This is a genomic window from Pontibacter pamirensis, from assembly GCF_010015475.1.
GTDB classification, from domain to species: domain Bacteria; phylum Bacteroidota; class Bacteroidia; order Cytophagales; family Hymenobacteraceae; genus Pontibacter; species Pontibacter pamirensis.
Window position 1 is genome coordinate 115,344 of record NZ_SSNI01000011.1, and the last position, 57,671, is coordinate 173,014.

A 57,671-nucleotide genomic window follows, 5' to 3' on the forward strand; every position below is an offset into this window, starting at 1 on the left:
TGACTTTCCTGGACGAACAACCAGCAACGCCCATCAATTACCCTAGTGGAGCAGGTAAAAGTAACATTGGTGCAGGTGAACTGCCCGGAAGATCTGATTTTGTGATAGGCCCTCGTGACATCAGCAGGATAGTATATCCGGGTCTTTGGAAAATGGGTACCTACCGTACTGATAATGGCGACGGACTAGGACAACCAAACGCCGCCAGTACCCGTCCTTTTAACATTGCCAAGTTCTCTGAATTCTACTTTATAGCAGCCGAAGCAGCAGTGATGGGCGCAAGCACGATCTCTGGTTATAGCGCCAGAGAGTTGGTCAATGTGATTCGTGCACGTGCCGGCATGTGGCGCTACGACAACAACGGAGACGCTGTTAAAGTGGAAGACAATAGCGCAGAGATGGTTGCTGCCACTCCGGAAGTGATAGATATTGACTATATACTGGCAGAACGTTCGCGTGAATATTATGCAGAAGGTTACCGCTGGTTTGATTTGACCCGCACCCAAAAGTGGGAAGAACTCGCCGGCACTTACCAAATTGCCGGAAGCAACTACGGTGACCATTCGCCTGAAACGATAACGCGCAACATTCAACCGTATCACTATCTGCGTCCTATTCCGCAAGTCCAGCTTGACAGGATGGATATGACCGCCGCAGAAAAAGCGATTTATCAGAACCCGGGATACAACTAATCTGATGAATCATAATAAAAGGTTGGCTGCTCTTAATGGGCAGCCAACCTTTTATTATCCCTGGAGCATGTTTAAAATGCATCATTTGAGGGAGCCATGAACTGAGGCGCAACAAACTCTTTGACTACATGAAGAAGACCCGGAGTTTGGCACGATTAACCCGTTTTACCACGTCATCAAGCTTGTCTGATAGTTTATTGATGAAAGTCACCAACGGGTGGAGTTTACCTCCAGCATCCCTGCACTGGTAGTAAACCTGTAGGCTTTGCATACCATGTCAAGGATTCTTAACTTAACAAATAAAACTTGGCTGCTTCAACAGAGCAGCCGGCTTTAAAACCAGACAAATTAGCCTTAGATAAGGCCGGGGGAGGCACAAAGAATTGACCGCTGTTCTCCTTGATTACTAAAACAACATTGCCATTGCCGCTTCCATAAAACCCTTTTTGCACATTAAAACACCCTTATACAAACATGTAAGTCTTTAACAATTACCTCTAAAATCATTTTTATGAAGAAAGTTATACTATTAGTTTTATTGATGGCCTTTCTGGGGGGCTTTACTTCCCAGGCGCAAAACCTTATCCCCAACGGGGGATTTGAGAATGATCTGGCTAATTGGTGGACCCAAGCCGCCAGTGGCACCGACGCCAGTTTTACGGTTGTGACAGATGAGAAGGCCGAAGGCAGTAAAGCCTTGAAAGTAAATGTCATCACTCCCGGGGCAAATGCCTGGGATGTGCAGGCAGTAAACGATGCATGGGCTTCTGTTACAGGCAAAGAGTATACCTTAACTTTTTGGGCAAAAGCAGCAACAAGCGGAAGTTCTTTTAAGATGATCCAACAGGTTGGGGATGCGTATGAGGAAAAAACATTTACTTTAACCAATACCTGGCAAAAGTATGAGTGGAGATTCATGGCCCAGGCGGCGGACCTACAATTAAAGTTCCACTTCCCGAATGCAGGCACTTTTTATTTAGATGGCATTACGATACCCCAACAGGAACAGGTAGAAAACCTGATCAGCAACGGGAGCTTTGAGAGCGGCAGTGGAAACAGCTTCACCAACTGGTGGACAGGTGCAGGAGACGGGTCAGCTACCTTCACCGCTGCAACAGGCAGTGTGCAGGATGGTGCCAGAGCCCTTAAAGTAGACGTTGCTACACTTGGATCGAACCCATGGGAGATACAGGCGGTAAATGATGCCTGGCCATCCGTAACAGGCGAGGATTACACCTTAACCTTCTGGGCAAAGGCCGCCACCGCCGGCAGCAGCTTTAAGACAGTACTGCAGCTTGGCAGCGCCTATGCCGAAGAAACCTTTATACTAACAGATACCTGGCAACAATATAGCTGGACATTTACAGCCGGGGCAAATGACCTGCAGCTGAAGTTCCAGTTCCTTAGCACAGGTACTTTTTATATAGACAATGTCTACATTCCTTCTGCAGTACAGGTCGAAGAGCTTCTGACAAACGGCGGCTTTGAGAATGGAACAGGTAATAACTTCACTAGTTGGTGGACACAGGTAAGCGGCGGCGGCATTGGCGCTTTCACAGCCGAGACCTCAGATGTACAGAACGGCAGCAGGGCAATGAAAGTGAGCATTACCCAAGCAGGAGGTGCCGCTTACAACATACAGGCCGTGAACGATGCCTGGCCTTCTGTGGTAGGAACAGAATATACTTTAACCTTTTGGGCAAAAGCAGCAACTACTGGCAAGAAGATGAAAGTGGTGCAACAAGCAAGCACCTATGCTGACCAGGATTTCACTCTGTCTGATACTTGGGAGATGTATTCCTGGACGTTCACAGCGCAGGAGGCAGACCTGCAACTGAGACTGAACTTCCCGGAGGCAGGTACTTTCTATATCGACAACATGTCTATTCTAGGTAGTGTGGACAATACACCTGCTCCGCAACCTTACACGCCAACAGGCCCTCCTATCGCCACAGGCCAGCCTAAGTTCCTGGGTAGTGTGTACAGCGCTTCGCAGTTACCTAATTTTACAGCTTACTTTAACCAGGTAGTAGCCGAAAACGCCGGAAAATGGGGTTCAGTAGAAGCAGTCCGCGATGTAATGAACTGGACGGAACTGGACGCCGCCTATAAACTGGCCAAAGACAATGATTTCCCCTTCCGTATGCACGTGCTGATCTGGGGTAACCAGCAGCCTACCTGGATCAAGGACTTATCACAGGCAGAGCAGTTGGAAGAGATAGAAGAATGGTTTGCAGCAGTGGCCGAGCGCTATCCAGACATAGACTTCCTGGAGGTAGTGAACGAACCAACAAACGACCCTCCTATACAAGATCCAAATGACCCACGAAGCGGAGGATATATAGAGGCTCTTGGCGGCAGTGGCACTACTGGTTGGGACTGGGTAATCAACTCCTTTAAACTGGCACGCAAGTACTTCCCTAACACTCCCTTGATGCTGAATGATTACAGCGTTGAAAATTCACTTCAGAATGCCCAGCGTTACCTGAACATCATCAACCTGCTTCAGGAAGAAAACCTGATCGACGCCATTGGCATACAGGGCCACGCGTTTTCAACTCGGTCAGTTAGTGTAGAACTGTTAACGCAAATTCTGGATAACTATGCTGCAACCGGTTTGCCGATTTATATTACAGAATTGGATATCGACGGAAGAACAGACGCTGCGCAGTTGGCAGAGTATCAGCGCATCTTCCCAGTGTTCTGGGAGCACCCGGCCGTGAAGGGCATTACTTTGTGGGGATACCTCCCGGGCCATTGGAGAACAGCGCAAGGTGCTTACCTGGCCTATACCAACGGAGCGGAACGCGAGGCGTTCGTTTGGCTTCAGGAGTATATTCAGAGCAACACCAATCTTCATGTACCGGTCGTAACAGCTGACCAGCGCTTTAGCTTAGACGAAATAACGACTTGCAATGTGTTAGGCACAGTAGCGGCAACAGATGCAGATGCGAATACTACCTTGCAAGGCTGGATGATCACGGGCGGAACAGGAGCGTCTATCTTCACGATAGATGCGGCCACAGGCCAGATCGCCATTGCCAGACCTGACTTACTGGATTTCACACAAACCTCATATACCCTGACAGTGAAAGTGAATGACGGCTTTAGCACTAGTGCTGGAGAGACCGTGACCATCACCATTCCAGAGAAGATTTATGTCGCCCATAAAGGCAAGACTATTCATATAGCCAAGGAGGCTGTACCGGCTCATCTGGGCCATGGCGACTGCATTGGGAAGGAAGAAGCAGCTGTTACATTGGCGGTTGAAAGCAGTGCAAGCAGCCTGAAAGGCATAGAGGCAGAAGCGCTATACGTATATCCTAATCCATCTGTTGGGGGCACGTTCACGCTAGCGGTATCTGATTTTAATATCACTAAAAAGACTGTTTACCAGATTGTAGATGCGGGAGGCAGAAAACTGGCGGAGCAGCAAATGAACAGCAGTACCATCAGCAATAAACTGACGTTGAAGCCAGGTATTTACTTTATCAGGCTCATCAGCAACAACGAAGTGAGGGTTAGAAAAATGATTGTACAGTAAAATAATACAGGTATAGTTTGAGCAATTCATTTGGAAGTTCTTTTCCACGTGAATTGCTCAAACTATTTTAAACCTATTGTCTATTATCAATGGCTTCAGTTAAGTTGTGAGCCTATTCAAACCAAATTAAAACTATCAAGCAAAGCATGTCATTAATTCAAAGTTGGAGATGGTACGGGCCGAACGACCCCGTTACCCTACAGGATATAAAACAGGCGGGTGCCACAGGTGTTGTTTCTGCCTTACACCATTTACCGCATGGCGCTGTCTGGCCACTGGAAGAAATTCAGGAACGCAAGCGCATTATAGAGGAAGCAGGCCTGCAGTGGGTAGTTGTAGAAAGCGTGCCGGTGCACGAGGCCATTAAAACCCGAAGCGCCGATTGCGAAATGTATCTGGAGAATTACCGCCAATCGCTTCGCAACCTGGCGGCGGCTGGCATCAGCACTGTGTGCTACAACTTTATGCCGGTGCTCGACTGGACCCGCACCAACCTGGCCTACGAACTGCGGAATGGCGCCAAAGCCTTGTATTTTGACTGGGCAGATCTGGCGGTGTTTGACCTGTTCATTTTAAAGAGATCGGGTGCTGAGCAGGATTACGCAGAAGAGGTTGTGCAACAGGCAAAAGAGAGGTTCTCTTCCTTTTCACAGCAGCAGTTAGATGAATTAAGCGAAATCATCCGAATGGGTGTTCCGATGGAAGGATTTATTACGCTGGAACACTTAACTGATAGCATCGAAATCTATAAGAACATAGGCCATGCTGGTTTACGTGAGAATCTGGCTTACTTCCTGGAATCTATCATGGATGTTTGTGAAGAGACCGGTATCAAAATGACGATTCACCCGGATGACCCGCCTTACCCCATCTTAGGATTACCCCGCATTGCCTCTAACAAAGAGGACCTCTTATACATTATGGAAAGGGTGGACCGTGCTCCTAACGGCATTTGTTTCTGCACCGGCTCGTTGGGTGCAGGTTCTCATAACAACCCAGTGGAGATTCTGAAGGCAGTAGGACATCGCGTTTACTTTGCCCACCTGCGCAATGTAAAAAAAGACCATCTTGGAAACTTCTATGAATCTGACCACCTGACTGGGGATGTGGACATGTATGGTGTGATGAAGGAGCTTGTCGCTCTAAACGAAGAGCGGGAGCAGCCTATTCCGTTCCGCCCGGACCACGGGCACCAGATGCTCGACGACCTGCACAAGGTTACGAACCCCGGCTACTCCGCCATCGGGCGCTTGCGTGGACTGGCAGAGCTGCGCGGACTGGAAATGGGTATTGCGAAATCAATGAAGGGTAAATAAGGAAATTGCTACAGCAGCCCACCGGCTGAGTTAGATGAATGGGCAGCATGGACAGGACTTCTGCTGCTGCTCATTTTACCCTTCACCATGTATCATTTTAAAGGATAACCACTGCCATGAACGCACCTTTGATGACAGAACAAACCACCAAGAGAGAGAAAATCGGGTCGTACCGCTGGACGATATGTGCCCTGCTCTTCTTTGCCACCACCATCAACTACCTCGACAGGCAAATTATCGGTTTGCTGAAGCCTGCCCTAGAGCAGCAGTTTAACTGGACAGAAAGCGACTATGGCAGCATTGTAATGGCTTTTACCGCCTCGTATGCGCTTGGTATGCTCATCTTCGGTCGGATCATCGACAAGATAGGCACCAAAATGGGCTATAGCATTTCTATTGTAGTGTGGAGCGTGGCGGCCATGTTTCATGCCGCGGCAAGATCCACCTTCGGATTCGGAGTGGCCCGCGCTGCGTTAGGTATCGGAGAGGCAGGTAACTTTCCGGCGGCCATCAAAACGGTGGCAGAGTGGTTCCCCAAAAAGGAGCGTGCGCTGGCAACCGGCCTGTTCAACTCCGGGGCAAACGTAGGGGCTGTGGTGGCCCCGATTTTTGTTCCCTGGATGTTGGGTGCCTATGGCTGGGAAGAAGCTTTTATCGCCACCGGGGCCATTGGTTTTGTCTGGCTGATTTTCTGGTTGATATTCTATGAAATCCCTTCCCGGCAAAAGCGCCTCGGCCAGCCAGAGTATGCGTACATCCACAGCGACAACGAAGACGCCGGAGCTGAAGCGGACAAGACGCCTGTAAAGTGGGGAAAGTTGCTGTTTATCAGGCAGACGTGGGTGTTCATCGCCGGGAAGTTCTTTACTGACCCTATCTGGTATTTCTTCCTGTTCTGGCTTCCCTCCTACTTCAGCACTACCTTCGACCTTGACCTGAGCAAACCAAGCCTGCCCCTCGTGATCGTTTATTCGGCCACTACCATAGGTAGTATAGGCGGCGGTTACCTCTCGTCCTATTTCATCCGGAAGGGTTGGGCAGTGTACAGGGCGCGTAAAACAGCCATGTTTATCATCGCTCTGCTGGTAGTGCCGATTATGGCCGCCCGCTATACCTCCGATATCTGGATTGCAGTAGGTTTGATTAGTTTAGCAGCCGCGGCACATCAGGCCTGGAGTGCAAACATCTTCACAACAGTATCTGACATGTTCCCTAAAAAGGCCGTGAGCTCGGTGGTAGGTATCGGAGGCATGGCAGGCTCCGTGGGAGGTGCCCTGTTCCCGCTCTTCATCGGTTTTATACTGGACTACTACAAAGGCATTGGCAACATTATTGCCGGTTATAATATCATCTTCACAGTATGCGGCAGCGCCTATATAATAGCATGGATCATCATGCACTTCCTGTCGCCTAAAATGAAGCAGGCAGCAATTTAGTAACAGGAGCCGCTGTGAAAAGCGGTTCATAAATTTATACTATCATGAAAGTAAATTCCCTTTATTGTTTCCCGCAAAGGGCATACGTTTCACCGGCGAGTTGGCTGAGGAAGCCTCTTTGCCTGGTGCTGCTGTTCTTATTTGTTTTGGCTGGCCCACAGGCAGTTTTCGCTACCGATGATCTTCCCTCCTACATCGCCACAGAAAAAGGCTTGGACCGCTTTGCGCTTTCTGCCGGTGGTAAGTCTGCGCCTATCTATGTAAGTGCCGAAGATTACCCGGGCGTGGCTCGGGTGGCAAAGCACCTGCAGGCTGATATTAAAATGGTAACAAATGCAGAGCCTCAGCTGACAATAGGCAAGAAAGCACCCAAAGCAAAGGAAATCGTACTGGTGGGAACGCTAGGCAAAAGCCCTCTTATCGATAAGCTCGTGCGCGACAAGAAGCTTGACGTTGCGGGAATTGCCGGACGCTGGGAAGCCTCGCTGATTCAGGTGGTGGAAAAGCCGATGCGCGGTGTAGACCGGGCCTTGGTGATTGTGGGTAGTGACAAGCGCGGCACGATTTACGGCATGTATGACCTGTCAGACGAAATGGGCGTTTCGCCCTGGTACTGGTGGGCTGATGTGCCGGTAAAGCAAAAGCAGAATGTATACATATTGCCGGGGCGCCACACACAGGGGGAGCCTGCCGTTAAATACCGTGGCTTCTTTATTAACGACGAAGCGCCGGCCCTTTCCGGCTGGTCTAAAGAGAAGTTCGGCGGCTTTAACCACAAGTTCTACGACAAAGTATTTGAACTGCTGCTGCGCATGAAGGGCAATTACCTCTGGCCAGCCATGTGGGGAAACGCTATCTATGATGACGATTCGTTGAGCGCACCCTTGGCAGATGAGTATGGCGTGGTGCTCGGCACCTCGCACCACGAGCCTTTAACGCGGGCCCACGACGAGTGGAGACGCTATGGCAAAGGCTCCTGGAACTATAACACGAACAAAGAAAACCTGCAGGAATTCTGGCGAAAAGGCATGGAGCGCAGGGGCACCAATGAAAGCATTGTAACTGTTGGTATGCGCGGAGACGGGGACGAACCGATGTCTGAAAGCAGCAACATTGCCCTGCTGGAGCAGATTGTAGCTGACCAGCGCCAGATCATTGCCGACGTAACCGGAAAGCCAACTTCTGAAACGCCACAAATCTGGGCCTTGTACAAAGAAGTGCAGGATTACTATGACAGAGGTATGCGGGTACCGGATGACGTAACCCTGCTCCTGGCCGATGACAACTGGGGCAACATTCGCAAGCTACCGAAGCCAGGCGAAAAGCAACATTCCGGTGGCTACGGCATTTACTATCACTTCGACTACGTAGGTGGACCGAGAAACTACAAGTGGCTGAACACAAACCCGATTCCAAGAGTGTGGGAACAGATGCACATGGCGCACAAGTACGGTGCCGACCGCATTTGGATTGTAAACGTGGGCGACATCAAACCGATGGAATTCCCGCTGGAGTTCTTCCTCGACTATGCCTGGAACCCGGATAAATGGCCGGCAGAGCGTTTGCAGGAATACACTATCCTTTGGGCAGAGGAACAGTTCGGTAGCCAGTACGCCCAACCCATTGCGGAAATCCTGGCTACCTACTCCAAGTACAATGGCCGCCGTAAGCCAGAGTTACTGGCCCCGGACACCTATAGCCTGACAAACTACAGAGAGGCAGAAAGAGTGGTCGAAGAGTATAATCAATTGGTAGTGAAAGCGGAGAAAATTTATGATGCCTTACCAGCCGAATATAAGGATGCTTACTACCAGTTAGTGCTGTTCCCGGTAAAAGCCTCTGCCAACCTCAACGAGCTGCACATTACGGTTGGCAAAAACTACCTCTATGCAAAGCAAAACCGTGCCACTGCCAACGACATGGCCGCCAAGGTGCGTGAGCTATTCGAGAAAGACCAGGCGCTGATGAAATACTATAATGAGGAACTGGCAAACGGCAAGTGGAACCATATGATGGACCAGACGCACATCAGCTATACCTATTGGCAGCAACCGGAAAAAGATGTAATGCCCACTGTGAAGCTAGTCAACGTGGCATCAGGAGCAAAAATGGGTGTGGCCGTCGAAGGTTCTGATGTCTGGTGGCCAAGGGAAAAGCAGCAGGCAGAATTGCCTACTTTTACACCTTTTGGCCAGCAAGCGCACTACATCGAAATATTCAACCAAGGCAAGGAGCCTTTCACCTATAAAGTAGAGTCCGGGGCTCCTTGGCTGAATGTTTCCTCCACCCAAGGTACTGTGGAAAAGGAGCAGCGCCTGCTGGTAAGCGTAGACTGGCAGAAAGCACCAACCGGCGTACAGCGCGTCCCAATCACGATTACCGGGCCAGACAACACAACGGTAAAAATTCAGGCTGTCGTTAATAACCCTGCTGACTTAAAGCCAGGCGTGGTGAAAGGCTTTGTGGAAAGCAACGGCTATGTAGCAATGGAAGCGGAGCACTATACCCGCGCCGTAGACAACGGCATCATCGAGTGGCAGCTTATCCCGGACCTGGGCAAGACCATGTCAGCGATGTCACCTTTCCCGGTAACAGCCGAAACGCAGAAGCCAGGGGGCGACAGCCCGCACCTGGAATATAAGATGTACCTGCAGAATGCGGGTGAGGTAAAGGTGCATACCTACCTTTCCCCTACCCTTAACTTCAACGCCTCCGACGGCCTGAAATTCGCCATGTCCATTGATGACGCGGAGCCGCAAATCATCAACATGCACAAGGAGAATTCGGAAGGTGCCTGGAACAAGTGGGTAGCGGATAACATTAATGTGCAGGTATCCACTCATCAGGTAGCTACTCCAGGAGAGCATGTGCTGAAGTTCTGGATGGTAGACCCGGGGGTGGTGCTGCAAAAAATAGTGGTAGACACAGGCGGTTTAAAACCATCTTACCTGGGGCCACCGGAAAGCTATTACCAACCTGAAAAAGCAAATCAATAAACAAAAGGCTCCGTTAGTAGAGATGCAACGGAGCCTTTTTCTAATTAGCATATTAAAACGTTACATACTATGAACCGAAGAAATAACATACTGCAAAAGGCTTTTCTATTCCTGTGCAGCCTTTTTTACCTGGCCAGCTCGCCTTCTTTTGCGCAGAATGAGGATACATTTCAAAACCCTATCCTGCCAGGCTTTTATCCTGACCCCAGCATCACCCGTGTAGGAGACGACTACTATATGATTCACTCCTCCTTCTCCTTCTTCCCGGGTGTGCCTATATTCCATAGCAAAGACCTGGTGAACTGGACACAGATAGGCAATATTCTGGATCGGCCTGAGCAGTTGGACCTGGATGCTCTGGGTGCATCCAGGGGAATATTTGCCCCTGCTATCTCTCACCATGAAGGCACCTTCTACATGGTGACCACCCTTATAGACAACGGCGGAAACTTTGTTGTGACGGCCACAGACCCTGCTGGTCCATGGTCCGACCCAACGTGGCTTCGTGAGGTCAGCGGCATCGACCCTTCTATCTTCTTTGATGAGGACGGAAAAGCATACATCTTGTACAACAGCGAAGCTCCTGATAACAAGCCGCTCTACGATGGCCATCGCACCATCCGTATCATCGAGTTCGACTATAAGAACATGAAAACAGCAGGCTCTCCGAAGATACTGGTGAACGGAGGTGTGGATATTTCCCAAAAGCCAGTTTGGATTGAGGGACCGCACATTTATAAAAAAGACGGCTACTACTATCTGATGGCGGCAGAAGGCGGCACCAGCGTCAACCATTCGGAAGTGATTTTGAGGAGCAGGGATGTGATGGGAGAATACGTACCCTACGAGAATAACCCCATCCTCACACAGCGCCATCTACCTAACGACAGAAAGAATCCGATATCTGCCACAGGCCATGCCGATCTGGTGGAAACGCAAAACGGCGAGTGGTGGGCTATCTTTTTAGCCACCCGACCATATGACACCAAAGACAGCTACAACATAGGCCGCGAAACTTTTCTGGCACCCGTCACCTGGAAAGATGGCTGGCCAATAATTAATGCTGATTTCGATGAGGTACAGTATTCCTATAAGCGCCCGAATCTGCCAGCAGCAGACAAGCCTGTGTTTCCGTTGAGCGGGAATTTTGTGCAACAGGAAGATTTTAAGGAGGGCAAATTACCCTTCTACTGGTTGCTCCTGAGAACGCCCCGCTCCCAATGGTATAGCCTGAGCGAGCCTGCCGGAAGTTTGACCCTTAACCTGCAACCAGCCACCTTATCCGGCAAAGAGAGCCTTTCCTTTGTTGCCAGAAGGCAGCAGCATGTTACGGGCAGTGCCAGTACAAAAATGAGCTTTAAGCCGACATCCGCCAATGAGTTTGCGGGTATAGCAGCTTTCCAGAGCGAGAACAATTACTACGCACTAGGTAAAACCATGTCTAACGGAAAGGAAGTAGTACAACTGCTAAAATCAGAGAAAGCAGCAGATGGCACTACGAGCGGAACCACCACCGTGCTGGCAGAGAAGGCACTAGTCAGAAGTGAAAGAGGCAAACCACTTTACCTGAAAACGGAGTTTGACAAAGGTAATATCAGCTTCTACTATAGCACGAAAGAAGGCGACTGGAAACTGCTGCAGGACAACGTAGACGGCACTTTCTTAAGTACGCGCGTTTCCGGAGGCTTTGTGGGCACTACGCTGGGCATGTATGCCACCTCACAGGGCAAACCTTCGAACAACAAGGCCACCTTCGACTGGTTTAGGTATGAAGGCAATGATGCAGTATATGATTCCGCATCAGCTAACAAAGCCAATTAAATTTTCCAATACAGAAAGCTTCTAAAAATCACCTCAAAGAAAGAGGACCGGCATACAGCCGGGCCTCTTCTGTTTGTTCATAAAGCCTATAGCCACACAGGAAATTCTGTCGGTCTATAAAGAGCCGTGCAGGTATGAGTCGGACAAAAGCGAAGACCGCAGAACAGAAAGTGACATATTGACAGAAACAAAATGCTATTTCCCCATTGGCACAAGGGTTGTTATAAGAAAGACAACAAGAAAAATTAGAAATCAGAAATTTATATAATAAAACTATAGAATGGGAAAGATAATTGGTATTGACTTAGGTACAACCAACTCATGCGTTGCCGTAATGGAAGGTAATGAGCCGGTTGTTATTCCTAACAGCGAAGGCCGCAGAACAACTCCGTCTATCGTTGCTTTCTTAGACAACGGAAACGGCGAGCGTAAAGTAGGTGACCCTGCCAAACGCCAGGCGATCACGAACCCGCAAAACACAATTGCTTCTATCAAGCGCTTCATGGGCCACAGCTACAATGAGGTAAGCGAAGAATCAAAACAAGTATCCTACAAAGTGATACAGGGCGGTAACAATACCGTGCGTGTTGAAATCGGTGACAGACAGTATACACCACAGGAAATTTCTGCCATGGTGCTTCAGAAAATGAAAGCTACTGCAGAAGATTACCTGGGCACGACTGTAACTGAAGCGGTTATTACGGTACCAGCTTACTTCAATGACGCACAGCGCCAGGCTACAAAAGAGGCCGGCCAGATTGCAGGTCTTGAGGTGAAGCGTATCATCAACGAGCCAACAGCAGCAGCGCTTGCTTACGGACTTGACAAGAAAAGTATCGATCAGAAAATCGCTGTGTTTGACTTAGGTGGTGGTACATTTGATATCTCCATCCTTGAGTTGGGTGACGGTGTGTTTGAAGTACTTTCTACAAACGGTGACACACACTTGGGTGGTGACGACTTTGACCAGGTAATCATCAACTGGCTGGCTGATGAGTTCAAGAATGACGAAGGCCTTGACCTGCGCAAAGACCCAATGGCACTGCAGCGCCTGAAAGAAGCTGCTGAGAAAGCGAAAATTGAGCTTTCGTCTTCTAACGAAACAGAAATCAACCTGCCTTACATTATGCCGGTAGACGGTGTGCCGAAACACTTGGTACGCAAATTAACCCGCGCCAAGTTCGAGCAGCTGTCTGACAACCTGATTCGTCGCTCCATGGAGCCATGTAAAAAGGCACTTCAAGACGCTGGTCTGTCAACTTCTGATATTGATGAAGTGATTCTGGTGGGTGGTTCTACCCGTATTCCAAGAGTGCAGGAAGAAGTAGAAAAGTTCTTCGGCAAGAAGCCTTCCAAGGGCGTGAACCCGGATGAGGTAGTTGCCATCGGTGCTGCCATACAGGGTGGTGTATTAACTGGTGAAGTAAAAGACGTGCTCCTGCTGGACGTAACACCGCTTTCACTGGGTATCGAAACAATGGGTGGAGTGATGACTAAATTGATTGAGTCTAACACGACAATTCCAACAAAGAAGTCTGAAACTTTTTCGACTGCTTCCGATAACCAGCCATCTGTGGAAATTCACGTACTGCAGGGTGAGCGGCCAATGGCCCGCGACAACCGCACCATAGGCCGCTTCCATTTAGCAGATATACCGCCAGCACCACGTGGTGTTCCTCAAATTGAGGTGATTTTCGATATCGATGCCAACGGTATCCTGCACGTAACTGCAAAGGATAAGGCGACTGGCAAAGAGCAGAAAATCCGTATTGAAGCTTCTTCTGGTCTCAGCGACCAGGAAATCGAGAAAATGCGCCAGGAAGCAGAGGCCAATGCCGAAGCAGATAAGAAGGCGAAGGAAGAGATTGAGAAGCTGAACTCAGCTGACTCTATGATTTTCCAGACTGAGAAGCAGTTGAAAGAGTATGGCGAAAAGTTGTCTGCTGGCAACAAATCGAACATCGAGAACGCGCTGAGCGAGCTGAAAACAGCACATGGTGCCAAAGACGTAGCCGGTATCGACAAAGCTTTAGAAAACCTGAACAATGCGTGGAGTGCAGCCTCTCAGGAGATGTACGCTGCCACGCAGGGTCAAGGCCAGCCAGGTGGTGCCCCAGGCGCTGATGGCGGTCAGGGCAATGGCCAGGCGGGTGGTCCGCAAGGTGCTGCTGCCAACGATGGTGGTGTAACCGATGTAGACTACGAGGAAGTAGACGGCAACAAGTAATATATAATACTTTAACATACATGGAGAACCCCTGCCAAAACCGGCAGGGGTTCTTTTTTTGTTGTCATGCTAACATGCTTCACACAAATCTTTCTCTTATCCTGAAGTTTATCTCACGTAACAAGTCTAATCAGGTACGCACGTAATGAGTTTTCTCATTTGCTATAATGCTCCTTTCGCTTTCATTATAAAACCATAGCAGTCCTCCATCTCGTATAAGGTTCCTGTAACATCAGTTAGAATAAAAGTCCCAAAAATTTGGATAATAAAACATTATGAACGCTGGGTATCGTATCGGCCATACAGCCGGGTATGCGCCTTATAGTTCAATTGCACGGGCTCGTTTCAAAACACAAATACACCTAGAACGCATATAAGCTTTAAAATCTTCCTAAATTGAAGACGCAACATGTGCTCTAACATTAACAGGTTTTCGAGGTATAATGAAAGCTTGATTAATGAATGACAACCTCTACTTCAAAATGCCCTTAAACCTAAAATATGCCAACAAATAAAAGTACCTGGGACTGGGAGATAGGCACAGAGACAAGCTACCTTGGTGCCAGTCCACAGGAGTTCTGGTCCTACCGCCATCTATTGGCAAGCCTGGTAAAGCGCGACTTTCTTCTAAAATACCAGCAGACTGTTCTGGGCCCTTTCTGGATCCTGTTCCCTCCTCTTATGACCCTAGTCACCTATCTTCTGGTGTTCGACAAGATCGTAGGAGTCTCTACCGGGGAGTTACCGCCTGTCCTTTTTTACTTCTCCGGAATAGTGCTCTGGAACTTCTTCAGTAGTGGCTTTGCCGGCACGGCTACAACCTTCCGGGACAATTCGCAGATCTTCAGCAAAGTCTACTTTCCGCGGCTAGTGATGCCTTTATCTGTTATGAGCAGGAACTTCTTTGACTTTTTGATTCAGTTAGCGCTCCTGCTGCTCATGATGGCCTTCTACTGGTTGTTTCTGGATTGGTCGGTGTCTTTCGATCTGGGGCTCCTTTGGTTTCCTATATCTGTCCTTACAGTGGGAGGGATCGCTCTGGGTATGGGACTCGTCTTTTCGGTGCTCACGGCAAAGTACCGGGACATGGCGTACCTCATCAGCTTGGGTGTCCGCCTGCTCATGTTTATCACACCCGTTATTTATCCCCTTGAGGCTGTTCCGGAAGATGTGCGCTGGCTCGCTGTGCTAAACCCCCTTACCCCTTTGTTTGAGGTGTTCCGCCTGTCCCTCTTAGGCGAAGGCACGGTTTCCCCTTACCTCTTAGGATACAGCGTGCTGTTTATGGTAGTGCTGATGGTAGTATCCCTGCTGCTGTTCAACAAACAGGGCGATAAACTAATAGACATTCTATAAAAGAAGCATGGCAGAAACAGTTATCCAAGTAGAGGACTTATCAAAGCTATACCGGCTGGGAGTTATTGGCACAGGCTCCTTCCGGCAGGACCTACAGCACTGGTGGAGCACGTCCGTTTTAAAGAAGGAAAACCCCTTCTTCCATTTAAGCGGTGCGGAGGCCGGCTCTTTGCCTAAAGACCATATATGGGCTCTCAAAGACATTAACTTTGAGGTGAAGCGGGGCGAAGTCTTGGGCATCATTGGCAGCAATGGCTCCGGTAAATCCACCCTCTTAAAGATTGTCTCCCGCATCGTGCGCCCTACCACAGGAGTTGTCAGAGGAAAGGGGAAAGTAAGCAGCCTGCTGGAAGTAGGGACAGGGTTCCATCAAGAACTCACAGGCCGCGAAAACATCTTTGTCAGCGGCTATGTGCTGGGCATGGGTAAAGAGGAAATCCGGGGAAAATTCGACGAAATAGTGGACTTCTCAGGTATCGAGAACTTTATAGACACCCCCGTCAAAAGATATTCTTCCGGAATGTATGTGCGCCTGGCCTTCGCCGTTGCCGCCCACCTCGAGCCGGACATCCTGATTGTTGATGAAGTACTGGCCGTGGGTGATGCCGATTTTCAAAAGAAATGCTTGGGCAAGATGCGGGAGGTGTCCCACTCTGAAGGAAGAACAATCCTTTTCGTTAGCCACAGCATGCAGGCCATCAGCAAACTGTGCGACAAAGCCCTGTGGCTCCACAAAGGCAAGATGCAGGAGTTAGGGGAGGTTTCGGCTGTTGTTGACAAGTATGTTTCCGGCACACAGCAGCTGAAGCTAAAGCAGGAGTGGGCTACACCCGAGGAGGCGCCAGGCAATGACCTGGTCCGTTTCAAGTCAGTGGAGTTGGTACCGGAACTACTGTCACCAGAGGCCCCGCTGGACATCCGGACGCCCCTTAAAGTGAGGTTTCAGTTCTGGAACATGACAGATGATGTCATACTGAACACTGGCCTGCACCTATTCACTTATGGCGACGAGTGCATCTTTGATGTTCCCTCCCCTGTCATGCGCTGCGACAAAGGCTTAGTAGAAGGGGAGTGCTCCATCCCGGGCAACTTCCTGAACGACGGCTCTTATTACTTCTCCATCATCATAGTAAGAGACACCTCGGTGGAAGTGTTTTACTTTGAAGAGTGTCTCTCTTTTGAGGTGGAAGATTACCGCGCGGATTTCCAGTGGTTCGGCAAGTGGTGGGGTGCCGTACGTCCTAATTTCCCTTTCCGGCTCAGACAAAAGGATAGCGTTTATCAGCAAAAGTATAATAGCCACTCATGAAGCGTCACCAGCCATTCTAAAGTTGAGTTCTACTTAACCCTGCTGCGTCTCACATAAACATAGGTTCAATTACCAAACCTTTATACTGTTCGTTAGTATTTTTAAATTTTAAGGTTTTGTTATCTGATTTTACATGAACCGTACTCCTTCTGTACCGCCCGTTATACAACCACTTCCGCCATCAGGAGAGCGGCCTTTGTGGTCAGTGATGATCCCGACTTATAACTGCGCGCAGTTCTTAACCCAGACGCTGGAAAGTGTACTTGCCCAAAACATACCTCAGCAAGAGATGCAGATAGAAGTGGTAGATGATGCCAGCACCGATGCCGATGTGGAGGCCTTGGTAAAGCGAGTAGGCAATGGGAGAATCGGCTACTACAGGCACCCCCTGAACGTGGGCAGCCTGCGAAACTTTGAAACCTGCATAAACCGTGCACAGGGCAAATTGGTGCACCTGCTGCACGGGGATGACCGGGTAAGAGCAGGTTATTACAAAGTTCTGGGACAGCTCTTCGAGGACTATCCAGAGGCTGGGGCGGCTTTTTGCAGGTATCAGCCTGTAAATGAACAAAACGAACCGGTTCCGGGTCTTCGATCTCCGGAAATTGCCAAACCAGGGCTTTTAAAGAACTGGCTTCTGCGTATAAGTGAACGCCAGCGGTTACAGTATGTGGCTATCACGGTAAAGCGGGAAGTATACGAGAAGCTAGGTGCTTTTTATGGTATAAACTATGGGGAGGATTGGGAAATGTGGGTGCGCATTGCAAAGCACTACCCTATAGCCTATACACCAGAGATTCTGGCTGAGTACAGGAAGCACATGAGTTCCATATCCGGCCAAAAGCAACTGAGCGGGCAGTACCTCCGGGACGCCGCCTATGTTATTGACCTTTTTCAGCATCATTTGCCTGTTGAGAATAGAAAGGCCCAGCGACACAAAGCCCGAAGGCACTTTGCTCATTATGGTATTATTACGGCTAACAGAATATGGAAATCATCAAAAGACAAAGCAGCTGTAAAAACAAACCTAAGACAGGCATTAGTACTGAACAATGATGCCGTGATATGCTACCGGGCTGCAAAAGTTTATATAAAGATGCTCATTAACTGGTAACAAAGCGAGCTACATCTTTCACTGATACAGCCGTCATGTATTTGCCCGGCAAACTACCCTTCCAGAGCTAATAGTATTCTTTAAGATAAGCAAAAACATCTTGTTCTTCTTTTGCGTGTAAAACCCTGGCTCCCGATAAGGCCGGAAACACAGTTTCGAATTCTTTGAAAATGTGCTCTCTCCCCTGCCTGGAAAAGATAATGTTTGTACCACCAAAATAACTTGCCAGAGCAGCCGTACCTCCATGCACTGATAAAAAGTGATTACAATTCGCGTACAACATCAACTGAAAGTGATTATAATTATTTGCGAGCGAGCAATGCTTCTTGTATAAGTCTCCGGCTAGCAAGACATCGGGTTGTCTTTCGCGGATGTACTTAATCTCATTTAAATTAAGTACATCGCTGTTATCCATCGTTATGTGGGCTGCGGAAGGTCTGTTGTAGATAATCTGATATTTCTCTTTATACGCTGAAATGATATCCATAAGCATTGGAATACTGAAGTAATTAACGGGCTTTCCTCCCCACTCCGTATTATACTTGTTGGCAATAATCAGTATTGGTTTATCAAATACTAGCACATTATTCTGATAGTGTTCCTTCAGAGGTACTCTGGCCCACTTAGATTGGCTGAAACTTCTACAGTGAAACATGTTTGGATATTCAAACTTCTTTCTCGGTAGCCTTGACAGTCTTTTTTCAAACCTCTCCTCATGATTCTTACTAAAGAAGTACAGTTCCTTCGTATACTTGCAGCCTACCGTTTTCTCAAGTGTCCCGTTAAGATAATGCCAGTAAGCAAACGGCAATACAAAAGTTAGTTCCTGCTGGAACTCCAGCCGATACTCAATTACCTTATATCTTTTCTTTATAATATAGTCTCTTATAAAGTACCTGTTCTGAAGTATTCTACTGTAGTAGTTATCTCTGATATGGACGCTTGAGGCTCCGTACTTGTTACCACTACTTACTATAATATATATATGTAAAAGCTTTAAAAAAATCCTCCGCATAGGATTAAACAAGAATTAATGTTGAAGGTATGATAGCCGTTGTAGTTAATCAGACTTATTCTATAGCATGCAATTCAACCTTTAACGGTTGTGCTCTATAGTGGTTATGTATGCAGTCATTATAGTAGCAAACAGCCATGCAGTTATACAAAATAAATTTTGGGCATAACTTTTACCTGTATATACATATTAAATCAATAATATATTATATTTGAATCTAAGAATTTTTTAAAAGTATAATCTGCTTGAAAGAATATAAATTACAACTATATATAATTTATACTATAACCTTACAATAAATGCAGATGCTCCTTTAAAGAGATGGCAGGTGAGGCACTAAATTTAAGCTAATAGGAAGCTTACCTTGTACTATGTGGATGAAAATGAAGGCAAGTATACAGGCAGCGTAGTGAGGGGAAACAAGAGAGGAAGCTCAAACACCTCCTCCTCTTGCTTTTTACTGATTTCTAATCCAAGTCCCGGTCTCCGCGCTTCAACTCCTCCACCGAGCGCATTACCTTATCTTTCAAGCTGTTTTTATACTTCTCCAGCCGGTCTGCCACGGCGGCATTGGTGGTTCCTAAAATCTGTGCAGCCAGTATACCGGCATTCTGAGCCCCGTCCAGGGCCACGGTAGCCACCGGTATTCCACCTGGCATCTGCAGGATAGACAGCACCGAATCCCAGCCATCAATGGAGTTGCTTGACTTTACAGGCACGCCGATAACAGGTAAAGTAGTCAGCGAAGCGACCATACCCGGCAAGTGGGCTGCTCCGCCTGCCCCGGCAATAATCACTTTCAGGCCGCGCTTGCGGGCATTTTCTGCATACTCAATCATACGATGCGGCGTGCGGTGTGCCGATACGATGGTCAGCTCATACCGCACCCCAAGGGTTTCTAAAATTTCGGCGGCGGCATCCATCACCTTCAGGTCAGATTGGCTGCCCATGATGATGCCTACTAAGGGTTGATTGTTTGTGGTTTCGTCAGCCATGTTTATACTTTCACTTTGATTATGTTTCTAATGGATTCGGCTCGCTGCTGCGCTTCTTCAATATTTTGCCCCAGCACTGTGATATGTCCCATTTTGCGGGCAGGGCGGGTATACTTTTTACCGTACAGGTGAATGTATACCCCTGGCACCGCCAGTGCTTCCTGCAACCCCTCATAAGCTGCCTCACCGTCATAGCCTGGTTCGCCGAGCAGGTTCAGCATCACAGCAGCGCTTTGTATTTCTGTAGCGCCCAATGGCAGGTTCAAGATGGCGCGCAGGTGCTGCTCATACTGCGAGGTATAGTTTGCCTTGATGGTATGGTGCCCGCTGTTGTGCGGACGCGGTGCTACCTCATTTACCAGGATTTGCCCATCTTTAGTCAGGAACATCTCCACGGCCAGTATACCCACCATACCAAAGGCCTCGATAACGCGTGTGGCGATTTCGATGGCAAGGCGCTGCAACTTATAAGGTACATTAGCTGGCGCAAACAGCGAGTCCACCAGGTTATGCTCCGGGTGAAAGCTCAGTTCCACCACCGGAAAGGCGGTCACCTCACCTTTTGCGTTGCGCGCTACAATCACGGATATCTCCTTCTCGAAATCAACCAGCTTTTCAAGCACCGACGGTTCTTCAAAAGCTTTTTTAAAATCAGCCTCACTTACCAGGCGCGTCACGCCGCGGCCATCATAGCCTTCTCGGCGCAACTTCTGGAAAGCAGGCAGAAAATCTACATTTCCCTGCAGCGCCGCCTTGTCCTTCAGCAAAACAAAGTCAGAAGTCGGGATGCTGTGCTTCTGGTAAAACTCCTTCTGCAACCCCTTGTCTTGTATGGTGCGCACTGTACGGGCATCGGGGTATACTTTTACTCCCTCTTGCTCCAGTTTTTCCAGCGCGTCCGCATTCACGTGCTCAATTTCTATGGTCAGGATATCGCAGTTCTTGCCGAATTTATACACCGTGTCAAAATCGCGGAAGCTTCCCACATAGAACTCGTTGCAGATGTCTTTGCAGGGTGCATTCTCATCGGGGTCTAATACTAAAGTATAAATATTAAAATCGAGCCCGGCTTGCATCAGCATGCGGCCCAGCTGTCCGCCGCCCAGTATGCCAAGCTTTACTTCTCCTTTCATGCAGTATTTTGTTTTTGTTAATCTTTTCTCAAAAATAAGGATTATGTCCGAATCTCTCCTCCTGTTGCTGTTTAATTATACATTTGCTAAGGCCGAAGCTTTGCTTTTTATTTTGCTATAGCTATATTGAAGGAAACAAATGCAGCTATATATGTCAGAGAAGTTGGTGCGCAGCATGATGGTACTATTCCATGTTCCTTTGTTTTTAATAATACTCCGGATGTTCTGGCATGCGGGCGGCTTGGCAGGCATGGATTTACAGCTGGTGCCATTCCAGTTGCTAAGCCTTCTGTTGGCGGGATACCTTGTGCTTGGCGACAGTTCCCGCGACGAATACTACCCTACGCTGCTGCTATTGCTGGTATATGATCTGGTATTGTACTGGTACATTTTAAATTAATTCTGAGTAGCTTGCGGCTTTTTACGCCTAAAATCACCTATGGAAATCATACTGGCTACTTTTTCTGCCTTGTTCTCTGTTGTAAACCCCTTCGGAGCCATGCCTGTGTTCCTGACCTTAACACAGGATGACACTCCCGCACAAAGAAACCAGCAGGCGCTGAAGGCTTGTCTGTACATGGTAGGCATATTGGCTGTCTTTTTCCTGACAGGGCAGTACATCCTGAATTTTTTCGGCATCCGTATTCACGATCTGCGTATTGCCGGTGGGCTCATGATCATGCGGGCAGGTTTCGATTTAATGACGCCAGGCGCAAACAAGAAAAAGATATCACCGGAGGTTGTGGAAGAAGGGCAGCAGAAAGACGACATCTCATTTACGCCGCTGGCGATGCCCATGCTTTCCGGACCTGGGGCCATCGCGATAAGCATCGGTCTTTTCACTACTTCGCTGTCTGTGCTGGACATGCTCTTTATTTTGGTGGGCATTATACTGCTGGCAGGCGTTTCCTACTTTATCCTTCGCTCTTCATCCCAACTTACGCGCGTAATGGGTAAGTCTGGCTTGGCGGCGCTCTCCCGCATCATGGGTTTTATTGTATTATCCATTGGCGTCAACTTTATCGTGTCTGCCCTTACAGCCCTGTTTTTTGCCGAGCGGTAACCTCTTTGGAATTGTTGATTGTAAATTATTATTTGTTGAATGGCTACATTGTTAAATTGCCAGGAACATGAAAAGCAGCTATTGTAACCATTTAGCAGTTTAACAATTTAACTATCAAACCTACAGCAATCAACAATTCACAATCAACAACTTTCTCGTATCTTTGCGGCATGCAACTGAAGAACGATCTGCTTATAAGAGCTGCCAGAGGCGAGACAGTAGAGCGCACACCTGTGTGGCTCATGCGCCAGGCAGGACGCATTTTACCTGAATACCGCGCCGTACGTAACAGTCTGAGTGGCTTTAAAGAGCTGGTGGAAACACCGGAACTAGCCGCTGAGGTTACCATACAACCTGTTGACATACTGGATGTAGACGCAGCCATTATTTTCTCTGATATCCTGGTAGTGCCGGAAGCCATGGGCTGCACCTATGAGATGGTGGAGAAACGGGGGCCTTTGTTCCCAAAAACCATCCGCACAGAAGCCGACATGAAAAAGCTGCGTGTGGCAGATCCGCACGAGCACCTGCATTATGTGTTCGAGGCTATCAGAGTCACGAAAAGAGCTTTGAATGGGCGTGTTCCCTTGATAGGCTTTGCCGGCGCCCCTTGGACCATTCTGGCTTATATGGTAGAAGGCAGCGGCTCCAAAACGTTCTCGCATGCACGTGGCCTGTTGTATACTAACCCGAAGCTAGCCCACCAGTTGCTCCGTATGATAACAGAAACCACCACTGCTTACCTGCAGGCCCAGGTAGAAGCTGGCGCGAACCTGATACAGGTATTTGATTCCTGGGCGGGTATTCTTTCGCCGGCGCAGTACCGTGAATTTGCCCTGCCGTACATCAGCGAAATTTGCAATTCAATCCGCAATGTGCCGGTAACGGTGTTTGCCAAAGGCGCCTTCTTTGCACTGGAGGATTTCAGCAAACTCAACTGCGACACCATCGGCCTGGACTGGAACATGGATATCAAAACGGCTCGCCAGCAGGTAGGCCCCAACAAAACCTTGCAAGGCAACATGGACCCATGCCTGCTTTACAGTTCCTTTGATACCATTCAGCACGAGACCATTAAAATGCTGAAGGAATTCGGCCCCCAGCGCCACATCGCTAACCTCGGCCACGGCGTATACCCCGACACAGACCCCGAGAAAGTAAAATGCTTTGTGCAGACGGTAAAGGAGTATGGCGAAGCCGTTAAAAGTTAAAAAGCTATTTTAAGTTAGAGGGTTAGAAAGTTAAAGAGTTGTTGCATTTAAAACTTGTATTCTGACCACCATAAAAGAGAAAGGCCCGCCTGAACAGCGGGCCTTTCTCTTTTATGGTAAACCTTTCTTTTGAAATTTTAAACTCTAAAGCTGACTGCAGAACGAAACCCACCCCTACCCCTCCGAGGAGGGGAATTATCTGCAGTATAGAAAATACATCCTCACTCTTCAACTTTTTAACCCTCTAACTTTCTAACTCAAGATAACTTCCTTAACCAACTGCCAGCTGTGTTTCCGGATACTTATAGGCTGTAGAGTATGCACGGGTGCTGAGCGCCAGCGCCAGCGTAAGTGTGCCTACCCTGCCCAGGTACATCGACAGGATAATGACGCATTTTCCCACATCAGAAAGACCTGCAGTTATTCCTGTACTCAAACCTACCGTCGCAAAGGCAGAAACCTGCTCAAAGGCCAGCTTGATGATATCGAACTGTGCATCGCTGATGGAGAGGATAAAGATAAACGTGAGGTTGATGATGGCAGCAAAAGTGAACACAGAAAAGGCTTTGTAAGCCACAGAGTGCGGTATGGTACGATGGCCAATCTCCATATTGCGCTTATTGCGGATAGTTGTGGCGACGGCAAACAGAATAACGGTGAAGGTGGTCGTTTTTATACCTCCTCCCGTTGAACCCGGAGAGGCCCCAATGAACATCAGAAAGATAAAAAGCAGCAGCGTAGGCACTGTAAGCGCCGAAATGTCCACTGTGTTAAAGCCGGCAGTACGCGTGGTCACTGACTGAAAGAAAGAGGCAATGAGTGCTTCAGCAAAACCGAGGCTGGAGAGGGTGTTAAAGTACTCCAGCAAAAAGAAGCCGACTGTACCCAGGGCCAGCAGGAAAGCAGTGGTATAGATAGTGATACGAGAGGACATCTTCCAGTTCTTCCAAGGCATCTCCATACGAGCACGCATATTATTTGGCGATAGCACATCCAGAATAGTAGGAAAGCCAAGTCCTCCAAATATGATAAGTAAGGCAATAACCAGGTGCATGATGTATGAGAAACGGATTGGCTGCGTGTACAAGCCTTCCGGGTAAAGGGAGAAGCCAGCATTACAAAAAGCAGACACCGCATGGAAAACAGAGAAGAAAATCTTACTGCCCAGGTTGGTAAACTGCGCTTCTGCCCCCCAGGTCAGAAACACGGCCACGGCACCGATAGCCTCTATCGTCAGTGTCAGGAAAATGAGTTTGCGCATCAGGTTCTTGGTAGAAAAAAGCGACTCACTTTCCAGCAGTTCGTGCATGGCTACGTGCTGCTTTATACCCACTCCCTGGCGCATAAGGGAGGCAAAGAACGTGGCAAAGGTAAGTATACCCAAACCACCCATCTGTATGAGCAGCAGCAACACAACCTGCCCGGCAAATGTAAAGTAGGTGCCAGGGTCTACCACTGCCAGCCCCGTTACACAGGAGGCGCTCGTAGCCATAAACAACGCGTCCAGGAAACGAATGCCGTCTGGCGCGTTCGACATTTTTGGCAGCATAAACAGACCAGTACCTATCAATATCAGCGAGATAAAGCTAAGCAGGAACGTGATAGAGGGCTTTAACTGAATTGCTTTTAGGTGCACCTGCGTCTCCAGCAATTCCACAATCAACAGCACCAGCATATACAGTGACACCAGTACCCGATAAAACTCCACCGAGAGCGGGATACCAATCCCCTCAAAAACGTTATAAATGAGCGGATAATCCAGAATGTAGGTAGAGAACTCGTTAAGGAAGATGATGCTCATGAGACTCCCTTCAAACCAGGTTCGCCTCAGAAACTTGACTCGTTCAAAGGCATAAAGGATGCGCAGGATGTAAATAAGCACAAAAGTGACAAGGATGGCATCGATAGCGTAAAATAACAACTGCAGTTGAAACGGGCTTTCGACCACCCCATGCGCGTAAACCAGTAATCCTATTGCCAATAGTGTCAGCACATAAGTGCTGCGGCGCATAATAGTATACGCCGTTAACTTACTGCCGTATAAAAATCTATTTAACGACTCTGTGTTCATTCTTTTCAAACAACCTTATCTGTGCGGCCTCTTCAAACAGCCGCGACTTGTTTATGGGAACCACCCCCACCTGCTCGCACACCAGGCCGCCTCCTAAATTGCTGAGGCCCGCCATAAACTCCTTCGAGGTTCGAAGCGCCACACACAGCGCCGCAACGCTGATAACAGTGTCACCGGCTCCCGACACATCGGAGATGGAGCGGCGGTGCGCCCCGATATAGGTCTTTTCTTCCCCATCTGCCACAAATACTCCTCGCTCCGAAAGGGTAACCAGCACCTGCTGTACCTGCAGGCGTTTCTGCAGGTCGGCCACAGCTTCCTCAAAAGCAGGTAGGTTCTCGTCGGTAAACTCAACCTTCAGGCCCTCTTTCAGTTCTTTCAGGTTTGGTTTGAACAAGGTGCAGCCTACGTAGCTGAGGAAATTCTTCTTTTTGGGGTCGATAACGCTGGGGATGTTGCGCTCGTTGGCCAGTTGCAGAAAGCGCCGGATGTTCTGTTCCGAGAAAACGCCTTTATCGTAGTCCTCGAAGATAACGACATCAGACCTCTCCAGCAGCTTCAGGTAACGCTCTTCGAGGTGGCGCTCCTCGTAGTCGGTGAGGTTGTGCTCAATCTCCGAGTCCACGCGCAGCAGTTGCTGTGCCCCGGCAATAATGCGGTGCTTGATGGTGGTTACCCGCTCGGGGCTCTGCACGATGCCTTCCGATGACAGGCCTTTTTCTTCCATCAGGCGAAGGTAGTCTGCTCCGTCCTGGTCGTCGCCTATCACAGAACACAATAACGGAACGGCTCCCATGGCCTCTATGTTAAGGGCGACGTTGGCCGCCCCACCCAGGCGCTTCTCCCGTTTTATGACATTAACAATGGGTACAGGTGCTTCTGGTGAGATGCGCGTTGACTTCCCCCATAGATAGGAGTCAATCATTACGTCGCCCACCACCAGCACCTGCAGCCCATTAAAGGCCTCAAACAAGGCCTTTAGGCTTGAAAATTGATTCATTACTGCAGTTTTGCGAGGCTGCTCTTGATGCGGCGCAGGGCCTCTGTCAGCTTTTCATCGGATGTGGCAAAAGAGAAACGGATACACTGCGGCGCTCCAAAAGCCTCGCCGCCTACAGTTGCCACGTGGGCATCTGCCAGCAGGAACATGCTCAGGTCTTCGGAGTTCTCTATTGTTTTACCCTCGTAGCTCTTCCCAAAATAATCGCTTACATCGGGGAATATATAGAATGCGCCAGCTGGCAGGTATGTCTTAAAGCCTTCTATCTCGTTCATACTGTCGAGCACCAGGTTACGGCGGCGGCGGTATGCCTCTGCCATCTCCAGTGCCGACTCCTTTCCTCCCTGTAAGGCAGCAGCTGCAGCCTTTTGTGAAATGGAGCAGGTGCCGGATGTAACCTGGCTTTGCAGCTTGTCGCAGGCAGCAGCAATTTCTTTGTTTGCGGCCATATAGCCTACACGCCAGCCCGTCATGGCATAGCCTTTGGAGAGGCCGTTCACCGTTACCACGCGGTCTTTAATGGAATCCACGCAGGCCAGGCTGAAGTGTTTGCCCTCGAAGTTGATGTACTCGTAAATCTCATCTGCTATCACATACACCTGCGGGTGCTTCTCCAGTACCTTGGCAATGGCACGCAGTTCATCTTCGTCCCACACAGCACCGGTAGGGTTGCTTGGAGAAGAGTACATCACCAGCTTCGTATTAGAAGTAATAGCCTGCTCCAGCTGCGCAGCTGTCACTTTGAAGTCATTCTCAAGGCTGCCCATAACCGGCACCGAAACTCCCTCGGCCAGCTTTACGATTTCCTCATACGACACCCAATACGGAGAAAAAATGATTACTTCATCACCCGGGTTTACCAGGCACATTACTGCATTGGCTATACTTTGCTTTGCACCGGTTGAAACCACGATGTTTTCCGGCTTATAGTCCAGGTTATTGTCGCGCTTAAACTTATTTACAATCTCCTGGCGCAGCTCCGGGTAGCCGGGTACTGGGGTATAAAAGGTAAAGCCATCGTCAATCGCCTTCTTGGCGGCATCTTTAATATATTGCGGCGTCTGGAAATCAGGTTCCCCAAAGCTTAGGTTGATCACATCAAACCCTTGAGCAGCCAATTCACGCGCTTTTTTGGCCATGGCGATTGTCTGAGATTCAGACAGGGCCTGGATTCTGTCTGACAGTGCTGATCTTACTTCCTCTGTGTTTTGCATTTCTTTTAACATTAAGCTGGCAATTTAGTCATAAAGCCACAGAATTCCACCTTTGTAATTTTTAGCTGCTGCTGCTGCGGCATTAGCAGGTAAATTGGCAAGAAGCCTTGAGAATCAAAAAGAAAACGAAAGAAAAAAGATAACAAGCTGCTTCTGAAGGCAGCAGAGAGTATGTTACAGCTAAAGGTATTCTGGGGATGTATACTCTTATACTGGTAAAGGAGGAGGAAGTAAAGTCTTCTTTTGCAATTTTTTATCCCGGCAAATTATCTGTTCCAGCCTCCTGTAATCTTCCTTAGCTGCCGGAAAGCCTGCTATACTTTGCCGTAAGCAGTTCGTTCCACAATGCTCCGGCCAAGCGTAATCTCGTCGGTATACTCCAACTCGCCGCCTACAGGCACACCGCGCGCAATGGTGGTGATGCGCAGGTTCTGGTCGCGGAGTTTACGGGTAAGGTAAAAGGCTGTAGTGTCGCCTTCCATGGTTGGGCTGATAGCCAGCAGAATTTCCTTCACCTCAGACTTCGGCAAGCGCTCCAGCAGTGATTCTATCTCCAGATCTGACGGGCCCACTCCTTCCAGTGGCGATATAACACCGCCCAACACATGGTAAAGTCCTTTGTACTGCGAGGTATTCTCAATGGCAATCACATCCCGGATGTCGCTCACCACGCACAGCACGCCCTTGTCGCGCAGGGGATTAGAGCAGATACTGCATATTTCTGTATCCGAAATATTATGGCACTGCTTACAATGCTTCACATCGGTGCGCATCTTCACCAGCGATTCTGCCAGCAAAAAAGTTTCTTCCGACTCTTCTTTCAGCATGTGCAATGCCAGACGCAGCGCAGTTTTCCTCCCTATGCCCGGTAGCTTTGCCAGCTCCTCGACAGCATTCTCAATCAACTTCGACGGAAAATTCATTCAGTCTCCTCTTCTACTCAATGTCAGCTGACAAGTCCTTTTGATGCAGGCTGGTACACATACCCATCAGCTCTTCGTAAGAGCCTACTTTTACAGTACACTTGCCTTTGTAATGGATCAGCATGGTGCATTGCTCCGCCTGCTCCTGCGTATGACGGCACACTTTGATAAGCGTCTCTATCACATAGTCGAAGGTGTTTACATCGTCGTTGTAAACCACGAGGTTGCGTAGGTCAGTGCTCTCCTCCAGCAACTCTACCTCAAACTCTTCTTTGTGTAAAATTTCTCTCTCCCAGTTCATAATGCAAAAATACGAATAATTAAGCACTTAACGAAGCTGCTGGCTCTGTTCAATGCCATTTCTTTCAGCTACCGGCTTTCAGTTTAGCTGCTTGTTTTAACAATTCCGGCACCTCTTTGATTCCGGTTTCCACTAAATTACCTGCTGCTCTTTTGCCTCGTAAAAGCAACCTGATTCTAATTTAAAACCTGAAGCTGCTATCTTTACGCCCAACAGTGCTTCTTAAACCAGAAGTGTGGGCTGCCCATAACGGAGGCGCAGCCATTCTCACTTCAAAAAACTAAATACACGCTTATGCCAGCCATCTCTGCGGCCTTTCGCCAGGCAGTAAAACAATTGAGCGACAAAGAAAAAGAAGCTATTATTCTGAAGGCTGCCCGCCGTGATGCCGAACTGTATGAACTGCTCTCGTTCGAGCTGGTAGAGGAGGTAACGCTGGAAGAAGTGTATGAGCAGAGTACAGACAAAATTCATGAGCTGCTGCTGAATGCCAGCGGCCGGAGCTTAGCCAAGTCGCTCACCAAAGCCCTGCGAAAGGCGACAAAGGAAATAGCACGGTTTAAGCGCATCACCAAAAGCAAGAAGGCTGAGATAGATTTGCACCTGTACACGCTGCGCCTCATTTTCGATAACTTCACCGGCCAGTTCGACAGCTACTACAAAGGCTTTTACACGACCACCGCCCGGCTGCTGCTCCGCACCATACAGCTCATCCGCAAAAACCTGCATGAGGATTATCACCTGGAGTATAAATCTGCTGTAGACGACTTTCTGCAGCAGATACACAGCCGCAGCAAGCCTGTGCCTGTTGCGTTGCCGCAGGAGTTTGAGGTGGAGTAGGTTTTATTTTTGAATAATTGGATAAATGACTGAATAGAGAGAATTCAACTATACAGTCATTCAAAATTTACTCGAGCTCCCTCACTTCCACGTTCTCCAGTTTGATTTCTGACACCTTCTCCAGTTTGCCTGCCTCAAAAGCTTTGTCGTAGTTTCCGAGGGGAAAGTTTTCTTTAGAGGTATAATTGGTATAATCCTGGAAGCGGACGCCGCCTACCTCCCGGGGATTGGTGGCCTCCCGGAACCGGGTGCCTATACTCCCGTCCTCTTCCTTGTAATTGTAAGCGAGGTAGTCCATGGTATGGCGCTGCTGATGAAACCAGTACACATATACATCCTCGTGGTCTTCTCCCCCACCCTCTGCCTCAAACGTGACCCGCACTTCATGGTAAGGCTCCCCATTTATCGTGGCCTCGCCTAAATACTCCTTCTGCACGGCGGCATCATTTAAAAAGTAAGGAAGCAGGGCAAAGTAAATTACAGAATTAACAGAAGCACTGAACGCCTCCTGCCGCTCCTGTGGCACATCTACCGGTATATCGTCTGCTGTCCGTTTAAAGCCGCTGTTGCTGAGCACATCGTGTATGCGCTGCCCTGTAGAATCGTCAGTGAACGTGCGGCTGTAAACAAAGGCCCCATTATCGCGAAGGGCTCGGTATTGCCTGTCGCGAAACTCAAAAGCCACCACAGCCTGGTCCAATCTCTCGCCGCCATGTGCAGCAATGGCGGCATCCACGATGGCCTGTGCATCAGCGCTTTCATCATTTGTACAGCCCATGGAGAACAGGGCCAGTAGCAACAGCAGAAAATAAGTATGTCGTATCCGGTTCATCATCAAATCAAGGGTTTGCCTGGGCAAAGGTAGGTATTGCCGCGCAATAGAATGGCATGGGCTAAAACGAAAACCGCTCCGACTCTTCGGAAAGAGTGGAGCGGAAATCGAAATAAAAACAGGTTTATTTAGTTCTGTGCAGTTGCATTAGCTGTCTGCTGTGCAGTCACATCAAATGTAATAGTAAAATTGTCGTCGATGGCTTTGTCACCCAAATCATCGAAGAAACTGTTAGAGCCGTAACGCACATCAAACTTAGAACGGTCTACGGTTACATCAGCTTTTGCAGTGGTAGTGCCATTGTTTACATTGATAACAGCCGGGAAGGAAACCTGCTCTGTCTTTTCTTTAATAGTCAGGTTGCCTGTTACATTGTGTGTTGCCTCACCAGCAGCGGCACTCGTAACTGGCGTCACATTCGTTATTTCGAACGTAGCCGTTGGATACTTCTCTACACCAAAGAAATCATCAGACTTTAGGTGACCTACAAGCTTCTGATTGTCTTCTTCAGCTGTGATATCTGTATTTGTAATCGTATTCATATCGATTACCAGTGTGCCACCAACCAACTGGTCGTTGGCTACTACCAACTCACCGTTCTGTAGCTCGATGTTTCCAGTGTGCTCGCCACCAACTTTCTTGCCAAGCCAGTTTACTTCGCTTTGCTCAGTTACAACGTTGTAGGTTTCTCCGTCAGCAGGAGTAGTTGCTTCTGTTATTACTTCTGAAGTGGTTTCAGTCTCAGTGGAGCCCTCGCTACAAGCTGTGAATAAAAGTGCTGCTGCAAATGAAGCGTAAATAGCTGTTCTTTTCATCTGTTGGATTTGTTTAAGTTTTTCAAATTTTTAAGTTCCGGGCCTTTGCTCTGGAATACACTGCAAATATATGTATCTACATTTAATGTACAAACACTTCACAAGATATTTAGTTCACATTCCTATAAATTACTTGGCACTTTTGCAGAAAATAATTACAAATCAGTAGTTTACAGCCATAAACACCATTTGTAAAACGCACTCTTGCGGTTAATTAATTTGAAAAAATTCTGGTTTCTGCTAATACTACAACTGTTAACACCACTACCAGCTAAAAGTTTTTGCGTTTTGGAGTGAAGCTAGCCTGCCAGTTTTTATGAAGGCTAAAAAAGAAGCTGCCTATACACAGTAGCTGCCAGGCTGTCTTACTGATGAGTTAGAGGCGATTAATTTTTAGCAGTTAGAATAGATTAACCATCAGTTGTGTGATGTGATGGCATAAACTCATCGTTTTTTCCTCCTAACAACTTCGAAATCTATAGTTTAGCTATGATAGGCACTTAAGACCTGATTTTATCGAGCAGATCACTCAACTGCGCCGCCTCCTGTTCTGTGAGGTTGGTTATACCGGTTCCCTCCCCGCTTTCCAAGTTATCCATCTCCTTCAGCAAAGCCAGACCTTTTTCTGTTATCAGCACATCAACGGTCCGACGGTCAGCAGGGCACTGCTCCCGGGTTACAAGCTCTTTAGCCTCCAGTTTGTCCACAATGCGAGAAGCGTTGGATGTTTTGTCCAGCATGCGCTCTATCAGCAGGCTAATGGTGGCAGGCTTCGGGTGCTGCCCGCGCAGAATGCGCAGTACATTATATTGCGGCAGCGTTACGCCGAAAGGCTTAAACAAGCCTGCCTGTGCCTGCTGTACCCAACCGGATGTATAAATCAGGTTTATGTGCGCTTTCTGATACTCACTTTTAAAAGTAGGCTGCTTTATTTCTTCTTCTATCTTCATTCTTAAGACTAAACCCCTGATAGTGTTACAAATATATGTATATACACTTAATGTACAAACAATATACCACCTATTTCAATAATGCTCTAAAATTCAACTTATAACAACAAAAACTGCCAAAAGTTAAGAATCATTGTTCAAACAAACAATAAAACAACAGCGGCAGCGCCAACTTGGTCTACTTCAAATACAAAATACCATCCTGCTCCCGCACCAACTTAAACGGGTCCTCTTCCAGAATTAGGAAGCCGTCGAGGTCTACAAAGTCGAAGGCACTGCTCAATTGCATGGCCGACCAGATCCCAAGGGATGTTTCCACCATACAGCCGAGCATTGCCATCATACCGTGCTTCCGCGTCTCCTGCAGAAGCCTGACGGCATTGAGGTATCCACCTGCCTTCATAAGCTTAATATTGATGCCATGAAATTGCGTTTGCAGCAGTTGGAAGTCGGCTATATCCGTTACAGACTCATCTGCCACAAGAGGAATAGGGCTGATTCCTTTAATGTGGGCATAGGCGGCGGCATGCGAGGCAGGCATAGGCTGCTCCACAAAAAGCACCTGACTCGGGTCCAGTGCATTCAGGAAATTCATCAGTTCATCGGGGCCCTTCCAACTTTCGTTTCCGTCTATCACCACCTTTCGGGGCGTAGCTTTCAACACCTCCTGCACCATGTCGAGCCCCTCCTGGTGGTTCACCTTTACCTTCAGGCTATTGAAGCGGTTCAGGTTGTTGGCACGGATAAACTCCTGCACCAGCCCGGGCTCCATAATAGGCAGCGAATAGCAGGTGGCCTGCTCCCCCGGAGCCTTCTGGCCCAGCATGTGGTGCACGGCAATACTTTTGTGCTGGCAAAAATAATGAAGATATGCTGACTCAATGGCAAAGCGCAGCGAATTTACCGGCAGGTGCTCCTGCAACAACTGTATCAGGGCCTCCATACTGTTAATGTTAGCCAGCCCCGCCATTAACAGCACCTGGTACTGCTGCAACAGCAGTTCAGGGGTTTCGCCATAGCGTATGTTTGGCGCCGCCTCACCAAAGCCACTGAAGGTTCCGTCGGTTACCTGCACCAGAAAATTCAGTTTCTCGTCGCTGGCATTCCGGGCAATCTTCCAGGTGTACTTCAGTTTGAGGTGCAGCACCTCTATGCGCCATGTCAGCATATTTATAAAGTAGTTTAGATAAAATCAGAAAGCATAAATAGCATCTTTTTAGCCTAAAAAGCCATCCTTATTACCTCCAACTTGAAAGGATGTATAAAGTTTCCCTGTGCAGCTGTTTATCGTCTCAAAAAATAGTTTTCGAATCGTATTCCACCTGTTTGCAGATGTGCTTTTTGCCCCTATATTTGCTAAGCTAATGTAGCTGTGCCCTGTCGGCAATTGCTCTTAATAAAGGCTTTACAGACGCATTTCCTACAAAGGCTTTTTCCGGCGGCTGCCATTCTTGGCAGGCGTATTTTACCTTATATACTTTATGAAAAAGTCTTTTTTACCTCTGGCCACGCTGTTGTGCATTACCATCGCGGCCATACTTACTGTGCTGCAGCAGTACGGCTTTATTTCTTTGCCGGCTGAGGCTCTGACGGCTGTACGCTGGGCGGGTATCAGCGTGCTCTTGCTCTACGGCCTGCAGAAACGCACGCTTACCACCTGGATTCTCATCAGCATGGTAGTGGGCGCTGAAATCGGCTATGATTTTCCGACTTTCGCCACAAGCCTGAATGTGCTGAGCAAAGTTTTCCTTAAACTCATCAAAACCATTATCGCCCCGCTTATTTTTGCTACACTAGTAGTAGGCATAGCGGGCCACTCCAACCTGAAACAGGTAGGCAGCATGGGCTGGAAAGCCATTGTTTATTTTGAGATAGTTACGACGCTGGCGCTTTTCATCGGTCTGGCAGCTATCAACATCAGCAAAGCTGGCGAGGGCATCGACTCCAGCGTTATTGCGCAGGGACAGGAGGAGATTGCGGCCCCGGCCAAACAGTCGGCTGCCGACATCATCCTGCACGTGTTCCCGGAGAACATCGCCAAATCAATTGTAGAGGGCCAGGTACTGCAGATAGTGGTGTTTAGCGTGCTGTTTGCCATTGGTCTAGCTATGGTGAACGAGAAAAAACGCAAGCCCATGCTGGACTTCTGCGAGAGCCTCTCCGAAACCATGTTCAAGTTCACGAACATCATCATGTACTTCGCTCCTATAGGCGTGGGTGCAGCCATTGCCTATACGGTAGGCCATATGGGTTTTGGCATTCTGCTGAACCTGTTCCAGTTGCTGGCCACTTTGTATGTGGCGCTCCTCGCGTTTGTGCTGCTGGTGCTGTTGCCGGTGGCCTTGATTGCCCGCATACCTATCAGGCGCTTCCTGAAGGCAGTGTCCGGGCCGGTTTCCATTGCCTTTGCCACTACCAGTTCTGAAGCGGCACTGCCCCGTGCCATGGAAGAGATGGAGAAGTTGGGTGTGCCACGCAGAATTGTGGCCTTTGTGATGCCGACAGGCTATAGTTTTAACCTGGATGGCACTACCTTGTATCTGGCGCTTGCATCGGTGTTTGTGGCGCAGGCCGCTGGTGTTCCGCTAAGCTGGGAGCAGCAGCTGGTAATGGTGTTTACGCTGATGCTAACAAGTAAAGGCGTGGCGGGAGTGCCACGTGCCTCTTTGGTTATACTTTTAGGTACCGTCGCTTCTTTTAATCTGCCGGTATGGCCGGTATTCGCCATCCTCGGTATCGACGAGCTGATGGACATGGCCCGCACCTCCATTAACGTAACCGGCAACTGCCTTGCCACAGCCGTGGTAGCGCGCTGGGAAGGTGAGTTTGACCTGCAGCCGGAAACTGGTTTGGTAGAGACAACTATACCGGAGCTTTTGCAGGATAAGCAGGAAGAGGACCGAACGCCGGAGTTGGTGTAGTTTTGAAGACCTGCCTCTGAACATTGGTGCCATCGTTCATTTTACTGAACACCCGGCGCCAACATCACCATCTAAACAGGAAACCCCGTGGCCTTTTAAGGCAGCGGGGCTTCTTGTTTATAAAAGTTGAAAACGCTCTCCCTGAACTTTGTTCTGCAAGAAAAGAAGAAGGGTCATGGAGGCATCACAATTTCAGGCTCACCTTTTCACCTGTGTTGGCTGCCAGATAAATGGCATCGATGATTTTTAAATCTTTCAGGCCTTCTTCGCCATCTACAGGCACAACCGGTTTTTTGCTTTCCAAAATAATACCCGCCATTTCGTCCATCTGTACAGTCTGGTGCGTCTGGTGGGGCTGATTTAACTCGCCTTTATGGGTACGCCCTTTGATAGGGCCATAGCCTGTAGCCGGGTGCAGTTCGGCATACCCTTGCTGGCCATTCAGGAAAAAGCGGTCCAGGTTCCCCATGCTGTACGTCGACAAACAGGACGCTACTGCTCCGCTGGGGAAGCCCAACTGAAATTGAATGGTTTCGTCAACGCCGGCTTTAAATTTATCCGGGTCTGTTTTGGTTTCCTGTGCCGTTACCCAAACAGGCTCTTCCCCTACCATATAACGCGCCCCATTTACAGAATAAATGCCGATGTCCATCATGGCACCGCCACCAGCCAGTTCTTTGTTTAACCGCCACTGATTAGGGTCCCCTATCTTGAAACCGGTTAAGCCCTGGAAAAACATGATTTTCCCAAACTCGCCTGCTTCCCGCATCCGGATAATCTCCAGTGTCTTGGGCTCGAAATGCATCCTGTATCCCACCAGCAGTTTCACGTTAGCTTTCTTACAGGCATCTACCATTTCCTGCCCTTCTTTGGCGTTCACGGCCATTGGCTTTTCGCAAATGGCATGTTTGCCGGCTTTGGCTACCCGTATGACCTGGTCGTGGTGCAGGCCGTTTGGGGTGATAACATACACCGCATCTATATCCGGATTGTCTTTAATCTGGTCGAAGTTCTCGTAGTTGTAACAGTTCTTCGCCGGGATATTGTACTTGCTCTGCCAGTCTTTGATTTTAGAGGGGGTGCCACTGATAACGCCTACTAGTTTGGCCTTTTGGGAATCTTGCATTGCCTCCGCGACCCGGGTTCCGTAGCTGCCCAGGCCCATAATGGCCACCCGTAATACAGGCCCTTCATAAGGCTCTCTGTAAAACGCAGCCATGTCAGGTGAACCGGACAATGATATCAAGGGCAAGCCCATTGCTGAAAGGGTAAGCTTTTGTAAAAAGTCTCGACGAGAATCCATAGCAGTTTTTTTAGAGTAAGCTTTCGTAAATTTCGAAGCAGTCTAAAATAATAAAATTTATTTTTAAAATGAATTTATCAGGCTATTCCTCTTTCTATTCAATTCAGAGCAGGCAAGTCTGGCACTACCACACCACCTCTGCCCTAACTTTTGCATACAGCTATATTAACTTATTAACTCTTATTTGTTTTTAACAAATAAATATTTTCTGTCAGTTTTGCTGATATCAGTTAAAAATTTATATATTTATGTAATCGTGGTAAAAGAAGCATATGAAACACAGCACCTTCAGTAGCTATTTTGAGGTCATTGGACGCTCTTATAGCTGTGACATTTCATACTGCACTACCCACTAAACCGCTCATACGTGGCAGGTATCATCCTGCTTTTTCCTGATTCCCCTCTTACTTTCACATCAATCAACCACTTATGAAAAAGGTTTACTACCCGCTCCTTCTAGGAATTATGGCCCTCTGCATGAGTTTTTTCCCTGCTGCTTCCTATGCCCAGACCGAGCAGGATGCCCTGATGATGGGCGAGAGAAAACTCTGTGTGGCAGCTACTGTGCAGTACAGCAGTTGGACAAACTATTGGGAAGGCAACTTTAATCGGGACAATGAGAACCTGGGCAGAGTTACCTCGAAGGCCGCCGCGCTCATGCTGAACTATGGGCTGAAGGAGAACCTGAACATAATGGCTACCCTACCCTACATCCAAACAGCCTCCAGCAAGGGTACTTTAAGTGGCCTGAAAGGTTTCCAGGACCTCAGCCTTGCTGTTAAATGGAGGGCTTTGCAGTGGCAGGCCGATAGGCAGAAAGTGTCGGTTTTTGCCGTTGGTGGCTTCTCTACCCCCACCAATCAGTACAATATCGAATTTCTGCCCATGAGCGTTGGCCTGGGCAGTCAGGTTCTCAGCGGCAGGCTCATATCTGACCTGCAGGTGAATAAGTTCAGTTTAACCCTTTCGGGTGCTTACCTGCACCGGGGCAATGTAAAGATAGACCGCTCGGCATATTATACCGACCGCCTCATCAACTCTAATGAAGTAAACATGCCGGATGCCGGGAACTTCCAACTGCGCACAGGCTACCGAAGCAGCCGGACTATTGCAGAGGCCTTTGTCGATAACATGACTACTTTTGGTGGGTTCGACATCCGTAAGAACGACATGCCTTTTGTAAGCAACCGGATGAACAGCACGCGGGTGGGCCTTGAGGCGAAACACTACCTTGCTCGCATCCCTGCGCTGGGCCTCCATGCTGCCGGCTGGCACACGCTGGCTGGCCGCAACGTTGGACAGGCCATCGGCTTCCTGGCCGGGGTAGATTATATCTTTGACTTTACTTCAAACACCGCAAGCAAATAACCACATGAAGAAGCCCTTTACTTTCCTATTATCCTGCCTTTGCCTCCTGCACCTGGTATCCTGCGACAAAGACGTTGTGGAGACAAACGCCGGCTACCAGGCCCTGCAACCAACCCAGACCGACGCAGAGGCCGGCACCTGGACTCCGCTCATCGTATCTTCTGCGGCCGATTTTCCACTTTCTGCTCCTGAGCCTGCTACTTCTGCTGCCTACCTGCAGGAACTGAAGGAGCTCAAAACCATGACAGCCAACTTAACAGCAGACCAGAAACGCATTATAGATTACTGGAAGGTAGGCAGCGTGCTGCGGTGGAACGAGATTATGAGGGAACTGGTAGCCAAGCATAACCTGCCTCCTTATCAAAACCCTGATAAAACCTATCCGATACCAAGTGCCGCCAACCCGTTTGCTTACCCGGTATTCCCTTTTTCCAATCCGCCTTATGCAGCCAGGGCCTATGCCTATGTAAGCGCGGCACAGTATGATGCGCTCGTGATGGCCCATCATTTTAAGAATGAATTTAAACGGGCAGCTCCTTACCATGCGGATGCCTCCATCAAACCAGCTATACTTAAAAGTGAGTTAGCTGCTTACCCTTCAGAGGATGCGGTGGTAGCGGGAGCATCGTTGGAAATGATGAAGCTTTTGTTTCCGGCTGATGTAGCCTATCTCACTAAAATGGCGGAAGAGGAAAAGAACTACCGCCTGTGGAGTGGGGCCAATGTGCGGAGTGATGTTGTAGCGGGCGATTCTCTGGGCAGATGGGTGGCCCGGAAAGTCATACAAAGAGCGAAGACGGATGGCATGGGCGCTTCAGTTGGCACCCAGGAACTCTGGACCAAGTTGGAAGACGATTGCAGAGCGAAAGGTGAAACTCCCTGGCTTTCGTTGGAAACGCCCAAGCGCCCGCCTATGCTGCCTTTTTTCGGTGATGTAAAGCCTTTGCTGTTTGATAGGTCAGATGTGCCTGCCTTGCGTCCGGGTCCCCCTCCGTCTGCTAACTCTGAGCAAATGCGCAAAGAGCTGGATGAGGTGTTGAGCTACACATTAAATCCTACACGTGAACACATGCGCATTGTTAACTTTTGGGCAGATGGAGTAGGCACTTCAACACCACCAGGCCACTGGAATGCCATTGCCACTGAGGAATTTGTAAAGAAGCAGTACAGCGAAGTTCGTTGGGCACGTAACTACGCCTTACTGAATGCCGCCCTGATGGATGCAGCCATTCTGTGCTGGAATACAAAGTTTTACTATTTCAACGCCAGGCCTTGTCAGCTGGACCCGAAAATTAAAACGCTCACCGGAGTGCCGAATTTTCCTGCTTATGTATCCGGTCATTCTACTTTCAGCGGAGCTGCGGCCACTGTACTAGGGCATATTATACCTGAACGGGCAATTGATTTCAAGGCTATGGCACAGGAAGCTTCTGACTCTAGGTTATTTGGTGGCATTCACTACCGGGCAGATTGCGAGGAAGGTTTAGAAGCAGGTAGCAAAGTAGGTGACTATGCTATAGCACGGGCCAGAACAGACGGAGCAGAATAACCACTGAAACAGAAATTCCTCCAGTAATAAGCTTTGCTACTCCGGGTATAGTGTATATCCGGAGTAGCCTGTTTAAAATCAAACCTTTCCGTTTTCATACCCTAAAGCTCGTAAATCACAGTCGCTTTATTACTAGGGCAGCTGATTACCTCGTCTGCACACCACGCAGTACAAAGTTGCCTGCAGTACGATGACAGATAAATTTATACCTGTAAATAAAGCTTCCTGCATTCATCAACCGTATAACTTATTTAATATAAATTTATACTATGTATGATTAATAAAAATCTATAATGATGTCACAGAAGAAGGTAATCGTAGTATTCGGTGCAACAGGTGCCCAGGGAGGCGGTGTTGCGCGTGCCATCCTGCAAGATACGAACAGCGACTTTGCTGTTCGTGCTGTTACAAGAAACGTGGATTCAGACAAGGCGAAGGAACTCGCCAACATGGGTGCAGAAGTAGTAGCTGCTGATATTGATGACAAGCAAAGTATCTATGAAGCCTTACAAGGAGCATACGGTGCCTACTTTGTTACTTTCTTCTGGGACCATTTCTCACCGGAAAAAGAAATTACTGAGGCAAAGAGCATGGCCGAGGCAGCCCGTGAAGCAGGTTTGAAGCATGTGATATGGTCAACATTGGAAGACACCCGAAAATGGGTACCGCTGGATGACGACAGAATGCCTACCCTACAGGAAAAGTATAAAGTTCCGCATTTTGATGCCAAAGGAGAAGCGGATCATTTCTTTACCGATGCTGGGGTACCCACCACCTTTTTTCGTGCCTCATTCTACTGGGATAACTTTATCTTCTTCGGTGCTGGACCTAAAAAAGGGCCTGATGGCAAGCTATACCTTACCATGCCCATGGACGATAAGAAAATGGCTGGCATAGCTGCCGAAGATATAGGCAAATGCGCCTACGGCATCTTTAAAAGAGGAGAAGAACTTGTTGGCAAAACAATTGGCGTAGCAGGGGAGCATTTGACAGGACAGGAGATGGCTGCTCAACTTTCAGAAGCCATCGGACAGGAAGTGCTGTACAACAACATCACCCCGGAAGCATACCGGAACCTGGGCTTTCCCGGGGCAGACGACCTGGGTAATATGTTTCAGTTTTACCGCGACTTCGAGGAAGTGTGCAATTCAGTGCGCGATGTCAAGTTTTCGAAAGAGCTGAACCCCGGGTTAAAAAACTTCTCCATGTGGCTCTCTCAAAATGCACAACGCATACCTCTTGAATGATATTATCTTTTAGTCAACTCTATCATACATCAAGGTTACCACGGCCTGCCGGACCGGGTACGGCAGGCCGTGGCGCTTTCTCCTGTTTCACCGACCAAAGCTTCCCTCTTAACAAGACCATATCTTTGTATACCTACTTCTTTTTCCATACAAGCCATTTTTGGTATAATTTTAAGAGAGCAAACGCCTTTCGGCAAACATAAAAATTTACCAGCAACAGCTGGCCAATGGCCTGAATGTGGTTACGGTACCTTATAACAGTCCGGGCCTGGCGGCTTTTTACATTGTTAATGGCAAAACTCGCCTTCCTGCAATTTGCAGGGAGGCGAGTTTTTTGTGCTGCTGGAGTGATAAGCCAAAGCCGATTCTACCAATTGGGCAGGATCGGCCTCAAAATGATGTATATAATATTATTAATATACACTATATTTGAGAACTCTGTTATTAACTGCTACTAAACTGTAGTTATTTGTGCTTCATACTGGTTCGCTAATATCATCACAAGAAAGAAGGGAAGCGCGGTTAGCTTTGAGTTAATCAAAAAATGATGCCTCCAGTTCAGACTATCTGGCTTCAGGTTCGCAGAGAAGGCGATACTTTGAAGGCACTTTAAAGCACGAAGTGCATCCGACAAGAATTATATATTATACATACTTCTACTATCTTACATGTTTCCTTTTTTAAGCTGCCTGGGAAAAGCTGTTTCGCTTTATTTCCTGATTATAGCACTTCCTTTTTTAAGCCATGCCCAAAGAATCAATAATCCTTCGTTCGAAGGAAGAACAAGTGAGGGATATACACCTGAATTATGGGAAAATTGCGGTGGCCCCTTAAGTACTCCGGATACACAACCAGGCGTTTGGGGAGTTAGTCTCCCCCCAGACCATGGGGTCAATTATTTAGGCTTAGTATTCAGGCAAAGAAACAGCGGAAGTTTCGAGTCGGTGACGCAAAATCTCACTTATCCTTTCCATCAGGACTCTTGCTACACCTTCGAAATAAGTTTAGCGTTTGATCCCGACTATGAAGACGTTAACTCCAGGCAACCTGGTATCTTAAAAATTTGGGGCGGCAACGGTTTATGCGCTACAACTGAGAATTTGTGGAACTCACCGGTTATAGATCATAAAGATTGGCGGACTTACGTTGTAAGATTCTCTCCAGAAGAAAGCCACACATCTATAACCTTGCAGGGTTATTTCTCCCCTAACAGGTATAGCTTTTACAATGGAGACATTCTAGTTGATAATATCAGAAACATAAAGGCACACCGCAAAACGAAGCTCAGTCTTGGGAATGATATTAGAGTTTGTGGAAGCAGTGAGTATACGATTGATGCGTCTTTTGCCAGTGGCCCGTTCCTTTGGCAGGATGGCACTACTAACAGTACTTATAAAGTTACTAAGTCTGGTAAGTATTGGGTGCAAACTTACTTGAATGGGTGTAAAACAGCTGATACAATAAATGTAACTATAGAAAAGCCAATCGAAGTTGATTTGGGACCAGATATACGTTTATGTGAGGGTGAACAAACATTCCTGTCTCTAAGTATTCCTACTGCCAAGTATAAATGGAGTAATAATTCTACCAGTTCAGCTATCAAAGTTACTGAATCAGGTAAATATTGGGTTGAGGTCACCAGGGGTACCTGCACTGTTACGGACACTATTAATGTAACCATTCAGGGATGCAGGTTTTACGTACCGAATATTATTACTCCGAACGGAGACAATCTGAATGATGTATTTGAAGTCATTGATGATTTGCAAGACAGTTGGAGGCTTGAAATATATAACCGTTCGGGCATACTGATATTTTCTGACAACAACTATAAAAATACCTGGGACGGGAATGGCAGCAGTAGTGGTATTTACTTCTATTATCTAAAAAGCAATACAAGTAGTAAAACATATAAAGGTGCATTGACGATATCCCGATAAGCCTGAAGAAGAGCGTGAATAAAATGTATACAGATTGGGAGTATTAATACGGTAACAGAAATTAAAACAACCGACAGCAAAACAACTTTTAAATAACTAAGCATCAACACTTAACCTTCCACAAAGTCGCAGACAAATTAGTCTGCGACTTTTTTTATGCTGTCTACCAATTCAAAAATGTTATCTACTAAAAATACATAGAGAATAAGGTATATCCATCTTGTATAATTATACTTTATATTGATATTTACCAAGTTAATGTCACCCAAAATTAACGCTCCCCAAAATTTAACATCATTAGAAAATTATGAAAAAGGCATTAAAAATTACGGGATACGTGGTAGTTACACTGGTGGCAGTTGCTGTCGCCGGCATTATTTATCTGCAGTACGCCTTCCCGAACGTGGATGCCGCCCCTGTTGTGACAATTGAAAAGACACCTGCACTGGTTGAACGCGGAGAATACATCGCCAACCACGTAGCTATTTGCATCGACTGCCACTCTACCCGCGACTTCTCCCGCTTCTCAGGTCCATTCCAGAAAGGTACTGAAGGCAAAGGTGGTGATAAGTTTGACCACTCTCTGGGCTTCCCAGGTACCTTCTACGCCCGTAACATCACTCCGGACAAAGAAACAGGTATAGGCACCTGGACAGACGGTGAGATTTACCGCGCGATGACAAGAGGAGTGAGTAAAGACGGTGAACCGTTATTTCCGGTGATGCCTTACAAGGCCTACAGCCACATGACGACAGAGGACGCTTATGCTGTAATTGCTTATATCCGCACTTTAGAGCCAATTAAAAACAACGTGCCGAAGTCTGACCCCGACTTTCCGATGAACCTGATTCTGCGCACAATGCCCTCTAACAACGCACCAGCAGTACTTGAGAAAACTGCGCTGAATGATGATGTAAAAAAAGGCGAATACCTGTTCACCATCGCCTCCTGCAACGACTGCCACACACCACAGGAACAAGGAGCCCCGGTGGAGGGCATGCTCCTGGCCGGTGGCATGGAGTTTCCTACTCCGGATGGTGGTACACTGCGCTCTGCCAACATTACCCCTGATAAAGAAACCGGAATTGGAAAGTGGACAGAGGACGCTTTTGTGCAACGCTTTAAGATGCATGAAAACCCTGCCACCGTAACTCCTGGCGGGCCAAATACCATTATGCCTTGGAGCATGTATGCCGGCATGAAAGAAGAAGACCTGCGCGCTATGTACAAGTACCTGATGACCGTAGAGCCTATCAAGAATAAGATGGAGCGCTTTACACCTCCCGCTAAATCATAAATTAACCAGAAGGTCTTACATTCTGAAAAGCTACCCGGCGCATGCGCCGGGTAGCTTTTTTTGTACAAGTGTTCGGTATGTCGTATTATAGCTGTAAAGCCAATTTTAACAGATGGAATTTTACACACAGGAAGAAGACAGAAAGCCTATCCACCTGACTTATGCTAAATTCAGTGTACGCCTGGTAGCTTTTCTAATTGATTGGATCCTGTTATCTATTCTTTCTGCGCTGTTTATAACGGTGCTTGGGCTACCACTTGTCCCGGACATCTATGATTATGAAGCCCGACTGAAGATGAACTTCATCAGCATCGTGATAAGCTGGTTATACTATGCCAGTTTCGAAAGTTCCTCTTACCAGGCCACACCAGGTAAACAAATCATGGGCATCTTTGTGACGGATACGGAGGGATACGCGATCACCTTTTCCCGTGCCACCGGCCGCTTCTTCGGAAGGCTGCTGTCGGGGCTGCTCCTGCTCATAGGGTATATAATGGCCGCCTTTACAGAACGCCGCCAGGCTCTGCACGATTTATTAGCCAAAACTCTTGTGCTTAAGCACCCTGCGCAACAAGAGCCCGTCTGAATTTTATTTCTGGTAGTGATAAGGGAAAGTGTAGCTTATCACGCCTCCTTATAAATACACAGCCAAGGCTAAAAAATCTAAATTTAAAGCGGCGAGGCACCAAATATGCTCCTTTGCTGCACTTTTAACGATATTTTATATGGTTTCAGGAACATGCAGCTGAATCTTCAAATAAAATTATCTGCATTTTTGATGTTCGCACAATAGATATGTTATAAACAAGAAATTATTAAACTAAATAAAGTGCTTTTGAAACCTTGTTCAGCCAGTTAAGTATAAAGTCGGTCGGAGTCATTTTATCCGGCCGACTTTATTTATGTAATGCAATTTACTTATACCCAACAAGATAAAAAGACAGAGTTAGCAAGCCTGAAGACACGGTTAGCAGCCTTTTCCGTTGATGTTCTGCTTATCCTGACATTGATAGGTATAGCTGATTTCCTGACGTTTAGCAGCAATGACGACGCGTTCTTGCTGAAACCGGAACGCCTGCTGCATCTGCTGCTGAGCTGGCTGTATTTTGCCGGTACCGAAACCTGTCCCTGCCAGGCGACTTTAGGTAAATACCTCCTGCACCTGCGGGTAACCACTACTACAAATGAGCGCATTTCCTTTAAAGCAGCCACTATACGCTATATTGCCAAGCCTCTTACCGCAATTGTACTGGTGAAGCAGTTTCTATTATCCACCCTTCCTACTACTCTTCGCACTGTTCACGACAAGCTGGCGCACACGCAGGTTATTCTACGGTAAATTGGATGGATTTCCCTGGTAGTCCAGCACCGTGATATTGAACATCGGGTCGGCATTCCAATTCTGTTCCTTGATGCGCTTGTAGAGCAGGGCACTTACCTGCTGCTTCACCTCTTCATCAGAAAGCGTATTGCTGCGGTTGTAGAGGTACAGCTCGCAGATAACCGGATTCAGATCAGGCAGGGTGCCACGCGTGAAGCGGGCGCTTATCTCTATGGTTTCCACATCCTCCATCTCTTCAAGCGTTGTGTGCATCACCTCTGTAATGAGAGTATTCAGACTTGCCTTCTGCAGTCCTGGAGGACTGGAAAACTGCCAGTACAGCAGCCCTCCTATCACCAGCACCGACACCGCCATGGATAGGTAGAATACATAGGCCTTTCCGCTCGCAAAACGCACCCCTTTAATGCTTACGTTCCCCATAAACCTGAAAACCAGGGCCGCGGATAGCTGAATGCCAGCCAACTGTATTATTAACAGAAAAATACCGCTGCGTATCAACTGCCAGTTTCCGAAGTTAAGCGCCATGCCAATCAAGCCGGTTGGCGGAGCCAGCGAGGCTGCCACCAGCATACCCACAGCAGCTCCGGACACCAGGCTGTCGCGTTCCGATGAGATGATATTTAAACCGCCTGCTATACCGGCTACAATCGGCAGCAAAATCGACAACCGCGAAACCTGGCTTACAGACACCATCATCGGCGTAGCATGCTGCTGATCCACAAAGAAGGAAAGCAGGAACGTAACAATAACAGCCGTACCGATAGCCATAAAGTAGCGCAGGAGGCTTTGCTTCAGCAGCCCCATTTTACCGGAGGCAGCCCCAAGGGCGGCATTCATGGCCGGCCCTGCAAACGGCGACACCAGCATGGCCGCCACCAACAGATAGCTGGTGCCGGTGTATAGCCCAATCCAAACCAGCACTGACCCGGCCAAAGAATATATAATCAGGCCCTTTTTAGAACCAACGCTCTGCACGCCTCCAAGAAAAATCTCAATGGGGCTCCGAAACGATACATCAGCCACCTGGTCAGGCGCCTGGCCTTGGGGAGGGTAAAGCGCGATGATACCGCGCGGGATAAGATTAATTTCAGCCTCCTCATACTTACTCATGGCCTCTATAAAACTGCTCACCATCTTGTTGTTCAGGTTCACGGTCACAAGCTCCCCCCCATCCTCCAGCGACTGTATCATCAGGTTTTTGCCGTTCTTCTCTTTGGCTATCCTCTTTATTTCCTCACCTTCTCCCTCTTTTACTTTGATGGTTAATCTGCGCATAGTTCTTTATTTTCCATACCATCATACGGAGACAAACCCTTTTAGTGTTTGCTCTAAAAGCAGAAGCCCCTGCAGTTTTAGCTACAGAGGCTTCAGGAGGTATCCCAAAGGTTGGCTTCACTTAGTTGCTTGCTGCACCAAACCGGCTCGTTTCCACAGTAGCTGTACCACCTGAATCAACAGTTACTTTAAAAATATGGTCATAGGTGCTGTCTGTTATTTCTGATATGGGTCGTTTCGCTCCCAAGGCCTCTATGATAGGTAGTATAGTATTGGAGTGACCGGCAATCACAACCGTCTCTCCCTGGTGGTTTTGCAGGAGCTGCTGTTTCAGGTTATCGAAATCATGCGCCTCATACTGCCGTACCTCCAGCTGACGGGCATCTGCCAAAGGCTTTAGGGTGTTGATGGTGCGGATGTATTTGGTAGCATACAGGGCATGTACCTCCTGCTCTTCTAACAGCGCACGCAGGGCCTCTGCCCGCGCCACTCCGGCTGCAGTCAGGTCCGGGTCTTCGTTTTTAGGGTCAGCGGTTTCCTTCTCCGCATGGCGCACCAGGTATACTGTAACAGGCTTACTAGCAGCACGGTCTGCGAGTGCCTCTTCATTTGCAGTGGTATTACTGCGGCAGGCAGCCACACTTAAAAAGAGCAGCAGCAGTAGCCACAATTTCAAAAGAAAGTTCAGTTGCATTTTAAAAGGTATGTGTTAAATGATTTTACGCAAGAGCCCAGCGGGACTTAAAACAAAGTATAAACTGGTGTTACATAAATCCGGATGTTAAGTGATGTATGTTTCGTTTAGAGCTTATAACTGCACAAGATTTTCTACGGCAGCCTTTACCTGCTCTGCCCGCTTTTGCTTTCCCTGGCGTTCCAACAGTTGCACCAGCCGCTGCCGCACTTCTGCCATATAAGGGTTCGCCTGCAAAGCCGCCTCATAAGACCTGATGGCTTTCCTGTTTTTGTTCTTTGCCTCCAGCAGGCGTCCGGTGGCAAAATGCAGCTGTGCTTTTTCAAGTACTGTCTCCGGGGCAGGCTGCTGCGCTAACACCGTCTCTGCCTGCTCTAACTCACCTAAATCTGCCAGTATGCCAACTAATTGATACTCTTCCCCACCTACTTCAACCTTGTGGCTAAGTATAGGCTGCATCAGCGCTTCGGCGGCGGCTTTGTTTTTGAGCTGTAATTGGTAGGCAGCCATCCGCATCATATAATCCGGGCGTGCTGCGCCGGAGGCTTCTAAAATGCGCTGTGCCTCCTCCAGTGTTTTGTAAGCCGCTGTATAATCACCCTGCGCGGCCAGCACATCCGCATACTGTCTCCGGAGGCTGTAGTTTTGCGGCTTCCGCGCCACTATTGTGGAGATTTGCTTTACCGCTTCCGGGGCTACCTGGCTCGTGCCTCTGAGCCAGCTGGCATAGGCAATTGCTTCGTCGCGCCGGTCCCGGAGGTATGTGGAGACGATGGGTGCATCCTGCACATAGACTTCCGCTGTAGCAATTGCTTCCGGCACCATGGCATAGCTCTCGTACAACTCCCGGAAACGCTGGTTAGTATAGGCGCGTTGCAGCAGATCATCTTCTAACTCCATCGCTTTACGATACAGCGCAACCTGGCTCTTCAGTGCCTCCTGCAGCGCTAGCGTTCCGGACCGCTTCTGAGCTTCCAGCAATGCTGCTTCGGCCAAATAAATGGGAGCATAACCCGGGTTGATGTCTTTCGCTTTCTGCAGCCAGTCTACTGCGGCAGCGTACTCCTTTTGCTGCTGTTTCACGCTAGCATAGGCTATCAGGGCTGGCTGGTAATGCGCGTCATACGTAAGGGCGGTATCGAGCAGCGTAAGGGCCTTCGGAAAATCTTCTTCCTGCTCAGCCAGGTTCAGATAAACCTGAGCCCAGTTGCTGGCCATAGCGTTTTTATCACCTGCCAGGTAGGCCCGCTGCCGTTGCACCAGCTCATCCAGGAAAGTATACAGCGCCGGGTCTTTCGCTTTGAGGTCGGCGGTGGTGTTGATGGATTTGTGATTGAGCGGGTGCACTTTTACCGGCTCAAAGTAGGCAGGATACGTCTGTGCCAGGTACTCATGCTCGTTGTTGGCAGAGTAGTAGTCTAAGGTGCGGCCCTCTTCCATGGCCTGGTGGTAAAGGCGGCGCACGGCACGTTTCTCAGCATCGGTGAAGACGCTCTGGTGAAATAGGTGCACATACTCATGCAGCACCACGTTCCGCTCCAGGTAGGAGCCGCGCACCACATACTCAATAGCCGCCGCACCGCTGCCCACTCCCCTGATGTCCATCCACTGGCGGTTATCGAAGGTTGTGGCCTGCCGGAAGTAGGGAGAACTCATGGCGATAGCCAGGTCTGTGTGCAGGGGCGGTATCACAAACTTCTCGCGCTGCCTCGACAGAAACGGAAAATACACGATGCTCTCATACAGTTGCGACCACACCATCTGCTGTACCTCCTTACCGGGATAATAAGCCACATCCGGAAACACTTTTGCAAAGTTTACCGGGTCCTCAACTACAGTCTGCGCCACAACCTGCTGCAGCGAGTCGTAGTTGTGCAGGTACGTCAGCTGTTTTTGCTTGATAACGGCGGCTAAAGCATTGTGTGCTGGTCCGTAATGCTTCTTTTTTTGGAGGATACGCTGAAAAATTGCCTGTGCGGAGTCGAGGCGGATCTGCCGGTTCATATCGAAGGCCATGTAATAAGTGGAGCCGCGCAACATGGCAGGCAACACAGAAGCCGGGTACTGTTGCTGCACTGCCTGCGCCGCTTTCAGCGCCTCCTGCAGCCTGTTTTCGGAGATAAGCCTGTCCGCTTCATTCAAGGCCTTCCGTACCTCCTCATCCTCAGGCTGGGCATAATCGGCGTAGGTTAAGTTGGTATGGCCATTGCCCCAGTGCCAGTGCGTGACATAATGCAGCGGGTTCAGTTCCAGCGCCAGTTCCCATTGGGCAGCCATGTCGTTTAGTTGCGTGGCATCCACCCGGCGCCAGATGGCATAGCCGTAGTTAAAGCGGGCATCAGCATTGAAAGGGTCTAAAGTGAGGCTGGTGATGAGCGGCTTTTCGGCCAGTTCCGGTTTCTGATTCCAGAAATACACATCCGACTCCAGCAGGTAAGCGCCAGCATTCTTTGGGTTCCATGACTGCACTTTCTGTGCCCATGCCAGCGCCTCGGTATACTTTTTCTGCAGCATCAGGATACGCCCTACGGTTAAAGCAGCTGCCTCGTCTTTTGGGTTTGCCTGCAGCAACTGCCGGGCGGTAGCAATAGCTTTATCTAACTCCCAGGCTTGTATCTGCAAAAGGCTCTGCAGCAAGAGCGCCTTCCCTTGCGTTGGGTTTTCTTTCAGCACCTCCTGCACGAGGTTCCCGGCCTGCTTAAATTCGTTCTGCAGCATCGCCAGCCTTGCTTTTGCCAGCTTTACGGGTACACCAAGTGTGGCGCTTTCCAGCAACTGCTGCGCAGTCTGCCAGTCCCCTAGTTCCAGCAGCCTCTTTGCTTTGGCGGCGGCATCTATATTTTGCTCCTGTACTATCTCCTGCCGCTCCTGCAGCAGCTTCTCCCGAACCGCAGCCACATCATCAGGGTGCTGGGCAAGCGCAGGTACAGCCGTGAACAGGATAAGGGTACAGAGCAGATATTTTGTAACAGAGGTAAGGTGCATGAGTTGATAAAGTGGGTTTAGGCGCTACAATAACTTTAGAACTGAGCGATTCAATAAACTTAAAAATAAGCACATTGTCGCTTCTATACCAACTGATGCCTGATAAACTGATGTAATCTAAAATAAATAAAGGCAGTTCTGCAGTTTAAGCTTGCTCCTGCTCCACCTTTTTGACAAAGACTTTCTCCAGCCTGCGCATAAAGTATAAGGACAGGATGAGCCATAGGATACCCATGGCATAGCCTGCCAGTACATCGGTGGCATAATGTACTTTCAGATAGATGCGGCTGTAGCCAATCAGGAGTATCAGCAGCGTGAGCAGCAGGGTAAGCAGCCAGCGCCATAGCGTATGACGCACTGTTCGCCAGACCACGTAGATCAACACACCATAAAAAGCACTGCCAATCATGGCGTGGCCACTGGGGAAACTAAGTCCCGATTGCTCCAGCATAGCAAACTCCGGGCGCGGCCGCTCAAAATACCGTTTCATTAACTGGTTCAGGATGGCACTGGACATCGAGATGAGCAGCACTTTGAGCGCAAGCCAGCGCAGGCCTTTAAAAAAGGAAAACACCAGCACAACAAGCGGCGGCACCACCATCAGGTACTCAGCAGAGGCAAAGAAAGAGATACCTATCATAAGTTGTGTGTTGCGCGGAGAGGTGTGGCGGTAGGCGAAGCGAAACAGCGCTTCATCCAGGGCAGTGTCTCGCTGCACAAATACCTCGTTCGCCATAAACAGGAAAAGCAGCAGGCACCCGAAGAATGTCACCCACAGCACGACTATCTCCACCGAAAGCAGGGCTAAAAGGCTGAGTAGTTTTTGTGTCAGGCGCTTCATAATCTGAACAGATATACGCTGTGCTGTTTCCCTTGTTAGCCCTAAACAATGCCTGAATGAAAAGGGTTGAAAACAAAAAAGCCAGTCCGAAGACTGGCTTTTTAAACTTAGTGTGCGCACGGGGAGATTCGAACTCCCACACCCGAAGGCACAGGCTTCTGAGACCTGCACGTCTACCAGTTTCGCCACGTGCGCGAAACTCACTAAAAATTTAACGTCCCAAAACCCTTAACCCTTAATGATTGGGATTGCAAAGGTAACAGCTAGATTTTAATTTGCAATAAGGGCTCAAAAAAAATTGCAGAAAAATCACACTGGTGTTTCCTCTTCCACCACCGGGTCCAGTTCTTTTTTAGAAAGCCGCTCCAGGCGGCGCAAAGCCCACAGCCCGACGACAACCCATATAAAGCCGGCAGAGAAACCCGCCAGCACGTCGGTAGCGTAATGCACCCGCAGATAGACTCGGCTAAACCCGATCAGTATTACAAAAATCACCAGCAGCGCCACCAGCACATTGCGCCATATCTTTGGCTGCACATTATGCCAGACCAAGTAAATTATCAGGCCATAGAAAGAAGCCGCCACCATGGAGTGTCCACTCGGAAAGCTCAACCCGGAAGCCTCTACCAAGGGCATAAGGGGCCTTGGCCTGTCGAAAAAGAACTTGAGGACGATGTTAAGGGTGATGCTGCCCAGCGCCACCACAGGCACCTTCACCGAGTACCACCGGTGCCTGCGCACGAACAGGAAGTAGGCAATAAGCAACAGGGCAGCAGGTGTGAGAAACTGCCTGGAGGCAAAAAAAGTGATAAACTTGATAAAACTGTCCAGGGCAGGGCTGGCAATGTCTGCTGCAAAACTAAAGGCAGACTCATCCACACCTAATTTATCACCCTGTAGTATTTCGGCGCCTATATACAAAAAGCAGATAATGCAGGCCAGAAACAGCAGCCATACAAATACCAGTTCCACTGTAAACAAGGCTGCGCCAGCCACTATCTTTCTAAATATTCGTTGGATCATAAAGTTCGCAATTCATTTAAAATTGTTTACGGGTTTGTACCAAAGCACTCCCTCTTGTACGTACTTCATTTGGTAAAGGCATTGGTACGCTTATATCCTAAAACTATGAAAGACAGCATCAGGTTGTTTGTAGCAGCTGTTTTACCCGAAGCATTAAAACAGGAACTGCAGGAACAACTGCAAGTGTATGACCATCCGTCTATCCGGCCCGTGCCTTCACAGAACCTGCACCTGACCCTCTTTTTCCTCGGTAATGTGCCCGTGCAGCAGCTTTTAACGATACAACAGGCAATACGTGAGGTGGCACAGCGGCATCAGCCTTTTACGCTTGATTTTGAGTGTACAGAACCCGGCCCGAAACCCAGGCATCCCCGGCTGATATGGGCCCGCTTTGCCGCACACCCTGCTTTTGAGGCGCTAAGCCACGACCTGACACAGGCCCTGGCAGACGAGCCGCCCAAAAAGCAGAAGGCAATTCCGCATGTTACCCTGGCCCGCTTTCGCAAAGACAAGCCTGTACCGGAAAATCTCTTCACTATCACGGCAAAGGAACCACTGCAACTGCACGTTTCAGATATTGCTTTGTGGCAATCGGAACTGGCATCGCCTCATCCTGTCTATTCTGTGCTGGAGACTTATCCGCTGGGGTAAAACCTGCCGCTGCTATTTGCAGTATGTATAAGCCTGTGCCAAAACAAAAAATTCCTATGAAGCAAGATGACCTGACAAAGTTGGTGTTGGATTTAAAAGACAGAGGCCTGAAAGTAGCCTTTGCAGAGAGTTGTACAGCAGGATTGCTTGCCTCTGAATTTGTAAAAGCCACAGGCAGCAGCGATGTGTTGTTAGGCAGCCTTGTGGTCTATCAGCCTAAGGTAAAGCAGAAGCTGCTGGGCGTAAGCAAAAGCACATTGAAGCTGTATAGCGCTGAATCGCAGCAGGTGACAAACGAGATGGTAATGGGGCTAAAAAAGCACTTGGATGCTGACATTAGCATCGCCACTACTGGTCTTGCAGGTGAGGGCGGCTCCGAAACTGCCGAGAAGCCCGTAGGCACCATGTTCGTTTCTTTCCTGTATGACGGCAAGGCAGAGGAATTCCGCGAGGTGTTTGAAGGGGATACCAATAGCATCCGAAAGCAACTGGTTGATTATATTTTTGAGAAACTGCGTGGTGTAGTGGACGAGCATTACAACCGCTGATGCTTATCTTAGCAGCCTGACTTTCTGCTATCAGCATTGCCAAACCTCCCCGACAGCGGCTTTCACCGTGTAGCTTCCTTCTATGATCGCCTGGCGCGCCTGGTATATGGCGATGCGCTGGAACAGGCGCAGCTAAGCTTGCTTCCCCACCTGCCGCAACAGGGACGTGTGCTGGTGATTGGCGGTGGCAGCGGCTGGATACTAGAACAACTTTTACTCGCTGGCAAACAACTGGATATTCTTTACTTAGATGCTGCTCCTGCCATGCTGCAGCGGGCCCGGCATAGATTTGAACGTTTCCGGCAGCCACATCAATGCATGGTTTCCTTCAGGCTGGGTACTGAACAGGCGCTGCAGCCCCATGAGCAGTTTGAGGCGGTCATCACTCCTTTCCTGCTCGACCTCTTCCCCCCTCTACGCCTACAGCAGCTTATGCAAACCCTGGCAGCTGCGCTTACTCCCCACGGCCGCTGGCTCTTCGCCGATTTCTGGCCCATGCAGCAGCCCCCACCCCTGCGGCAGCGGCTTCTGGTTTGGAGCATGTACTCTTTCTTTGGATTCGTGAGTGGTGTAAAAGCAAAGCAGCTTCCGGATTATACGGCTCATTTCAACAGCTTAGGTTTTAAGGAAGAGTTTAGTCGAAGTTTTTATGAGGGGATGGTTCAGGCGAAGGTGTTTTACCTCTCCCCGGCCCTCTCCTAAAAACAGGAGAGGGAGTTATATCTTATATTTGGTTATCAAATTTAGGAGTTCTGACAACCTCCACAATATCAATAGCTATTGCACGCGAACGTTGCTAGCCTAATAGCAGGCTCCCTCTCCTGTTTTTAGGAGAGGGATGGGGAGAGGTCATAATTGCACCTCACCGGCACAACCACTATATTTATATCTTGAAAATTATTTTTTGAATCAGGATAAATGAAACATAAACTATACTCCTTGCTGGGCCTTGCTCTTGGGCTGATGGTACAGCCGGTGCTGGCGCAGCAAAAAGTAGACTACAGACTTTCTTTTCCCAACGCAGTACACCACGAGGCAGAGATCCAGATCACCTTCTCCGATATAAAATCAGACACGCTGAAAGTGCTGATGCCGCGCACCTCGCCGGGGCGCTATGCCATTCATGAGTTTGCCAAGAACGTGTACAACGTGCGTGCAACCGATGCAGAGGGCAAGCCCCTGCAGATTTTCCGCCCTCGCACAAATGAATGGGACGTACTGGGACATAATGGCACTGTCACGGTGAACTACACGTTGTTTGCGGATCACGCTGATGGCACTTATGCCGGCGTGGACGAAACGCACGCGCACCTGAACATGCCCGCTACCTTGATGTATGCCGAAACTTTCAAGACATCACCTGCCTATGTCACTTTTGCTATTCCGCATGGGAAAAACTGGAAAGTAGCGACGCAGTTGAAACAGCAGCAGGGAAATACTTATTTCGCTCCGGATTTTCAGTACCTGATGGACAGCCCGACGGAGCTTAGTGACTTTAATTTCGCGGAGTGGACAGTGCAGGAGAACGATAAAACCAAAACGATACAGGTAGCCCTGCACCACCCCGGCACACCAGCGCAGTTCCAGGAGTATGTGGCGAAGACGAAGAAAATTGTAGCAGAACAGCGCGCAGTATTCGGACAGCTGCCGGATTATGATTTCGACCGCTACACCTTTATAGGCTGCTATATGCCGCAGGCTGTCGGTGATGGTATGGAGCACCGCAACTCCACTATCTTAACCAGTTCCCGCCCTTTAGGCGCTGCTACGAATGCTTTATTAAACACAGTATCCCATGAAAAATTCCACGCCTGGAACGTGGAGCGCATCCGCCCAAATAGCCTGGAACCCTTCAACTTTCAAGAGGCGAACATGTCAGAGGCACTCTGGCTGGCAGAGGGCTTCACAAGTTATTACGGCGACCTGACCATGGCACGCAGCGGCATTTTCGACATTAAGAAGTATGCTGCTGACTTGGCCGGAGACCTGAATTATGTGCTGCTGTCCCCGGGCCGCCAGTATCATAGCTTGGTAGAGATGAGCATGCAGGCACCTTTTGTAGATGCCGCCCGCTCTGTAGACCCTGTGAACCGCCACAACACCTTCATTTCCTACTACACCTATGGCAGCATGGCGGGGCTGGCCCTGGATTTGATGCTGCGCCAGAAATACAACAAAACCCTGGACGATTACTTGCAGGCGCTCTGGCGCAAATACGGACAACCGGAGAAGCCTTATACCTTAACTGATCTGGAAGAGACGCTGGCAGAGGTCTCCGGCGACAGGGCCTGGGCAGGGCAGTTTTTCCGCAACAGCGTACAGGGTAGCCAACTGCCGGATTTCACGCCACTTTTAGCTAAAGCTGGCTTTGAGCTGCGCAAAGCAAAGCCCGGTGAGGCAATGATAGCCATGGAGCCTTTGAAATACAGCGAGGCAGGCGCTGAACTTATGTCGGGCACTTTTGTGAATTCTGGTGCTTACAAAGCCGGCTTGGATCGAACGGATGTCATCCTTACGCTGGATGGCCAGAAAATAAAGCGGGAAAAAGACCTGCAGAAAGTACTGAGCCAGCACAAGCCCGGCGATACTATACCGGTAACGTTCAGTCGCCTGGGGCAAACCCGCAGCACCACGCTGGTACTCGACGAGGTGCCCACGCTGGAGGTAGTTCCTTATGAGGCTATAGGCAAACAGCTGACACCGGAGATACAGCAATTCCGCCAGGCCTGGTTGGGTTCTAAGGCAAATGGCAGCGCCACAACAAACTAAATTCAAAGTCGTTGTGTGCTTAGGCAGGTAGGTTTTGATTTGAACTACTTTCCCCGTAACTTAGTATATAAAGATACACCACAGCCATTCCACGTGAAAAACATATTTAAAACTATATTGGCGGCAGGCCTGCTCTTGACCGGCCAGGCAATGGCACAGGACGTGAAGCCAAGCTTAGACGCTGCACCAACACCTGATGTTTCAGCCGCCCCTGCTATTAGAGAAGCATCTACTGCTCCAATGGCAGACGCAACCGCTGATGAGAAGCCAGCCTGGACAGGCCCGCGATTGAGCTATAGCCTCTCGACAGGCGCCAGCTTTAGCAGCGGCCTCGGCAATGCCCAGTTCGTTACGCCCTCTGTACGCTACCACCTAAATAACCGCTTCCGGGTAAATGCCAGCATGACGTACATGAACGTATCATCTTACAATACACCTGCTTTTACACCGGAAGGAACTACTGTGATGTACCGCAACAACGGCGGCAGCCATTATATAGCCAGCGTAGGCGTAGATTACCTTGCCAGCGACAGGCTTGTTCTGAGCGGCAACATCTGGAAAGATTTTTCTAACCTGCCGGCGCAGAACCTAAATTATGGCCTGTATAGCCCCGGCCGCATGGGCGCTGACTTTCAGGCAACGTATAAAATCACTGAGAATTTCTCTGTATCAGGCGGCCTTCGCTACAGAGAAGGCGGTTCTCCTTTTGGCAGCCCGTTCTATGACCCAGGCTTCGGCCCTTACAACCGGACCGGATTTGGGTATTAACTGAAATTTGTTAACACAGCAGAAAGCGCTTCTCCGTTTACCGGAGAAGCGCTTTTTAATTGATGCGGGTGCATGTTTCTTACCCTGCCATACTTTGCCCTATACTCACTGGTTACTTTGACAGCACTACACGCTTAGTTATGGACTTACCTTTGAAAGTCATGCGGCATAAGTATACGCCCGTACTATACCTCTCTCCGTTGAACGTATAAGCATAATTGACTCCGGCCTCTGCCTTGCCATTGTGCAGTGTCTCCAGCAGCTTGCCATGCAGGGTGAAAACCTCCACCACTACCTTCTCCTCGGCCTGATCAAGTGTGAACTCAACTGTCAGATTACTGGAGAATGGGTTAGGGTAAACCTGCAGCGGATCTGCAAACGCTTCCCCGAAAGCTTCCTCAGAATTTAAAACATAAGTAGTCATGCCTGTGCTTTCAGCTGCCAAATCACTCCACCCACGCTTTTTCCAAAGATACTTCCATAGGTAATCCCGCAGGTAATCCCACAGCCAGTCTCCGACAAACGGTCCACCTGTCACCTCAAAGCTTTGTTCTTCCTCAGCGGCACTGTAGTTCTCATTGCCACTCTGGAAGGCTCTAACTGTCACTGTGCCGGTACCTGTCAGCGTAACCGTGCTACCCGAGACAGTGGCAGGACCAGAGACAACCTCAAAGCTCACCGGAAGGCCTGAAGAGGCGGTAGCGTCCAGTTCCAAAGGTGAGTCTGCTAACGTTTTGTCAGGAATATGGGCGAAACTAATCGTTTGACTCGCCTTGGCTACTTCAAAGCTTTGGTCCACATCAGGAGCGGGACTATAGTTCTCATTGCCAGACTGAGAGGCTCTGACAGTAACAGTGCCAGTACTAGTAAAGGTGAGTTGGTCCTCTGAAAGGGTAGCAGGCCCTGACAGCACACTGAAAGTAACAGGCAAACCAGAGGAGGCTGTAGCCTCCAGCGTAATCGGGTCGTCTGCCAG

At 48.7% G+C, this 57,671-nt stretch carries 47 protein-coding genes and 1 tRNA gene (2 of these 48 cut by a window edge); 27 read left to right on the plus strand and 21 right to left on the minus strand.

Annotated features, from left to right (window positions below; translation table 11 throughout):
• Window positions 1–692, plus strand: partial view of a RagB/SusD family nutrient uptake outer membrane protein gene (locus E1919_RS11180; protein ID WP_162053487.1) — the end only. Its footprint begins 1,264 nt before the window's first position; the window shows 692 of its 1,956 coding nt (coding positions 1,265–1,956); its start codon lies beyond the left edge, outside the window; its stop codon occupies window positions 690–692.
• A 124-nt stretch (window positions 693–816) separates the two neighbouring features.
• Here E1919_RS11180 and E1919_RS11185 read toward each other — a convergent pair whose 3' ends face one another.
• A complete protein-coding gene (locus tag E1919_RS11185; protein ID WP_162053488.1) occupies window positions 817–963 on the minus strand; it encodes a hypothetical protein in 147 nt (48 codons plus the stop codon).
• Window positions 964–1,203: 240 nt separating this feature from the next.
• Between E1919_RS11185 and E1919_RS11190 the strand changes: the two genes are divergently transcribed.
• The 9 genes from E1919_RS11190 (at window position 1,204) to E1919_RS11230 (ending at window position 17,811) form a co-directional block, all read left to right on the plus strand.
• The gene (locus E1919_RS11190; protein ID WP_162053489.1) at window positions 1,204–4,236 is read left to right on the plus strand and encodes an endo-1,4-beta-xylanase; all 3,033 of its coding nucleotides are present in this window, start codon (window positions 1,204–1,206) and stop codon (window positions 4,234–4,236) included.
• 146 nt (window positions 4,237–4,382) lie between these two features.
• Entirely contained in the window at window positions 4,383–5,552 is a 1,170-nt protein-coding gene (uxuA, locus tag E1919_RS11195; RefSeq protein ID WP_162053490.1) for a mannonate dehydratase, read from the plus strand.
• 116 nt (window positions 5,553–5,668) lie between these two features.
• Window positions 5,669–6,988: an MFS transporter gene (locus E1919_RS11200; RefSeq protein WP_237144266.1), complete on the plus strand. Its 1,320-nt coding sequence runs from the start codon at window positions 5,669–5,671 to the stop codon at window positions 6,986–6,988.
• Window positions 6,989–7,032: 44 nt separating this feature from the next.
• Window positions 7,033–9,984 (plus strand): glycosyl hydrolase 115 family protein, encoded by a 2,952-nt coding sequence (locus E1919_RS11205; protein WP_162053491.1) that lies wholly within the window; start codon window positions 7,033–7,035, stop codon window positions 9,982–9,984.
• Between the two features lie 69 nt (window positions 9,985–10,053).
• Window positions 10,054–11,805, plus strand: coding sequence for a glycoside hydrolase family 43 protein (locus E1919_RS11210; RefSeq protein ID WP_162053492.1), 1,752 nt, complete (start codon window positions 10,054–10,056; stop codon window positions 11,803–11,805).
• 280 nt (window positions 11,806–12,085) lie between these two features.
• Complete coding sequence (gene dnaK, locus E1919_RS11215; RefSeq protein WP_162053493.1) at window positions 12,086–14,032, plus strand: molecular chaperone DnaK; 1,947 nt, start codon at window positions 12,086–12,088, stop codon at window positions 14,030–14,032.
• A 501-nt stretch (window positions 14,033–14,533) separates the two neighbouring features.
• Entirely contained in the window at window positions 14,534–15,388 is an 855-nt protein-coding gene (locus tag E1919_RS11220) for an ABC transporter permease (protein WP_162053494.1), read from the plus strand.
• A 7-nt stretch (window positions 15,389–15,395) separates the two neighbouring features.
• The gene (locus E1919_RS11225; protein ID WP_162053495.1) at window positions 15,396–16,697 is read left to right on the plus strand and encodes an ABC transporter ATP-binding protein; all 1,302 of its coding nucleotides are present in this window, start codon (window positions 15,396–15,398) and stop codon (window positions 16,695–16,697) included.
• A gap of 133 nt (window positions 16,698–16,830) precedes the next feature.
• Window positions 16,831–17,811 carry a glycosyltransferase family 2 protein gene (locus tag E1919_RS11230; RefSeq protein ID WP_162053496.1) on the plus strand — a complete coding sequence of 327 codons (981 nt, stop codon included), beginning with the start codon at window positions 16,831–16,833 and terminating at the stop codon, window positions 17,809–17,811.
• A gap of 67 nt (window positions 17,812–17,878) precedes the next feature.
• Here the strand turns inward: E1919_RS11230 and E1919_RS11235 are convergent, their stop codons facing one another.
• From E1919_RS11235 to E1919_RS11245, 3 genes are all read right to left on the minus strand, one after another.
• A complete protein-coding gene (locus tag E1919_RS11235; protein ID WP_162053497.1) occupies window positions 17,879–18,826 on the minus strand; it encodes a hypothetical protein in 948 nt (315 codons plus the stop codon).
• Between the two features lie 467 nt (window positions 18,827–19,293).
• Window positions 19,294–19,821 carry a 5-(carboxyamino)imidazole ribonucleotide mutase gene (purE, locus tag E1919_RS11240; protein ID WP_162053498.1) on the minus strand — a complete coding sequence of 176 codons (528 nt, stop codon included), beginning with the start codon at window positions 19,819–19,821 and terminating at the stop codon, window positions 19,294–19,296.
• A gap of 2 nt (window positions 19,822–19,823) precedes the next feature.
• Window positions 19,824–20,954: a 5-(carboxyamino)imidazole ribonucleotide synthase gene (locus E1919_RS11245; protein WP_162053499.1), complete on the minus strand. Its 1,131-nt coding sequence runs from the start codon at window positions 20,952–20,954 to the stop codon at window positions 19,824–19,826.
• 151 nt (window positions 20,955–21,105) lie between these two features.
• Here E1919_RS11245 and E1919_RS11250 point away from each other — a divergent pair, with 151 nt between their 5' ends.
• From E1919_RS11250 to hemE, 3 genes are all read left to right on the plus strand, one after another.
• Window positions 21,106–21,354, plus strand: coding sequence for a hypothetical protein (locus E1919_RS11250; RefSeq protein ID WP_162053500.1), 249 nt, complete (start codon window positions 21,106–21,108; stop codon window positions 21,352–21,354).
• Window positions 21,355–21,393: 39 nt separating this feature from the next.
• A complete protein-coding gene (locus E1919_RS11255) occupies window positions 21,394–22,017 on the plus strand; it encodes a MarC family protein (RefSeq protein ID WP_162053501.1) in 624 nt (207 codons plus the stop codon).
• Between the two features lie 170 nt (window positions 22,018–22,187).
• Window positions 22,188–23,228 (plus strand): uroporphyrinogen decarboxylase, encoded by a 1,041-nt coding sequence (gene hemE, locus E1919_RS11260; protein WP_162053502.1) that lies wholly within the window; start codon window positions 22,188–22,190, stop codon window positions 23,226–23,228.
• A 271-nt stretch (window positions 23,229–23,499) separates the two neighbouring features.
• On the opposite strand, the gene E1919_RS11265 is transcribed toward hemE, so the two are convergent.
• From E1919_RS11265 to E1919_RS11285, 5 genes are all read right to left on the minus strand, one after another.
• Complete coding sequence (locus E1919_RS11265) at window positions 23,500–25,299, minus strand: TrkH family potassium uptake protein (protein ID WP_162053503.1); 1,800 nt, start codon at window positions 25,297–25,299, stop codon at window positions 23,500–23,502.
• A complete protein-coding gene (locus E1919_RS11270; protein ID WP_162053504.1) occupies window positions 25,277–26,299 on the minus strand; it encodes a bifunctional heptose 7-phosphate kinase/heptose 1-phosphate adenyltransferase in 1,023 nt (340 codons plus the stop codon). Before E1919_RS11270 ends, E1919_RS11265 begins: the two co-directional genes overlap by 23 nt.
• On the minus strand, window positions 26,299–27,513 hold the full coding sequence (locus tag E1919_RS11275; protein WP_162053505.1) for a pyridoxal phosphate-dependent aminotransferase: 1,215 nt from the start codon (window positions 27,511–27,513) through the stop codon (window positions 26,299–26,301). The genes E1919_RS11270 and E1919_RS11275 overlap by 1 nt, the downstream gene beginning before the upstream one ends.
• 314 nt (window positions 27,514–27,827) lie before the next feature.
• Window positions 27,828–28,436, minus strand: coding sequence for a recombination mediator RecR (gene recR, locus E1919_RS11280; RefSeq protein ID WP_162053506.1), 609 nt, complete (start codon window positions 28,434–28,436; stop codon window positions 27,828–27,830).
• A gap of 13 nt (window positions 28,437–28,449) precedes the next feature.
• Window positions 28,450–28,737: an ATP-dependent Clp protease adaptor ClpS gene (locus E1919_RS11285; RefSeq protein ID WP_162053507.1), complete on the minus strand. Its 288-nt coding sequence runs from the start codon at window positions 28,735–28,737 to the stop codon at window positions 28,450–28,452.
• A gap of 294 nt (window positions 28,738–29,031) precedes the next feature.
• Between E1919_RS11285 and E1919_RS11290 the strand changes: the two genes are divergently transcribed.
• Entirely contained in the window at window positions 29,032–29,577 is a 546-nt protein-coding gene (locus E1919_RS11290; RefSeq protein ID WP_162053508.1) for a hypothetical protein, read from the plus strand.
• A 67-nt stretch (window positions 29,578–29,644) separates the two neighbouring features.
• On the opposite strand, the gene E1919_RS11295 is transcribed toward E1919_RS11290, so the two are convergent.
• The 4 genes from E1919_RS11295 to E1919_RS11310 form a co-directional block, all read right to left on the minus strand.
• Window positions 29,645–30,412, minus strand: a complete 768-nt coding sequence (locus tag E1919_RS11295; protein ID WP_162053509.1) for a DUF6503 family protein — start codon at window positions 30,410–30,412, stop codon at window positions 29,645–29,647.
• A gap of 125 nt (window positions 30,413–30,537) precedes the next feature.
• Window positions 30,538–31,224, minus strand: a complete 687-nt coding sequence (locus E1919_RS11300) for a YceI family protein (RefSeq protein WP_162053510.1) — start codon at window positions 31,222–31,224, stop codon at window positions 30,538–30,540.
• A 500-nt stretch (window positions 31,225–31,724) separates the two neighbouring features.
• Window positions 31,725–32,174 carry a MarR family winged helix-turn-helix transcriptional regulator gene (locus tag E1919_RS11305; RefSeq protein ID WP_162053511.1) on the minus strand — a complete coding sequence of 150 codons (450 nt, stop codon included), beginning with the start codon at window positions 32,172–32,174 and terminating at the stop codon, window positions 31,725–31,727.
• A 178-nt stretch (window positions 32,175–32,352) separates the two neighbouring features.
• Window positions 32,353–33,342, minus strand: a complete 990-nt coding sequence (locus E1919_RS11310; RefSeq protein ID WP_162053512.1) for a dipeptide epimerase — start codon at window positions 33,340–33,342, stop codon at window positions 32,353–32,355.
• A 313-nt stretch (window positions 33,343–33,655) separates the two neighbouring features.
• On the opposite strand from E1919_RS11310, the gene E1919_RS11315 reads away from it, so the two are divergent.
• On the plus strand, window positions 33,656–35,095 hold the full coding sequence (locus tag E1919_RS11315) for a dicarboxylate/amino acid:cation symporter (protein WP_162053513.1): 1,440 nt from the start codon (window positions 33,656–33,658) through the stop codon (window positions 35,093–35,095).
• A 184-nt stretch (window positions 35,096–35,279) separates the two neighbouring features.
• On the opposite strand, the gene E1919_RS11320 is transcribed toward E1919_RS11315, so the two are convergent.
• The gene (locus E1919_RS11320) at window positions 35,280–36,398 is read right to left on the minus strand and encodes a Gfo/Idh/MocA family protein (protein ID WP_162053514.1); all 1,119 of its coding nucleotides are present in this window, start codon (window positions 36,396–36,398) and stop codon (window positions 35,280–35,282) included.
• A 429-nt stretch (window positions 36,399–36,827) separates the two neighbouring features.
• Between E1919_RS11320 and E1919_RS11325 the strand changes: the two genes are divergently transcribed.
• The 7 genes from E1919_RS11325 to E1919_RS11355 all read left to right on the plus strand — a co-directional run bounded on the left by E1919_RS11325 (window position 36,828) and on the right by E1919_RS11355 (window position 45,138).
• Window positions 36,828–37,766 carry a hypothetical protein gene (locus E1919_RS11325; protein WP_162053515.1) on the plus strand — a complete coding sequence of 313 codons (939 nt, stop codon included), beginning with the start codon at window positions 36,828–36,830 and terminating at the stop codon, window positions 37,764–37,766.
• Between the two features lie 4 nt (window positions 37,767–37,770).
• Window positions 37,771–39,315: a vanadium-dependent haloperoxidase gene (locus tag E1919_RS11330; RefSeq protein WP_162053516.1), complete on the plus strand. Its 1,545-nt coding sequence runs from the start codon at window positions 37,771–37,773 to the stop codon at window positions 39,313–39,315.
• A gap of 293 nt (window positions 39,316–39,608) precedes the next feature.
• Complete coding sequence (locus E1919_RS11335) at window positions 39,609–40,562, plus strand: NmrA/HSCARG family protein (RefSeq protein WP_237144269.1); 954 nt, start codon at window positions 39,609–39,611, stop codon at window positions 40,560–40,562.
• A gap of 668 nt (window positions 40,563–41,230) precedes the next feature.
• Entirely contained in the window at window positions 41,231–42,502 is a 1,272-nt protein-coding gene (locus E1919_RS11340) for a gliding motility-associated C-terminal domain-containing protein (protein WP_162053517.1), read from the plus strand.
• A 307-nt stretch (window positions 42,503–42,809) separates the two neighbouring features.
• Window positions 42,810–43,799, plus strand: coding sequence for a cytochrome c (locus E1919_RS11345; protein WP_162053518.1), 990 nt, complete (start codon window positions 42,810–42,812; stop codon window positions 43,797–43,799).
• A 112-nt stretch (window positions 43,800–43,911) separates the two neighbouring features.
• Window positions 43,912–44,385, plus strand: coding sequence for an RDD family protein (locus E1919_RS11350; RefSeq protein ID WP_162053519.1), 474 nt, complete (start codon window positions 43,912–43,914; stop codon window positions 44,383–44,385).
• A gap of 321 nt (window positions 44,386–44,706) precedes the next feature.
• Window positions 44,707–45,138, plus strand: a complete 432-nt coding sequence (locus E1919_RS11355) for an RDD family protein (protein WP_162053520.1) — start codon at window positions 44,707–44,709, stop codon at window positions 45,136–45,138.
• Here the strand turns inward: E1919_RS11355 and E1919_RS11360 are convergent.
• From E1919_RS11360 to E1919_RS11385, 6 genes are all read right to left on the minus strand, one after another.
• A complete protein-coding gene (locus E1919_RS11360; RefSeq protein WP_162053521.1) occupies window positions 45,130–46,416 on the minus strand; it encodes a DUF389 domain-containing protein in 1,287 nt (428 codons plus the stop codon). The genes E1919_RS11355 and E1919_RS11360 overlap by 9 nt on opposite strands.
• Before the next feature lie 121 nt (window positions 46,417–46,537).
• Complete coding sequence (locus E1919_RS11365) at window positions 46,538–47,092, minus strand: histidine phosphatase family protein (protein WP_237144271.1); 555 nt, start codon at window positions 47,090–47,092, stop codon at window positions 46,538–46,540.
• A 132-nt stretch (window positions 47,093–47,224) separates the two neighbouring features.
• Complete coding sequence (locus tag E1919_RS11370) at window positions 47,225–50,095, minus strand: tetratricopeptide repeat protein (RefSeq protein ID WP_162053522.1); 2,871 nt, start codon at window positions 50,093–50,095, stop codon at window positions 47,225–47,227.
• 145 nt (window positions 50,096–50,240) lie between these two features.
• Window positions 50,241–50,936, minus strand: coding sequence for a phosphatase PAP2 family protein (locus E1919_RS11375; RefSeq protein WP_162053523.1), 696 nt, complete (start codon window positions 50,934–50,936; stop codon window positions 50,241–50,243).
• Window positions 50,937–51,049: 113 nt separating this feature from the next.
• Window positions 51,050–51,131 (minus strand) — tRNA-Leu (locus E1919_RS11380).
• A 114-nt stretch (window positions 51,132–51,245) separates the two neighbouring features.
• Complete coding sequence (locus tag E1919_RS11385; protein WP_162053524.1) at window positions 51,246–51,959, minus strand: phosphatase PAP2 family protein; 714 nt, start codon at window positions 51,957–51,959, stop codon at window positions 51,246–51,248.
• A 105-nt stretch (window positions 51,960–52,064) separates the two neighbouring features.
• On the opposite strand from E1919_RS11385, the gene thpR reads away from it, so the two are divergent.
• The 5 genes from thpR (at window position 52,065) to E1919_RS11410 (ending at window position 56,695) form a co-directional block, all read left to right on the plus strand.
• A complete protein-coding gene (gene thpR / locus E1919_RS11390) occupies window positions 52,065–52,610 on the plus strand; it encodes an RNA 2',3'-cyclic phosphodiesterase (protein WP_162053525.1) in 546 nt (181 codons plus the stop codon).
• 56 nt (window positions 52,611–52,666) lie between these two features.
• A complete protein-coding gene (locus tag E1919_RS11395; RefSeq protein ID WP_162053526.1) occupies window positions 52,667–53,158 on the plus strand; it encodes a CinA family protein in 492 nt (163 codons plus the stop codon).
• Window positions 53,159–53,194: 36 nt separating this feature from the next.
• Entirely contained in the window at window positions 53,195–53,860 is a 666-nt protein-coding gene (locus E1919_RS11400) for a class I SAM-dependent methyltransferase (RefSeq protein WP_162053527.1), read from the plus strand.
• Between the two features lie 216 nt (window positions 53,861–54,076).
• Window positions 54,077–55,927 carry a M61 family metallopeptidase gene (locus E1919_RS11405; RefSeq protein ID WP_162053528.1) on the plus strand — a complete coding sequence of 617 codons (1,851 nt, stop codon included), beginning with the start codon at window positions 54,077–54,079 and terminating at the stop codon, window positions 55,925–55,927.
• Between the two features lie 93 nt (window positions 55,928–56,020).
• Window positions 56,021–56,695, plus strand: a complete 675-nt coding sequence (locus E1919_RS11410; protein ID WP_202915903.1) for a hypothetical protein — start codon at window positions 56,021–56,023, stop codon at window positions 56,693–56,695.
• A gap of 112 nt (window positions 56,696–56,807) precedes the next feature.
• Here E1919_RS11410 and E1919_RS11415 read toward each other — a convergent pair whose 3' ends face one another.
• Window positions 56,808–57,671, minus strand: the 3' portion of a protein-coding gene (locus E1919_RS11415; RefSeq protein WP_162053529.1) for an outer membrane protein assembly factor BamB family protein. The gene runs 4,239 nt beyond the window's last position; only the last 864 of its 5,103 coding nucleotides appear in the window; its start codon lies off the right edge, out of view; it ends in the stop codon at window positions 56,808–56,810.

Excerpts from the sequence above, each read along its gene's own strand:
- uxuA (WP_162053490.1), top strand. The coding sequence starts at position 4,383 with ATGTCATTAATTCAAAGTTGGAGATGGTACGGGCCGAACGACCCCGTT.
- E1919_RS11335 (WP_237144269.1), top strand. The coding sequence starts at position 39,609 with ATGATGTCACAGAAGAAGGTAATCGTAGTATTCGGTGCAACAGGTGCC.
- thpR (WP_162053525.1), top strand. The coding sequence starts at position 52,065 with ATGAAAGACAGCATCAGGTTGTTTGTAGCAGCTGTTTTACCCGAAGCA.
- E1919_RS11305 (WP_162053511.1), bottom strand. The coding sequence starts at position 32,174 with ATGAAGATAGAAGAAGAAATAAAGCAGCCTACTTTTAAAAGTGAGTAT.
- E1919_RS11355 (WP_162053520.1), top strand. The coding sequence starts at position 44,707 with ATGCAATTTACTTATACCCAACAAGATAAAAAGACAGAGTTAGCAAGC.
- E1919_RS11360 (WP_162053521.1), bottom strand. The coding sequence starts at position 46,416 with ATGCGCAGATTAACCATCAAAGTAAAAGAGGGAGAAGGTGAGGAAATA.
- E1919_RS11275 (WP_162053505.1), bottom strand. The coding sequence starts at position 27,513 with ATGCAAAACACAGAGGAAGTAAGATCAGCACTGTCAGACAGAATCCAG.
- E1919_RS11300 (WP_162053510.1), bottom strand. The coding sequence starts at position 31,224 with ATGAAAAGAACAGCTATTTACGCTTCATTTGCAGCAGCACTTTTATTC.
- E1919_RS11255 (WP_162053501.1), top strand. The coding sequence starts at position 21,394 with ATGGAAATCATACTGGCTACTTTTTCTGCCTTGTTCTCTGTTGTAAAC.
- E1919_RS11330 (WP_162053516.1), top strand. The coding sequence starts at position 37,771 with ATGAAGAAGCCCTTTACTTTCCTATTATCCTGCCTTTGCCTCCTGCAC.
- dnaK (WP_162053493.1), top strand. The coding sequence starts at position 12,086 with ATGGGAAAGATAATTGGTATTGACTTAGGTACAACCAACTCATGCGTT.
- recR (WP_162053506.1), bottom strand. The coding sequence starts at position 28,436 with ATGAATTTTCCGTCGAAGTTGATTGAGAATGCTGTCGAGGAGCTGGCA.
- E1919_RS11320 (WP_162053514.1), bottom strand. The coding sequence starts at position 36,398 with ATGGATTCTCGTCGAGACTTTTTACAAAAGCTTACCCTTTCAGCAATG.
- E1919_RS11395 (WP_162053526.1), top strand. The coding sequence starts at position 52,667 with ATGAAGCAAGATGACCTGACAAAGTTGGTGTTGGATTTAAAAGACAGA.
- E1919_RS11325 (WP_162053515.1), top strand. The coding sequence starts at position 36,828 with ATGAAAAAGGTTTACTACCCGCTCCTTCTAGGAATTATGGCCCTCTGC.
- E1919_RS11285 (WP_162053507.1), bottom strand. The coding sequence starts at position 28,737 with ATGAACTGGGAGAGAGAAATTTTACACAAAGAAGAGTTTGAGGTAGAG.
- E1919_RS11220 (WP_162053494.1), top strand. The coding sequence starts at position 14,534 with ATGCCAACAAATAAAAGTACCTGGGACTGGGAGATAGGCACAGAGACA.
- E1919_RS11385 (WP_162053524.1), bottom strand. The coding sequence starts at position 51,959 with ATGATCCAACGAATATTTAGAAAGATAGTGGCTGGCGCAGCCTTGTTT.
- E1919_RS11265 (WP_162053503.1), bottom strand. The coding sequence starts at position 25,299 with ATGAACACAGAGTCGTTAAATAGATTTTTATACGGCAGTAAGTTAACG.
- E1919_RS11200 (WP_237144266.1), top strand. The coding sequence starts at position 5,669 with ATGAACGCACCTTTGATGACAGAACAAACCACCAAGAGAGAGAAAATC.
- E1919_RS11250 (WP_162053500.1), top strand. The coding sequence starts at position 21,106 with ATGTCAGAGAAGTTGGTGCGCAGCATGATGGTACTATTCCATGTTCCT.
- E1919_RS11190 (WP_162053489.1), top strand. The coding sequence starts at position 1,204 with ATGAAGAAAGTTATACTATTAGTTTTATTGATGGCCTTTCTGGGGGGC.
- E1919_RS11405 (WP_162053528.1), top strand. The coding sequence starts at position 54,077 with ATGAAACATAAACTATACTCCTTGCTGGGCCTTGCTCTTGGGCTGATG.
- purE (WP_162053498.1), bottom strand. The coding sequence starts at position 19,821 with ATGGCTGACGAAACCACAAACAATCAACCCTTAGTAGGCATCATCATG.
- E1919_RS11185 (WP_162053488.1), bottom strand. The coding sequence starts at position 963 with ATGCAAAGCCTACAGGTTTACTACCAGTGCAGGGATGCTGGAGGTAAA.
- E1919_RS11290 (WP_162053508.1), top strand. The coding sequence starts at position 29,032 with ATGCCAGCCATCTCTGCGGCCTTTCGCCAGGCAGTAAAACAATTGAGC.
- E1919_RS11350 (WP_162053519.1), top strand. The coding sequence starts at position 43,912 with ATGGAATTTTACACACAGGAAGAAGACAGAAAGCCTATCCACCTGACT.
- E1919_RS11295 (WP_162053509.1), bottom strand. The coding sequence starts at position 30,412 with ATGATGAACCGGATACGACATACTTATTTTCTGCTGTTGCTACTGGCC.
- E1919_RS11270 (WP_162053504.1), bottom strand. The coding sequence starts at position 26,299 with ATGAATCAATTTTCAAGCCTAAAGGCCTTGTTTGAGGCCTTTAATGGG.
- E1919_RS11345 (WP_162053518.1), top strand. The coding sequence starts at position 42,810 with ATGAAAAAGGCATTAAAAATTACGGGATACGTGGTAGTTACACTGGTG.
- E1919_RS11375 (WP_162053523.1), bottom strand. The coding sequence starts at position 50,936 with ATGAAGCGCCTGACACAAAAACTACTCAGCCTTTTAGCCCTGCTTTCG.
- E1919_RS11225 (WP_162053495.1), top strand. The coding sequence starts at position 15,396 with ATGGCAGAAACAGTTATCCAAGTAGAGGACTTATCAAAGCTATACCGG.
- E1919_RS11310 (WP_162053512.1), bottom strand. The coding sequence starts at position 33,342 with ATGCTGACATGGCGCATAGAGGTGCTGCACCTCAAACTGAAGTACACC.
- E1919_RS11235 (WP_162053497.1), bottom strand. The coding sequence starts at position 18,826 with ATGCGGAGGATTTTTTTAAAGCTTTTACATATATATATTATAGTAAGT.
- E1919_RS11245 (WP_162053499.1), bottom strand. The coding sequence starts at position 20,954 with ATGAAAGGAGAAGTAAAGCTTGGCATACTGGGCGGCGGACAGCTGGGC.
- E1919_RS11370 (WP_162053522.1), bottom strand. The coding sequence starts at position 50,095 with ATGCACCTTACCTCTGTTACAAAATATCTGCTCTGTACCCTTATCCTG.
- E1919_RS11230 (WP_162053496.1), top strand. The coding sequence starts at position 16,831 with ATGAACCGTACTCCTTCTGTACCGCCCGTTATACAACCACTTCCGCCA.
- E1919_RS11205 (WP_162053491.1), top strand. The coding sequence starts at position 7,033 with ATGAAAGTAAATTCCCTTTATTGTTTCCCGCAAAGGGCATACGTTTCA.
- E1919_RS11315 (WP_162053513.1), top strand. The coding sequence starts at position 33,656 with ATGAAAAAGTCTTTTTTACCTCTGGCCACGCTGTTGTGCATTACCATC.
- hemE (WP_162053502.1), top strand. The coding sequence starts at position 22,188 with ATGCAACTGAAGAACGATCTGCTTATAAGAGCTGCCAGAGGCGAGACA.
- E1919_RS11340 (WP_162053517.1), top strand. The coding sequence starts at position 41,231 with ATGTTTCCTTTTTTAAGCTGCCTGGGAAAAGCTGTTTCGCTTTATTTC.
- E1919_RS11210 (WP_162053492.1), top strand. The coding sequence starts at position 10,054 with ATGAACCGAAGAAATAACATACTGCAAAAGGCTTTTCTATTCCTGTGC.